Here is a 47,397-nt window from a genome sequence, read left to right as displayed (position 1 = left end):
GGGGGGCGGGGGGCCGGGGCCCCCCCGCCCCGGGGGGGCCCCCCCCCCCGCCCGGGCGGGGCCGACGAGGGAGCGCTCGGTGATCCGCGCGGCTCCCAGGATTCCGATGCGCAGAGGTTTCGGGCCGGACCGGTTCATGACCGCCGTACCTCCTCGATGGTGACGGGACGGTGCTCGTGCAGGGACAGTGTGCACGCCTCGGCGACCCAGCCGGCCTCCAGGGCGTCCGCGATCGTGCACGGCGAGGGCCGGGTACCGGCCACGACCTCGGTGAACGCGGTCAGTTCGGCGCGGTAGGCGGCCGCGAAGCGGTCCATGAAGAAGCCGTGGGGAGGACCGGCCGGGAACGTCGCGCCCGGCTCCACCGACCGCAGCGGCAGCCTGTCCTCCAGGCCCACCGCGATGGAGTCGGTGAAGCCGTGGAGCTCCATGCGGACGTCGTGGCCCCGGGCGTTGTGGCGGCTGTTGGAGACCACCGCGAGGGTGCCGTCGTCCAGCGTGAGGACCGCGCCGGTGGTGTCGGCGTCGCCCGCCTCCCTGATGTAGTCGGCGCCCCGGTTGCCGCCGGCCGCGTACACCTCGGTCACCTCGCGGCCGGTCACCCAGCGGATGATGTCGAAGTCGTGCACCGCACAGTCCCGGAAGATGCCCCCGGACGCGGGGATGTACGCGGCCGGCGGCGGCGCCGGGTCGAGCGTGGTCGAGCGCACGGTGTGCAGCGTGCCCAGCTCCCCGCTCCGTACGGCGTCCCGCGCGGCGGCGAAACCGGCGTCGAAACGGCGGTTGAAGCCGATCTGGACCGGCACGTCACGGCCTCCGACGGCCTTCAGCACCTCCACCCCCTCGGCCATGGTGCGGGCCACGGGCTTCTCGCAGAAGACGGGCACGCCCGCCTCCACGCAGGCCAGGATCAGTGCCGGGTGGGCGTCGGTGGCGGCGGCGACGACCACGCCGTCCACCCCGGCCGCGAGCAGTGCCTCGGGGGAGTCCGCGACCTCGGCGCCGAACCGCTCGGCGGCGGCCTTCGCGGCGTCCGTGAACGGGTCGGAGACGACGAGGGACCCGACGGCCCCGAGCCCCGACAGGGTCTCGGCGTGGAAGGCGCCGATGCGGCCGAGACCGAGGATTCCGATACGCATGGAAGCGTGCTCCTTGGGTGCGTGGTGCGTGGTGGTGCGTACGGTCGGGGGCGGGGTGTCGGTTTCAGCTCTCGCGTCGTCTGGCGCCGGCCCGCAGTTCGCCGCGCAGCGTCCGCGCGGTCCATCCCTCGCGCAGCGCCCGTCGTACGACATCGGCCTGCGAGGGCGGGGCCAGCCCCTCGACCGGCGGGTCGCTGTCGAGGTTGGTGGGGAAGGGATAGCCCTCGGCGCTCGCCGCGATCACGTTCTCCAGCCACCGCTCGCCGGCGCCCTCGGCCTTGCGCTTGAGCAGCACCGGGTAGACGGCGCCCGTCACGGCCTCCCGGTCCACCGTCTCCATCGCCCGGCCGAACGCCGAGGACACCTGGAGCAGATTGGCCATGCGCCGGATGTCCGCCGAGCGGTTGGCGCCGGCGGCGTGGAACAGCGCCGGGTTGAAGAACACCGCGTCGCCCTTGGCGAGCGGCAGCTGGACGTGGTGCTCGTCGAAGCAGGCCCGGAACTCCGGGAGCCGCCAGGCGAGGTAGCCGGGCTCGAACTTCTGCGAGTGCGGCAGGTACAGCGTGGGCCCGGACTCCACGGGCATGTCGCAGTGCGCCACCGCGCCCTGGAGGGTGAGCACGGGGGAGAGGCGGTGCACGTGCGCCGGGTAGGCGGAGGCGGCCTCGCCGGAGAGGAAGCCGAGGTGGTAGTCGCGGTGCGCGGTCTGCGCCGCGCCGCCCGGGTTGACCACGTTGACCTGGGAGGTGACCTGGTACCCGGGGCCGAGCCAGGCCGCGCAGACCAGCGCGATCATCTCGTTGCCGTAGTAGTCGGCGAAGGCCTCGGGGTCGTACAGGGCCGCCTTCTCCAGGGCGTTCCACACCCGGTCGTTGGCGCCCGGCCTGGCGAAGTGGTCACCGGCGCCGCCGCCCGAGGCGCGCTGCTCGGCGATCAGGGCGTCGAACACGGCGGTGGTCCGGTCCACCACGGCCGGGTCGGCGAAGGCCCCGCGGACCACCACGATGCCGGGTCCGTCCGCGAACGCGCGCACCAGCTCGGCCTGGACGGCACGGCGGTCGGCGAGGGCGATCCGGTCGGCGTCGTACAGCAGCACGTTCCGCTCGACGCCACTGGCGTGCGGGTAGGCGGCGGCCTCGGTCGGCTGCCCGACCAGTGCGCGGAAGGCGTCCAGGTCGCAGTCCCGCTCGGACAGCCAGGCGGGCGGCGCGGGGGTCTGGACGGAGGAGGATGCGGACATGAGGTCGTCCCTTCGGGGCACGGAGCGACGCGGGTGATGTCATTCTTGTCAGCACAAACCCCTCGAACAACCAGCAGGAAGCCATCAAAAACCCCTCAGGAGCCGATGTGGGCCACCCCTTCCCGATCCGGGAAATCGCACGTCAGGCCGGGCTGAGCGAGGCCACGGTGGACCGGGTCCTCAACGGCCGGGGCGGAGTGCGGGAGAGCACCGCGCGGGAGGTGCGCCGGGCGATCGCCGACCTCGACCGGCAGCGCACCCAGGTCCGGCTGGTCGGCCGGACGTTCATGGTGGACATCGTGATGCAGTCGCCGGAGCGGTTCTCCACCGCCGTCCGCGCCGCCCTGGAGGCCGAACTGCCCTCCCTGCACCCGGCGGTGGTCCGCTCCCGCTTCCACTTCCGTGAGACGGGCCCGGCGGGGGAACTGGTCGCGCTCCTCGACCGGATCGGCCGGCGCGGCTCCCAGGGCGTGCTCCTCAAGGCACCCGACGTCCCCGAGGTCACCGCCGCCGTCGGCCGGCTCGCGGCGGCCGGCGTCCCGGTGGTGACCCTGGTGACGGACCTGCCCGCGAGCGCCCGGATCGGCCACGTCGGCAGTGACAACCGCGCGGCGGGCGCGACCGCCGCCCATCTCGTGGGACAGTGGCTGGGCGACCGGCCCGGCCATGTGCTCACCAGCCTCTCCAGCGGCTTCTTCCGCAACGAGGAGGAGCGCGAGATGGGCTTCCGCGCCGTCATGCGCGTCCGGCACCCCGGGCGGCGCCTCGTCGAGATCACCGAGGGACAGGGGCTGGACGCCACCCAGTACGACCTGGTCCGGGCCGCGCTGGAACGGGATCCGGAGATCCGCGCGGTCTACTCGATCGGCGGCGGCAACATCGCCACCCTGCGGGCCTTCGAGGACGCCGGACGCGAGTGCGCCGTGTTCGTCGCGCACGACCTCGACCACGACAACACCCGGCTGCTGCGCGAGCACCGGCTGTCCGCCGTGCTCCACCACGATCTGCGGCACGACCTGCGCGAGGCCTGCCACCTGGTGATGCGCGCCCACGGCGCCCTGCCGCCCGCGGGACCCACCCTCCCCTCCGCCGTCCAGGTCGTCACCCCCTACAACATGCCGTCCCCGACGTCGACGGGGTGACGGCCGGGCGTGTAACCGCGTGCCGCGGGCCGGGTCTGCCTACCGTCGTGCGCATGAGGAATCCGACCCCGGAAGGCGGGCCCGAGCGGCTGGTCGCCCTCGCCGACGGCGTGTTCGCCATCGCCATCACCCTGCTGGTCCTGGACATCTCCGTGCCGCAGGGACTGGACTCCGAGGGGTTCCACCAGGCCCTGAGCGACACGGTGCCCAATCTGGGCGCCTACGGGATCAGCCTGGCGGTGCTGGGCGGCTTCTGGCGCGACCACCGGGCGATCTTCCGCACGGTCCGGCAGGTGGACGGGCAGGTGATCTCGCTGACCGTGCTCGGTCTGGGCCTCGCGGCCCTGCTGCCCTTCCCGACCGCGCTGGTCTCCGAGTACGGCGACGAACGCGCCTCGGTGATCATCTACGCGGTGGCGGTGGCCTCGCTCGGCGCCGTCCACCTGGCGCTGGCCGCCCTCGTCGCCCGGCGCCCCCGGCTGCGCGGCGGAGCCGAGCCCGTGCGGGACGAGCGGCTCTACGCCGTCGACCTGGGGGCGACGGTGGTGGTGTTCCTGGTGACCGTCCCGCTCGCCCTGGCCGTCGGGCCCGCCGCCATGTGGTGGTGGCTGGTGCTGGTACCGGTCAAGGTGTGGCTGGGCCGGCGCGAGAACGCCCGGGCGGGGTGACGGCTCCTTCCTCGCCGCGGACCCCTTCCGCGCCCACGGAGCGGAGCCGCACATCGGCACGGCCCCGCGCCCCCGCGGGGGCGCGGGGGACTGTGCACGGGGGTCCGGGGACGGGGAGGGGCGGCGGGGGCGGGGAGATGTCAGAGCGCCACCCAGGCCCCGCTCTCCGCCGACCGCGCCATCGCGTCCAGCGCCACCGCACTGTGCACCGCGTCCGCGAGCACCGCCCCGTACGGAACCCCCTCCGCGACGGAGCGCAGGAACCGGTACGCCTCGATCACCTTCAGGTCGTCGTAGCCCATGGCGTTCGCCGCCCCCGGCTGGAACGCCCCGAACTCCCCGTGCCCCGGGCCGACGTGGACCGTGCTGACGGGCTGGTCCTGGTAGCCGGTCCCCCGGCTGACACCGAGTTCGTTCATCCGCCGGAAGTCCCAGAACACCGCCCCCCGCGTGCCGTGCACCTCGAAGCCGTAGTTGTTCTGCTCGCCGACCGACACCCGGCAGGCCTCCAGCACCCCGCGCGCACCGGAGGCGAACCGCAGCAGACAGCTGACGTAGTCCTCGTTCTCCACCGGGCCGAGTTCGCCGCCGGCCGCGCGGGAGTGGCCGGCCGTGGCGCCTGCCGGCCGGGCCCGCTCGGGCAGGAAGACCGCCGTGTCCGCGGTCAGCGAGGCGATGTCGCCGAGCAGGAAACGGGCCAGGTCCACGCCGTGCGAGGCCAGGTCGCCGAGCACCCCGCTGCCCCCGCGCTTCCGCTCGTAGCGCCACGTCAACGCGGACTCGGGATGAGCCGCGTAGTCGCTGAAGAGCCGGACGCGGACATGGGTGACGGTGCCGATGTCACCGGAGGCGATCAGCGCGCGGGCGGCCTCCACGGCGGGCGCGTTGCGGTAGTTGAAGCCGACCGTCCCCTGGACCCCGGCCTCGGCGACCGCGTCCGCGACCGCGCGGGCGTCGTCCGCGTTCAGGCCCACCGGCTTCTCGATCCAGAGGTGCTTGCCGGCCTCGGCCATCGCCACACCGATCTCGCGGTGCAGGAAGTTCGGGGCGGTGATGCTGACGGCCCGCACCCGGGGGTCGGCGGCCACCTCCCGCCAGTCGCGGGTGGCCGAGGCGAACCCGAACCGCGCGGCGGCCTCCTCGGCCCGGCCCGGCACCTCCTCGGCGACCGTGACCAGCTCGGGCCGGAGGGCGAGCTGCGGATAGTGGTGCCGCACGCGTGCGTACGCCTGGGTGTGCACCCGCCCCATCCAGCCGAATCCGACGACGGCGACCCCCAGCGCGTCCACCATGAAAGCCTCTCTCCGGCCCGGTCCGTGTCCTGTCCGCTCACCCTCTGCGGGGGCTCGGCGTCCTGTCAACCTTTTGACAGGACAAAGAACGCTCCGAGAGCGGTGCCCGCGATCCGGCGAACGACATTGTCGATGGTCTCGTTCGGCCGGATCAACGTTCGACAGGCACGTGCTCAGAGGGGGGCGACCATGCCGGACCAAGCCCGTCCGGGTACCGGGGAGCAGGCCGGACGGCTTGCGCCCGGGCAGCTGCGGGAGGCGATCCCGCGCGGCGGGACGGCGCCGGCGCAGCGGCTGGTGGAGAACGGAACTCGCCGAGCAGTTCGGTGTGACCCGGGCCGGCGTCCGGGCCGCGCTGATCGGGCTGGAGTCCCAGGGGCTCGTGGAGCGGATCCGCGACCGCGGTTCACGGGTGCGGGTGGTGACCGTGGAGGAAGCGGCCGCCGTCACCGACGCGCAGGTCACCGCGCACGCGGCGGACTTCGCGCGGCGGGCGGCGCCATCGCCCCGGCAGCCTCCCGCGGGGAGACGGCCGCCGCCGGCCGAGCCCGGCGCCCCGGTGTCCCGATGAGGTACTGTTGACCTGCGTGATCACGCGGTTCACCGCGCGCATCGCACCGGGACGTGGCGCAGCTTGGTAGCGCACTTGACTGGGGGTCAAGGGGTCGCAGGTTCAAATCCTGTCGTCCCGACGTGTGACGTCGCAGGGGCCGGTCTCGCAGCAACCGCGAGACCGGCCCCTCACGCACGACAGGACGGCGTCGTGCGTGGTCACAGAAGCGCCACGGACAGTGCGACGGCCATGAGGGGCAGAACCGCGGCCATCAGGTCCACCGCCCACCTGAGGAGCCGGTACTTCCGCAGCACGATGCCGCTCAGCTCGACGAGGGTGCGGCACGCCTCCTCGTCGACGGAGAGTTCCCTCGCCAGCCGCTCGGGGGCCGAGGCGTAGCGGTGCCAGGTCGCGAAGTACCGCTGGCCCACGTCGCCCCTCCCCAGCACCGGGCGCAGCACCCACAGCAGCAGCTCCGCCACCGCGCACACCCCGGCCAGTGCCGCGACGCAGAGCCAGCGGGCGCCGCCGTGCAGGGGCACCGCCACCGCCGACGCGCCGGCGACCGAGAAGGCGGTGAACCCGATGCCCACGACGGTGAGGAGGGCGGCCGACTTGGTGTCGGCCCGCGCGTTCTCCTGCCGGGTGGCGTCGATCAGCGCGTTGATCTCGGCCGGGGGCGCGGTCGCGGTCCGCACAGGGCGCCGGGTGGTGGTGTTCATGCCGCCTCCTTCTGCTGGACGAGGTCCGACACCAGGCGCTTCGCCAGGCGGCGCAGGGCGATGTCGTTGCCGCCGGTCGCCTCCCAGGCCGCCGGACGCGGACCGTCACCGAGCCAGGCCTCGACCGCGGCGCGCAGGGCCGGGCCCGGCCCCGCGCCGGCGGCGGTACGGTCCAGCAGGTCCTGGAGGATCACGCCCGCGGCGTCGACGAGCTCGCCGTCGTCCTCCTCGCCCGCCGGTGCCGGCCGGACGTCGTCGTCCACCGGCGCGGACAGGCCCCCTCCCCGGTTGGCCAGGGGCAGCAGGAGGCAGTCGTGGAGCCAGCCGACGCCCGCCACCCGGCGGACCACGGCCAGACAGGCCTCGACGTCGGCCCGCAGTTCGGCCCGTGCCGCCCGGCTCCCCGGCACCCTGTCGCCACCGTCCCACGCGTTCTTGCGGCAGGTGAGGACGTCCAGCGGCCAGGTGCCCGGCCGGGGCCCGGGGGAGGCGGCGTAGCCGAGGAGGAAGCGGAAGACGCCGGCCGGCCACGGGTCCTCGTAGGAGGCCGCGATCCTGCCGACGGTCCCGTCCCGCCGCTGGGGCCGGGCCACCCCGCCCCTGGCCACGCGGCCCCTGCGGTTCCACTCCGCGAGCTGCGAGCGGGCGCTGCTGGTGAGGTAGGCGAAAGCGGGGCCGGGGACCGGGCCGTGCGTGCGGAACCGGGCGTGCATCGCGGAGTGCGCCGGTATCCACACCTCCATGAAGAGGTCGACACACCCGACGCCCTCGCACACGTCGCGGGGGCGGACCGCCGCGGGGTCCGCCGTCCCGAAGGGCGCCGGGTGGTGGCAGGGACCGGACCGGCAGGCCTCGTGCAGCATGTGCCGGGTCTGGCGGGTGATGCCCCAGACGAGGTCCGCGCTGCGCGGCAGACAGGTGTCGGGGTCGGTGCAGAAGGAGCCGGACTTCGACATGACACGTCCCTGGAGGTGATGTGGCCCACATGCGTGGGGCCGACCCGTAGGGCCAACGTGTCCTGTGCACAGCACAGTGGGAGCGAAGCGCTCGGCCGCGGTGAAACGGCTCCTTCACTATGGCGAGCCGTCAACACCGTGTCAACGGGCGGCCGGTGCCGGCACCCCGCCACCGTGTCCGTTAGGAGGTGTCGGAGGCCGACCGGGCCCCGTTCCGGACCACACCGCACCACATCGCACCGAAAGGCGAGAGACATGGCCACTCAGCTCCGTGAAGCGTTCGCCGAACCGCAGTCCCGCGAGGCGCGCACCGTCCTGTTCATCGACCAGGTCGGCTCGACCGCCATGAAGGAGCAGCAGCCCGAGGCCAGTTGGCTGCCCGCGCTCGGCTGGCTGTACGACACGGTCACCGCCCTCGCCGTGCAGGCGGACCCCGAGGCGGAGATCAAGTACCTCGGTGACGGCATCATGATCACGTTCGACAGCGACCGGGCGACCGACGCCGTCAACGTCGCCGTGTCCGTGCAGGAGGCGGTCCACGACGCGAACCAGGGCCGGACGGGGGCCAAGGGCGTCGTCGACTTCAACTGCAGCATCGGCGTCAGCACGGGCTCGGTCGTCGCCTTCACCACGCCGACGGGCGGTCACGACTACGTCGGCACGGTGGTCGACAAGGCGAAGCGCCTGTGCGACGCCGCCTCCCCGAAGGCCGTCTTCGTCGACCGGGCCACGGCGTCCGCGGCCAACGTCATGAAGATCGCCAGTCGGCTCGGCATCGCCCTCGGCCGCGCTCCCGAGCAGTACCAGGGAGACGTGCAGCGGGCCCCGCTGAAGGGCTTCGACCAACCGGTGGAGTACTACGAGATCCTCTGGGACCAGCAGCTGTACGGGCTCAAGTCCGAGGCGGTGACGCGCAACACCGACCGCATGCGGCAGGCCGCCCCGCCACCCGGTACGACCCGTCTGCCCGTCGAGCGCTCCGCGGGCAGGCGCCAGCCGGCCCAGGAACGGCGCCAGGGCCCCCTGGAGGAGCGGCACTCCGGGGAGGTGACCTGCTGGAGGTCCGGTGCCAACTTCGGGTTCGTGCGCGACCCCCGGTCCGGCGAGGACTTCTACTTCCGCGCCGACCACCTGGTGTACCCGGAGGACGCCAAGGAGTCCCTGCGGGTCGGCAGCCGGGTCGTGTTCGTGGCGACGGGACGGGGCGACGGCGAGCGCAACCGCCACGCCGTGGGCATCCTCCTCGTCGACGACTACGCGGAAGGCACCCTGAAGCTGCCCGACGGCAAGGCCCACGGCTGGCTGCGCGTCCAGGACCGGCTCGGCAACGGCCACCACGTCTTCACTCCCCGCGCGAAGGTCCAGCGGTTCGCGGCGGGCGCGCTGCTGAGCTTCAAGGTCGTGGCGAACGACAAGGGCGGGCTGGCCGAGGAGATCGAGGAGCCGGGGGAGGAGGACGCCGCCTGACGCCCCACCGGTGAGGAGACCCCGGGGGCGGGTTCCGCGGACGCGGGGACCCGCCCCCGGGGCCCGGTCCCCTTGCCGCCGTCCGACCGGTTCGCTACATTCTGTAGCGCCCCCGCTGCTAGCGTCGCTTCTGGAAACAGACCTGTGGCCCCCAGCGGGGTTTTCTCGTTGTGCTGTGTTCTCGGTCGTTTTTGTCATTCGGGGGGCAGAGGGTGGGATCGGGGTGCCTGGTTCTGGTCGACGGATGGAACCACTACGTCTCCGCCCTGCGGTGCTTCGGATACGGTCCCGCCGCCAAGTTCCCGATCGACCGGCTGGCCCTTCACGTGGCCGCCGAGACGGGCGCGGACACCGTCAGCGCGGCCGCCGTGGTCATGGCCCTCCCGGACCGCAACCGCCCGGGGGAGGCGCCGGAGTTCCACGCCTGGCGCAAGCGTCTGCGCAAGCTCGGCAACTACGGCGTACGCCACGAGCGAGCCCGCTTCAGCTACCACCCACTGGCGTGCACCCAGTGCAGCACGTCACTGGAGCGCAGCGTGACCTGCGGGAACTGCGGCACGCCGAATGCCACGGCGGGGCGCCGCAAGGAGAAGGGCGCCGACATCAGGCTCGCGTCCCTCGCGCTCCGGGGTGCCTGGCAGCAGGAGTACTCCACGCTGATCGTCCTGTCCCAGGACTCCGACTTCGGCCCGATGGTGCAGGAGGTCAAGAAGGTCCACCAGTCGCAGGGCCGGCGCTACGCGCTGTACTCGGCGTTCCCGACCTGCGCACGCACGGACCACGAGCACCGCCCCATCCCCGGCACCAGGGAACTACCCCTGGACCCCGGCGTCTACAGTGCCCTGATCGACCGGCCCAGCACCCACGTCACCGACCGGAGCACGGTGCTCTGAGGACACGGGGGACGGCTCCGGGTCCGCCGGGCGGGGCAGCCAGCGCAGCACGTCCCGGCAGTACTGGCGGAACTGCTCCATGAGCAGGGGAGAGGTACCGGACCGCCGGTTGTGCGCCATCGGCGTGCGCACCCGCGCGATCAGCTGCAGTCGTTCCTGCCAGCCGTCCTTCGAGTGGCCCAGGGTCGGTCGCAGCTGCTCCCAGTGCATCATGATGATGGCCAGCAGATCGTGCGGGTAGGCGTAGTCGAGCGGGCTCTCGTCCGCAGCGAGCTCCCCGAAACCCCGCCGCACCCGCTCCTGCCGGTTCTCGCACTCCTCGATCAGCCGCTTCTGGCACTCCTTGAGCTTGACCAGCCACAGGTCCCCGTACGCGGCCCGCAGCGCGGTGGTCAGGCCGGCCCGCAGCCTGGTCTCCGTCAGCTGCCACAGCGACCAGTCGTCCGATCTCCGCTCCAGCAGGCCGAGGTACTCCTGGAAGCTCTCCGAGAACCCCGCCCAGCCGTCGGCGCTCGGCCGGATGATCCCTTCCCTGGCCAGCCGCTCGGCGTCCTGCGGCCGCGCGGTGACCTGGGGACCGAAGAGCACCTCGAGGAGGATCCTGAGCCGGTCCTCGTCACGCAGGAGCTCCAGCATCTGCTCGTGGTGCCGGACGGTCAGTTCGCTGCACGTCGCGACGGCCTCGCCGAGGTGGCGCGGCAGCTCGGCGGGGCGGGGGACCCCGTGGATCGCCCACCGGTCGTGCAGCACGGACAGCAGCGCGGACGCCAGGAACGGCTGGCCCCCGGTCTCCCGGCCCAGCCAGGCCAGCAGCGGCTGCTCCAGGTCCGCGTCGATGTGCGGGGACCTCGCCACTAGAGCCGTCAGCTCCCGGGTGTCGAAGCACCCCAGGACGACCGGCAGCCCGAATATCTGCGGGAACGTGGACAGCTCGGGCGTCGACCTCACGACGATCTCCGCCAGGCCCCGGCGGGAGGTGGTGATGAGGGCGACGCGCACGTCCGGCTCGTAGGCGAGGGCGCGCAGGAACTCGTAGGGCGCCGAGCGCCGGAAGATGTTCCGGGCGGCGTCGAACTCGTCCAGTACGGCCACGACCTGATATCCGAGCCGCCGGAGCCGGCGCAGGTAGGTGCGCAGCTGCATCCGCATGTCGTCCCAGGACCCGGCGGCGGACAGGGAGGCGTACAGCGGTTCCAGCCGGTCGGCGTGCGCCCCGTGTTCGGACATCCACGTCTGGACGGCGTAGGCGAGTTCACGGAAGAGCGACTGCTCCGAGTCGCAGCCGCTGACCGTGATCCACACCGGCACGAAGGTCAGGCCCCGGACACTGAGACCGGTGGCGAACCGGTCGTGGACGTGCCGGGCGAGACTGGACTTGCCGACCCTCGGCGGCCCGACGATCGACACCGATGCCGTCTCCAGCGAGGCGAACGTCCGGTTCCGGATGGAGCTGACGGCCGCGGTGCGGCCGACGAACTCCGGTCCCGCCACGGGGGATCCGTACCCCGCGTAGGGATTGCCGACCGGGTTCCCCGGGCCGTCGGGCCCCGCCGCGTTCACGCCCATCGGTGCTGCAACCACTGGCTGAAGAGTCCCACCCTGATGCGGTACCTGTTCCCGGACAGGCGCTGGAGCACCTCTCTGCGCTCCAGGTCCTGGATGACCCGCTCGGCCTCCGGGTGGGCGTTCGGGTCACCTTCGTGGTACATGGCCCGGCCGACCTCCCGCCGCGTCGCCCGGAGCACCTCCATGACGAGTTCGCCGCTGATGTCGGTGACCTCGCTGTCGCCGGGGGTGAGCAGGTTGTCGAACTCGTTCTCGCCCAGCGCCACGATGAGCCGGTCCGCGACGACCTCGACGTCCGCGGGCCCGATCGCCGGCCCGCGCACGTCCTCGCTGTTCATGTAGAGCACCAGCTCGTGACAGAACAACTGGATGTAGTACGCACTGCGGCCGGTCAGTTCGAGGATGCGGTCCACGGCGTTGCCCCGGTACCGGCTGGCTCCGTCGGGCAACCGGATCGGCTTCTCGATGAGCTCCTTCGCGTCCGCGTGCTCCAGGTAGGAGACCCGGGCCTCCGTGGCCACCTGGAACTCGTTCGGGAACTCCTGGATGAAGCGGGGCATCAGATCGTTGCCCACCAGGACACAGCGGAAGAACCCGGCCTCGAGCATGGCCTTCCAGCCCTTCATGAAGCTCTCGGGCAGGTTCCCGCTGCGGATCTCCTTGTGCACCATGCTGAACTCGTCGATGAGCAGGACCAGATGGCTGTCCGCGAGGGGCGGTGTGGCCCTCAGCCAGGCGAGCAGACGACGCATGAACTCGTTGAACTTCTGCTGGGGGGAGAGCCGGATCTGCTCCAGGCTGGGCTCGGGCAGCGGGGCTGTCTCCCAGCCCGCGTCCGCCACCAGATCGCTGATCGCCCAGTGGAAGTCGGCGCCGATGCGGTAGAGGAAGTCGGCGAAGGAGATGTCGCCCGCCAGGTCCTGGACGCTGAACCGCACCGCGAGGCTCGGCGGCGTCAGTTTCTCCCTGAGGTGGTAGAGGACCGACGACTTCCCCGCGCGCTTCTGGCCGTAGACGATCACGCTTCCCCGGTGCGGGCCCGTCAGCGTCTTCAGCAGATTGGCGATCAGGGGGTCGCGGCCCATGAACATCTCCGGGTTCTCCACCGGGAGACCCGCACTGTACGGGTTGGGGATCTCGCTCCACTCGGTGTCGGTGTGCAGCCGGATCGACTTCGGCTCCACCTCGGCCTCGACACGTCGCTGCGAGCGCAGCGTGAACTCGATCCGGCAGACCAGGGTGATCAGTTCCTGTTCGATGGTGGGCTTGCCGGCCACCAAGGAGATCTGACAGGTCTTCGACTCGCCCGCCCCGATGGACTCGGCGACCGCGATCGTGGCCTTCGTGGCGATGTAGTCGTCACTGGGCAGCACGGTCAGCACGACGTTGCTGACCGGGCTCGCCCCCGGCTCGTTGGACACCTCCAGCTGGACGTCGACCCGGCCCCCGCTGGGCAGATACCGGTCGATGACCAGTTCCACCTTCAGGTTCTCCGGCTCCACGCTCTTCTGGTACACCTCGAAGTGCTTCTTGAGCTCGGCGTCGAGCGCGAGCAGGTAGGGGTGCAGGATCTGGAGCGACAGTGCCGTCGGGGCGCTCTCGTACTCCTGGAGGTGCGCGCGGATGGTCCTGCTCGTACCGCCGAAGAGCCGCTCCCGCTCGACGTACACGCTCTGCCGGACGTACTGACGCAGGTCGGTGACGACCGCACGGCACTGGGCGATCCTGGCGCGGTCCGTCGCCGAGGCGAGGCCGATCACTTCCTCGGCTATCCGGTCCAGCTCCGTGGTGTGCCGGTCCAGTGCCGTCAGCGCCGGTACCGTCTCGGCCAGCACGCTGATCTGGTGGTAGACGTTCCGGCGCTGGACGTCCTCCTTCGCCGCCGTGAGCCAGGCCTGCGTGAACCCCGACTCGTCGGTCACCGTGACGTCGTCCTCGAGGTGGTCCCTCAGCGCCGCCTGGAAGATCTCACGCGTGGTCCGGTTCGCCCAGATCCTCCTGATCAGACGGGTGACCGTCTCACCGACCGTGGGGAGCGAGAGCAGCGTCACCAGGACCACCTTGGTGAGGTGCTTCTCGGTCATCACCAGGGCCAGGGCCTTCTCCAGGGGCGGCAGCCGGCGCATGTCGAGCAACTGGACACCGCTGTGCGTGAACGACATCACCAGCTGCCGGAGCTTGACGTCGACCAGGTCGTCCCAGTCGCTCTTGACGCTCACCGACTCCAGGTAGTAGGTCCGGATGACGTCCGGGTTGCCCTTCGCCTCGATGGCGCAGGCGTCTCCCATCGCGGCCGCGAAGTACCGCAGCCGGCTGCGGAACCGGTCGTCCGTGATCCCGAGGTCGCGCATGATCCGGGCGGCCGAGAGGTTGTAGTCGGCGCGCTCACGGGGGAAGTTGCTGCCGAGCCGGCCCTTGGCGCGTCCGGAGACCAGGTCGTCCAGGCGTTTGATGTCGTCTTCCGTGAACGTGCGCTTGGCCACCTTCTCCGCCCGTACGCCCCGGTACTCGCAGCGGTCGAGATGAAAGGTCAGCAGGGGACTGAGGTGGGAGGTGGCCGCGTACTGGAGCTGCACCACGGCGTCGACCTTGGAGTAGACGTTCGTCTCCATCGCCTGGACGAGCTGGTTCAGGGCCGCGCGCAGGGGCTGCTGGTGCGGGGTGCGCTGGAGCTCGGCCTCCAGCAGCTCCTTCGCCTCCTGCGGTTGGAACGTCTTGAGCAGTGCCATGGCGATCCGGCCCACCAGCCGCACCCGCTCGTCCCCGGTGGGCCCCCGGCCGAGCATGCCGCGCAGCTCGTCCAGCGCCTCCTCCCACCGTCCGGCGTGTTCCAGGATGGTGCTGCGCTGCTGGGACCAGTTCCAGAGTTCCGCGTCGGTGACGAACAGGTGCTTGTGTTCCTGGAGCAGGGCCAGCGCCTCGTCGCGGCTCTGCAAGCTGGTCGACAGCAGGTTCACGAGTCTGCGCACCGCGCGCGCACGGTGGTCCCCCTGCTCGATGGCCTGCTGGAAGTGGCGCTTCGCGGCCGTGTAGTCCTTGCGGCGCTGTGCGGCCACGGCCCGGGCGAAGGGCCCCTTGTCCTGCTGGGTGCCGTGGTGCGCCCCGGGTTCCGGCCGGGTGGTGGCCGCGGCGGTCCGGACGGGGACGCCCGCACGGGCGCCGGGGACCTGGGACAGGTACTTCTCGGCGCCCCAGGTCAGGGAGTGACGGGGCGCGAGGGTCTTCAGCGTGGTCAGCTCCTGCCGGGCGGCGGCCAGGTCACCACGGTCGGCACAGGCGCGTATCTTCTCCGACAGAGCCCGTACCCGCCCGTCGTCGGGACCCGCCGTCCGGGCCGGCGGGTCCGGCGCGGGCCCGGCGGGCGGGACCCGGGAGGCCGCCGGGGAGGGCACGGGCACCGCGGCCGACGGCGGGGTCCTGGACGCGCGCCCGGCGGGCGGGGGCGAGGGAGCCGGCGGACCGGCCGGCCCGGTGCGCGGCACCGGACGCGGGAGCGGGGGCACCGGCGTCCGCCGCACGGTCCGTACGGGGGCGGCGGGAGCGGGCTCCGGGTGCAGTCCCGCGGCGACCACGGCGAACGCGCCGTCGGGCGCGTCGGGCGCGTTCCAGTCGTCGACGGGGAAGCCGGCCAGGCCTTCCCGGGGGGCGCACAGCAGGCCGCAGTGCAGGACGCTCAGCCGGGCGGGGCCCGGCTTCCACCCGGCGGCGTCCTGGACGAGACCGGCGAGTTCGGCGGCGCCGACGCCGTCGAGGAGCACACAGGCGACGAGCGCCGTCAGCGCCGGGTCGTCCGCGGGGGAGTCCTGGCCGATGCAGTTGCGCAGGGTGGTGGCGTAGGTGGGTTCACCGGCGTGCCGCTGGGCCACCGCCAGGTCGAAGCAGGACGAACTGTCGTTCAGGGCGTCGGCGGCGTCGGCGAACAGCTCGAGGGCCCTGCCGCGTTCGCCGAGCAGCCAGACCATCCGTCCCGCGGTCTGCAGGCAGTCGGCGGCGTTGTAGCTCTCCGAGACCCTGCGCAGACGCCCGGCGCACTGGAGGATCTTGGCCGTGTCCCTGACCTTCAGGGCGTAGCCGTAGCTGTTCCGGATGCTCAGCAGGTCGCGCTCCAGCCGAACGCGCGTCTCGTCGTCCAGGTCGTCGGTGTAGACGGAGAAGTCCGGTTCGTCGATCCGCAGCGGGAGGGTTCGGACCCGCTGCTCCAGCTCCTCCAGGGCGAGCAGGGCGGCGGGCGGGAGGACGACCTCGGCGGGCGGAGGGGGCGGTGGCGGCGCCGGTGGCGGCTCGGAGCGCGTGACCGCGGCCGGCGCGCCCGTCACGTCCTCGCCGGTGGGGACGGGCCCCAGCGAGCGGCGCTCGACCAGCTGGATGGCTTCCGCCTCCAGGATGATCTCCGCGTCCGCGGTGCGGATGACGAGGCAGTCCTCGTCGATCTCCGCGAGCGTTCCTTCAAAGCATTCCCCCGCATGCATGCGCACCCGAATGCTGCTCCCGGGCGACACGCGCGATTTGATCGGCCCAAGGCGCACATTTCGACTCTACCCCGGCCGACGGGCTTTGTGTGAGTGTCCGTCAGACCGGGGACGGGCGACGCCCGGGGCCGGGGTGGGCCGGATCAGGCGGAGACGGCGTCGATCAGCGCGGCGAGCGCCGACGCGAGCCGGGGCAGCCCCTGCCCGGCGGGGCCGCCCGGTTCGGACATGTAGGTGTCCCGGCGGATCTCCACCATCAGGGCGGACACCTCCGCCCGCTTGCCGTAGAACTCCAGCGGTACGTACGTCCCGGCGAACGGGCTGTCCAGTCCCGTCTCCCCGCACGGCGCGAACGCCTCCCGGGCGGCGTCGAGCAGGGCGGGCGGGGTGTGGAAGGAGTCGGTGCCCAGGCAGACCTCCGGCCGCGGCCCGTCGCCGTGCAGCTCGTAGGGCAGCGGTGCGCTCGGGTAGGAGTGCACGTCGATGACCACGGCCCGCCCGGTCGCCGCGAGCCGGCCGGCGACCGCCTCCGTCATCGCCCGCGCGTACGGCCGGAAGTACCGCCCGATCAGCGGCTCGGGGTCGAAGCCGTCGGGCCGCAGCACGTCCTTGTGCGTGGTCCGGGTGTAGACCGCGCCCATCCCGACGGCCAGCATCTCCTCCCGCTCGTCCGGGAACCGCTCGGGGTCGACGACCAGCCGCGACAGCCGGTTCACGAACCGCCACGGCGTGAGACCGGCCGCCCGGGCGGCCTCCTCGGCGATCGAGGCGGTGTGCGAGTCGGTGATGTGGTCGAGCTCCCGCTCCAGTTCGGCATCCCCCAGCACGATCCCGGACCGCACGTCCTGCGGTATCTCCCGGGCGGAATGCGGCACGTGGAGGATCACCGGGGAGTCCGGATCACCGGGGACGAACGAGAAGGAGGAGGGCACATCGGTCATACGGTTGCTCCAGGGGTGTCAGTGGTGCACGACGTGATCAAGATGACACACGCCACTGACAACACCGCCCGTGGGACGGCTCCGCCCCGGCCGGGCGCGGTGCCGGCCGGGGCGGAGTACGGGGACCGCTCGCGTCAGCTCAGGGACGCCAGCGCCTCGTTCCAGGTGGTGGACGGACGCATGACCGCGGCGGCCCTGGCCGGGTCGGGCTGGTAGTAGCCGCCGATCTCGGCGGGCTTGCCCTGGACGGCGTTCAGCTCCTCGACGATCTTCGCCTCGTTGGCGGTGAGCGTCTCGGCGAGCGGCGCGAAGGCCTTCGCCAGGTCCGCGTCGTCGGTCTGCGCGGCCAGCTCCTGCGCCCAGTACAGGGACAGGTAGAAGTGGCTGCCGCGGTTGTCGATGCCGCCGACGCGACGGGTCGGGGACTTGTCCTCGTTGAGGAAGGTCGCCGTGGCCCGGTCGAGGGCGTCGGCGAGGACCTTGGCCCGGGTGTTGCCCGTGGCCTCGGCGTACTGCTCCAGCGACGGCACCAGCGCGAAGAACTCACCGAGGGAGTCCCAGCGCAGGTAGTTCTCCTTGACCAGCTGCTGCACGTGCTTCGGCGCGGAGCCGCCGGCACCCGTCTCGAACAGGCCGCCGCCCGCCATCAGCGGGACGACCGACAGCATCTTGGCGCTGGTGCCCAGCTCCAGGATGGGGAACAGGTCGGTGAGGTAGTCGCGCAGCACGTTGCCGGTCACCGAGATGGTGTTCTCGCCGCGGCGGATGCGCTCCACCGACAGCCTGGTCGCCTCGACCGGGGCGAGGATGCGGATGTCCAGGCCCTCGGTGTCGTGCTCCGGCAGGTACTGCTTCACCTTGGCGATCAGGTTGGCGTCGTGCGCGCGGTCCTCGTCCAGCCAGAAGACGGCCGGGTCGCCGGTGGCGCGGGCGCGGGTGACGGCCAGCTTCACCCAGTCGCGGATCGGGGCGTCCTTGGTCTGGCAGGCGCGGAAGATGTCACCGGCGGAGACGGCCTGCTCGAGGACCGCTTCGCCGTTGCCGTCGACCAGACGGACCGTACCCGTGACGGGGATCTCGAAGGTCTTGTCGTGGCTGCCGTACTCCTCGGCCTTCTGCGCCATCAGTCCCACGTTCGGGACCGAGCCCATGGTGGACGGGTCGTAGGCGCCGTTGGCCCGGCAGTCCTCGATCACGGCCTGGTAGACGCCGGCGTAGCTGGAGTCCGGCAGCACCGCGAGGGTGTCGGCCTCCTGGCCGTCCGGGCCCCACATGTGGCCGGAGGTGCGGATCATGGCCGGCATGGAGGCGTCCACGATGACGTCCGAGGGGACGTGCAGGTTGGTGATGCCCTTGTCGGAGTCGACCATCGCCAGCGCCGGGCCCTCGGCGAGCTCCGCGTCGAAGGACGCCTTGATCTCGGCGCCCTCGGGCAGGGCCTCCAGGCCCTTGAAGATGCCGCCCAGACCGTCGTTCGGGGTGAGGCCGGCCGCGGCGAGCTTGTCGCCGTACCGGGCGAACGTCTTCGGGAAGAAGGCGCGCACCACGTGACCGAAGACGATCGGGTCGGAGACCTTCATCATCGTGGCCTTGAGGTGCACCGAGAACAGCACGCCCTCCTGCTTGGCGCGGGCGACCTGCGCGGTCAGGAACTCGCGCAGCGCGGCGACGCGCATCACGGAGGCGTCGACGACCTCGCCCTTCTGGACGGGCACGGACTCGCGCAGCACGGTGGTGGTGCCGTCGTCGCCCTTGAGCTCGATGCGCAGCGCGCCGTCCTCGGCGATGACGACCGACTTCTCGGTGGAGCGGAAGTCGTCCGCGCCCATGGTCGCCACGTTGGTCTTGGACTCGGCGGTCCAGGCGCCCATGCGGTGCGGGTGGGTCTTGGCGTAGTTCTTCACCGAGGCGGGGGCGCGGCGGTCGGAGTTGCCCTCGCGCAGCACCGGGTTCACGGCCGAGCCCTTGACCTTGTCGTAGCGGGCGCGGATCTCCCGCTCCTCGTCGGTCTTCGGGTCGTCCGGGTAGTCGGGAAGCGCGTAGCCCTGGCCCTGCAGCTCGGCGATGGCGGCCTTGAGCTGCGGGATCGACGCCGAGATGTTCGGCAGCTTGATGATGTTGGCCGCCGGCGTCTTGGCCAGCTCGCCGAGCTCGGCGAGCGCGTCCGGGATGCGCTGGTCCTCGGCCAGGTACTCCGGGAACAGGGCGATGATGCGCCCGGCCAGCGAGATGTCCCGCGTCTCCACGGCGACACCCGCCTGCGAGGCGTACGCCCGGACCACCGGCAGGAAGGAATACGTCGCCAGGGCCGGGGCCTCGTCAGTGTGCGTATAGATGATGGTCGAGTCAGTCACCGGGTGCTCCGCTCCACGTCTGCAACATTGCTCGACATCAAGATATCTCGTGATCGACCGGGGCTCGACAGGGGTCCGCGCCGACTTCCGGCCGACCTCCCGCCACGATCCTTCCGGCGTGGCGGGAGATCACCCGGGACGGTGGGTTCAGATCGGCCGGGTGGTGGTCATGTCGTCCGGCACGGAGTCCGTGTCGCGCTGCTGGGGGATCAGCACGGCGCCCTGCTGGAGCGCCACCGTCCGGGCCGGCGACGGGATGCGGATGCCCTCCTCGCGGTAGCGGCGGTGCAGGCGCTTGATGAACTCGTGCTTGATCCGGTACTGGTCGCTGAACTCGCCGACGCCCAGGATGACCGTGAAGCCGATGCGGGAGTCCCCGAAGGTGTGGAAGCGCACCGCCGGCTCGTGCTCCGGCACGGCGCCGGTGATCTCCGTCATCACCTCGGCGACCACCTCCTTCGTCACCCGCTCCACCTGTTCCAGATCGCTGTCGTACGACACCCCGACCTGCACCAGGATCGTCAGCTGCTGCTCGGGACGCATGAAGTTGGTCATGTTCGTCTTGGCGAGCTGCGCGTTCGGGATGACCACCAGGTTGTTGGACAGGTTGCGGACCGTCGTCTGGCGCCAGTTGATGTCCTCGACGTAGCCCTCCTCGCCGCTGCTCAGCTGGATGTAGTCCCCGGGCTGCACGGTCTTGGAGGCGAGGATGTGGATGCCCGCGAACAGGTTGGCGAGCGTGTCCTGCAGCGCCAGCGCGACCGCCAGACCGCCGACGCCGAGGGCGGTGAGCATCGGGGCGATCGAGATGCCCAGCGTCTGCAGCCCCACCAGGAAACCGATCGCCAGGACCAGGATCCGGGTGATGTTCATGAAGATGGTCGCCGACCCGGCGACACCGGAGCGGGACTGGGTGACCGAGCGCACCAGCCCCGCCACCACCCGGGCCGCCGAGATCGTCGCGGCGAAGATGACCAGCAGGGTCAGCACCTGGTTGACGTTGTGCTGCACGGTGCGGGTCAGCGGCAGCGCCGCCGCCGCGGAGGCCGCGCCGCCCGCGATCGCCGCCCACGGCGCGATCATGCGCAGCGCGTCCACGAGGACGTCGTCCCCGCGCCAACTGGTGCGCTCCGCCAGCCGGTCCAGCCGGCGCAGCAGCAGCCGCAGCAGGAACGCCGCCAGCAGGCCGGCCGCGAGGGCGATGCCGGCGTACACCAGGTCGTGGCCGGTGAGCGCGCGGGTCACCGCTCACCTCCGGCGAACGCCCTGTCCGACGGCCCTGTGTGAAGTCGTGTCACGTGTCGTCACCTGTTCGAGTTCTACGGGATGTACGTCGCGCCGGCCGCCCCCGACCGCGGTCGGCACGACCGCTCATCCTGCCGCACTCCGCGCGGCGGTCCGTACCGCCCCCGGGCTCGCCCCGCTGGTCGGACCGCCTTCAGCCGCACCGGCGCGACCGGCGTCAACACCCGCGGCGGCAGCGGCGGTCCGCACGCCCGCCGACTGCCGTGCGGCGGGCCGGTCCGGGCCGTCCTTGACCTCAATCATGCTCGAGGTCCTACCTTCACGTGCATGAGCATGGAGACCACGGCGTGGACACAACTGCGCGGCATCATGACCGCCGAGGACGAGCACCGCCCCCTCACCGGGGCGACACTGCGCCGCGTCGGAGCCTTCGCCCGTCCGCACCGGCGCCGTCTGGTCCTGTTCGTGCTCCTCGGCACGGCGACCGCGGCGCTCGCCGTCGCCACCCCCGTGCTCGCCGGGAGCGTCGTGGACACCATCGTCTCCGGCGGCGACGGGGCCAGGGTGGTCCGCCTGTCCCTGCTCATCGCGCTGATCGCCGTCGTGGAGGCGGTCCTCGGCGTGCTGGGCCGCAGACTCTCGGCGGCCCTCGGCGAGGACCTCATCCTCGACCTGCGGACAGCGGTCTTCGACCACGTGCAGCGCATGCCGGTCGCGTTCTTCACCCGCACGCGCACGGGAGCGCTCGTCTCCCGTCTCAACAACGACGTCATCGGCGCCCAGCGGGCCTTCAGCAACACCCTGTCGACCGTGGTCGGCAATCTGGTCACCCTCGTGCTCACCCTCGCCGTGATGCTCACCCTGTCCTGGCAGATCACCCTGCTCGCACTGGCACTGCTGCCGGTGTTCGTGGTCCCGGCCCGCCGCATGGGCCGCCGCATGGCGGGGATGCAGCGCGAGGCCGCCGCCCTGAACGCGGCCATGGGCACCCGGATGACCGAGCGGTTCTCCGCACCCGGCGCCACCCTGGTCAAGCTGTTCGGCCGGCCCGAGGAGGAGTCCGCCCAGTTCGCGGTCCGCGCCCGCCGGGTCCGGGACATCGGCGTGCGCACGGCCACGGCGCAGACGGTGTTCATCACCGCGCTGACCCTCGTCTCCGCCCTCGCCCTCGCCCTGGTCTACGGCCTCGGCGGCCGGCTCGCCCTCGGCGGCACCCTGGAGCCGGGCGACGTCGTGGCGCTGGCGCTGCTGCTCACCCGGCTGTACGCGCCGCTCACCTCGCTCGCCGGGGCACGCGTGGAGGTGATGAGCGCGCTGGTCAGCTTCGAGCGGGTCTTCGAGGTGCTGGACCTCGAACCGCTCATCGGCGAGAGGCCGGACGCGCGCGAGGTGCCCGAGGGTCCGGTCTCCGTCGAGTTCGACGACGTCCGCTTCGGCTACCCCTCCGCCGAGAAGGTCTCCCTGGCCTCCCTGGAGGAGGTCGCCTCCCTCGACCCGCGCGGCGGCGACGAGGTCCTGCACGGCATCTCCTTCCGTGCCGAGCCCGGACAGACCGTCGCCCTCGTCGGCTCCTCCGGCGCGGGCAAGTCGACCATCGCCCAGCTGCTGCCACGGCTGTACGACGTCGACTCCGGCGCCGTGCGCGTGGGCGGTGTCGACGTCCGCGACCTGACCGCGCGGTCACTGCGCGCCACTCTCGGCATGGTGACCCAGGACGGTCACCTCTTCCACGACACGGTGCGCGCCAATCTGCTCCTGGCCCGGCCGGAGGCCGACGAGTCCGACCTCTGGGACGCCCTGGGCCGGGCCCGCCTCGACGCCCTCGTACGGGCCCTGCCCGACGGCCTGGACACGGTGGTCGGCGAACGCGGCTACCGGCTCTCCGGCGGCGAACGCCAGCGCATGACCATCGCCCGGCTGCTGCTGGCCCGCCAGCGCGTCGTCATCCTCGACGAGGCCACCGCCCACCTGGACAACACCTCCGAGGCGGCCGTGCAGGAGGCCCTCACGGAGGCGCTGGAGGACAGGACGGCGGTGGTGATCGCCCACCGGCTGTCCACCGTCCGCGCCGCCGACCTCATCCTGGTCGTCGAGGCCGGTCGGATCGTGGAACGCGGCACGCACGAGCACCTGCTGGCCGCCGACGGCCGCTACGCCGAGCTGTACCGCACCCAGTTCGAACGGCGGCCGGAGGGGGCGACGGTGGCGTAGCGGCGGTGCCGCACGGGAGGGAGGGGCCCCGAAGGCGCCCCTCCCTCCGCTCCTACCGGACCGGCGTGGCCGCCCCGGCCTCGTCCGGGCGCCTCCCGGCGCCGGAGCCCGCCCGCCCGGAGCCGCCCCGGCCCCTGCCGCCCCTGCCGCCACCGGCGGACGAGCTGAGCACGACGGCGAGCGGCGAGGCGGTCAGGACCGACGAGTACGTGCCCACGAGCATGCCGATCAGCAGCGCGAGCGCGAAGTCGGTGAGCGAGTCGCCGCCCAGCAGCGCCAGCGCGGCCAGGATGAAGATCACACCGATGCCGGTGTTGACCGTACGGGGCACCGTCTGCAGGATCGCCCGGTTGGTGACCCGGGACAACGGCGCCCTGCCGTCCTTCCGCCACAGTTCGCGGATCCGGTCGAAGACCACCACGGAGTCGTTCACCGAGTAACCGATCACGGTGAGCAGCGCGGCCAGGAACACGCCGTCGATCGGCTTGCCCAGCCAGGCGAAGACGCCGGTGAGGATCACCACGTCGTGCGCCAGGGCGGCCACCGCCCCGGTACCGAACATCCAGCGGAACCGGAAGGCCAGGTACAGCAGCTGGGCGCCGAGGGCCAGACCGAGCGCGATCAGCGCGTTGCGCCGCAGCTCGTCGCCGAGGCTCGGGCCGATCAGCTCGTCGCGGACCTTCTCGGCCCCGCCGCCGAGATCCGCGATGGCGTCGGCCACCTCGACGGCCTCCGCGTTGGTCAGCTCCTCGGTGCGCACCGTCAGCCTGTCGTCGCCGGAGGACTGCACGACCGCCTGCGGGAAGCCGGCGTCGGCCAGGGCCTCACGGGCCCGGTCCGGGTCGACGGTGTCGCTGGTGGAGTACTCGATGAGGCGGCCACCGGTGAACTCCACACCGAAGTTCAGCCCGCGCACCGCGATGCCCGCGCCGGCGACGACGAGCACCACGGCGGACACCGCCAGCCAGCGGCGCGGGCGCCGCATCAGCTGCGGGTCGCGGCGGGTGAGGTACGTGCGGACCCGGCCGATGGAGGCCAGGCCGGTGACCTTCGGCCGGCGGTGCACCCAGCGGCGGGCCACGGCGAACTCGGCCAGCACCCGGGTGATCACCAGGGCGCTGATCATGGAGGCGAGCACACCGATGCCCAGCGTGACGCCGAAGCCCTTCACCGGACCGGAGGCGAGCAGGAACAGCAGCACCGCCGCGATCAGCGTGGTGACGTTGGAGTCCGCGATGGCGCTGAAGGCGCCCTTGAACCCGGCGGTCAGCGCCGAGCGGCCGCTGGGCCGGTTGCGCTTGCCGTACTCCTCCCGGGCCCGTTCGAAGACCAGCACGTTGGCGTCCACGGCCATGCCGATGGCCAGCACGAAACCGGCGAGACCGGGCAGGGTCAGGGTCGCGCCGAGGGCCGCCAGACCGGCGTAGGAGATCAGGCCGTAGCAGAGCAGGGCCAGGGTGGCCAGGACGCCCATGAGCCGGTACACGACGATGATGAAGACCGCGGTCAGCGCGGTGCCGACGACGGCCGCCCAGGCGCTCGCCTCGATGGCCTCGGCGCCCAGCGTCGGGCCCACGGTCCGCTGCTCGACCGTCTCGACCGGCACCGGCAGCGCGCCGCCCTTGACCAGCAGGGCGAGCTCCTTGGCCTCGTCGCTGGTGAAGGAACCGGTGATCTGGGTGGACCCGCCGGTGATGCCCGCGCCGCAGGCCACGGACGGGTCGACCTGGGGTGAGGAGATGATCTTGTCGTCCAGGACGATCGCGACCCGGCGCTGCGGATCGCCCGCCGGGTGGCAGGCGGCCTCGCCGGTCAGCTTCGCCCAGCCCTTGCCGTCCTCGAAGTCCACGGTGACGTGCCAGCCGGCACCGCTCTGCGGGTCGAAGCGGCCCTCGGCGTCCTTCACGTCCTGGCCGGTGAGCGCCGCGGCGGCCAGCCGCAGCCGTTCACCGGACTGCTCGTCGGGCAGGACGCGTTCGCCCTCCGCCCGGTCCTTGTCGGACCCGCCGGCGGCGCCGAGCACCGCGTGGACGGAGAGCTGCGCGGTACGGCCGAGGACGTCGGCGGCCTTGCGCGGATCCTGCACGCCGGGCAGCTCGACGATGATCCGGTTGTCCCCGGAGCGGACGATGCCCGGCTCGGCGACACCGAGCGCGTCGACCCGGCCGCGCAGCACCTCCAGGGTGCGGTCGGTGGCCTCCCCGTCGGCCTTCACGGTTTCGGTGGAACGGGTCTCCAGCACGATCTGGGTGCCGCCCCGCAGATCCAGGCCCAGACGGACCGGGACGGTGACGGCGATGAACACGGATGCGGCGATCACGGCGAGCGCGAACAACGCCCTGAAGCGGGCGGGACGTTTCACAGATGCCTCCAGCAGGCACGCGGAGAAGAGGAAGGGGGAGTCTCAGGTGCTGGAGGCCGGGGGAGGGGCGCGCCCCAGGTCCGACGGCATGTGCGCGGCGGCGGGCGGCGCGTGCCCGGCCGCCGGCGCGGGCCGGGCCGGCCGGGGCGGGACCGGCGGCGTGTGCGCCGCGGTGAAGAGCAGGTGTCCGGCGGGCACCGTCCGCTCACCGGTGTCCCGCTCCGGCCGGGTGAACAGGGTGCGGGCACCGACGTAGGCGTCGTCGCCGTACGGACGGGTGTCGGACGCGTGGGCCGCCGGGGAGGAGGCCGCGGCGGGGACGAGCACCGCCGACGGGGAGGACCCGAGGGCCAGCAGCACGGCCGCGAACGCGGTGACGGCCGCCGCGGCGGCCCGGAACGGAAGGCGGGCGGGGCGTCCCCGCCGATCGGGGGTCAAGGCTCGACGAGCCCGGCGCGGATGGCGTAACGGGTCAGCTCGAGGCGGTCCCGCAGCCCCAGCTTGTGCAGCAGGTTCTCGCGGTGCCGCTGCACCGTCTTGACGCTGATGAACAGCAGTTCGGCGATCTCCTTCGACGAATGGCCCTCGGCGACGAGCTTGAGCACCTCCTCCTCGCGCGGGGTCAGCAGCTGCTCGGGCGCCTCCTCGCCGTGCCGCACGCGGTCGAGGTAGTTGCGGATCAGCGCGGTCACCGCGCCCGGGTACAGGAACGGCTCGTCCCGCATCGCGGACCGGCAGGCGGCGACCAGGTCCCGGTCCGCGACGGACTTCAGCACGTAACCGCCGGCCCCCGCCTTGAGCGCCTGGAACAGGTACTGCTCGTTGTCGTGCATCGTCAGCATCAGGATGCGCAGCCCCGGCTTCAGCGCGGTCAGCTCGCGGGCGGCCTGCAGACCGGTCAGCCGCGGCATGGCGATGTCCAGGACGGCCAGGTCGACGTCGTGGGTGCGGGCCATGGCGATCGCCTCCGCGCCGTCGCCCGCCTCGGCGACCACCTCCAGGTCCGGTTCCCGGTCGAGGATGAGCCGCACGCCGCGCCGCACCAGCGCGTGGTCGTCGGCGAGCAGGATCCGGATCGTGGTCCCCGGCCGGTGGTCGTCGTGGGTGTCCTGGTGGTTCATGACTGCTTCCTGACGGTGGGCACGGTCAGCCGGATCCGGGTTCCGGCGGGTGTCGCGGAGGTCTCGTCGGGGCTGGAGATGTCCAGACCCGCCCCGATCAGCAGGGCCCGTTCGCGCATCCCGCGCAGCCCGGCGCCCTCGCGGGCGGCCCCGACGCCGCGGCCGTCGTCGGCCACCTCGAGGACGACGTGCCCGTCGGCGCCGCGCAGGCTCACCTCCACGCACCGCGCCTCGGCGTGCCGCGCGGCGTTGGTCAGGCCCTCCTGCGCCACCCGGTAGATCACCAGCTCCGCCTCGTGGTCGAGGGCGGGCAGGTCGGGGTCGAAGCGGCGCAGCACGCGCAACCCGGTGTGCGTGGCGAACTCGGTGGTCAGCGAGGTGACCGCGCTGACCAGGCCCAGATCGTCCAGGACGCCCGGACGCAGCCGGCGCACCAGCCGGCGGACCTCGTCGAGGCTCTCCCGGGTGATCTCCTGCGCCTGCTGGAGTTCACCGCGCAGCGGCTGGGACGCCTCGTCGGCCGCCCGCTTCAGGGCCAGCAGCACGGCGGTCATGCTCTGCCCGACCTCGTCGTGCAGTTCCTGGGCGATACGGCGCCGCTCGCCCTCCTGCGCGAGGATGGCGCGGGCGCTGCTGGCGACGCGTTCCCCCTCCAGCCGCTCCAGCATCGAATTGAACGTGCTGACCAGTTCGGCGACCTCGCCGCCACCGCGCACCGGCAGCCGCTGGCCGGGACGCAGCAGGTCCACGGTGGTCATCAGCCGCGTCACCCGGTCCAGCGGGGCCAGCCCGATGCGCAGCAGGGCCGCGTTGGCGACGAGCATGACGCCGAGGCCGCCCACCAGGATCACCGCCTCGGTCAGCAGCACCGGGACGGACACGGTCACCGGAGCCCACAGCAGCAGCGCGGTGGCACTGCCCAGCACCACCGCGTTGAGCCCGAAGATCCGCCAGTACAGGGACACGGAGGTCACGCCTTCCTCTTTCTCGTCTGCCTCTACTGTCGGTCACCGCGCCCTCTTCCGCGGCCGCGGCCCCCTTGTCCCGGCGGACACCGGCCAGCCTGCACCAGGGGCGGCCCCCGGTCGATGGGCCCCGCGCCCCATTTCCCGCGCCCCGCCCGACCCATGCCGGGCGGGGTGGGTCCTGCGACCCCGCACAGATGGGTACCGCGCCCGATGGGCACCGGGACGGAGAAGGGCGAAGGTGAGGACATCACCCGTACGTCACCGAGGAGGACCATCCGTGTCGCTCGACCTGCCCCGCACCGAGCCCCGCAGCGCCCATCCGGCCGCGGACGAAGTCCGTCAGCGCCTCGAACACGCCCGCACGACCCGGCTGGCGCAGCTCAAGGCGCTGGACGAAACCGGGCAGAGTCCCGGCGACCACCTGATGTCCAACCAGAGGGACGCCATCAAGCGCGTCCTGACGGAGATCGACGAGGCCTTCGCCCGCGTCGAGGACGGCACCTACGGCACCTGCCTGGGCTGTTCCAAGGCCGTACCGCCGGAGCGGCTGGAGATCCTGCCGCACACCAGGTACTGCGTCGGCTGCCAGGGCCGCGCCTGACCCCGTCCGTCCTCCCCTCCCGCTCTGCCCAAGGGGTGCAGTGGTGATCCACCAGACCATCGGCGGGCGCGACACGGTCCTCACCGCCGAGGACCTCGCCGCGCTGCGCGAGAACCTGCACGAGCAGCGGCTGTTCCGGCAGGAGCAGCTGCGGCAGTTCGCCGCCTTCTCCTCCGACCGCGCCGAGGACCGGCGCCGGCGGGAGGACGCGGCCCAGATCGAGGTCGGCGTCAAGCTCGCGGCCTCCGCCCGCATGGTCCTCGCCGACGTCGAGGCGGCCCTCGCCCGGATGGACTGCGGGCAGTACGGCGCCTGCCACCTGTGCCGACGCGCCGTCGAACGCCACCGCCTGCTGATCGTCCCCCAGGCCCGCTACTGCGGGCGCTGCCAGCAGGTGAGGGAGGCCGGCCGGTGACCGTGGTCCGGCGTCCCCGCCCGACGCCGGTGCGGCACCGGCACTGGCCGCTGTGCCGGCGCTGCTCAGGCATCGCCCTCGACCTGGGCAGCGCCCGCACCCGCGCGTGGATCGCCGGACGCGGCATGGTCCTCGACGTGCCCACCGTGACCTTCCCGGGCACCGGCGCCGTCCACCCCATCCAGCGCGGCACCATCGTCGACACCCCCGGCACGGCCCGGATGCTGGAGCGGCTGCTCGGGCACCGGCTGCCCCGGCTCGGCCGTCCGCTGGTCGTCGTCACGGCGCCGGTGCTGGACGGGCCGGCCTTCCGGACCGCCGCCCGCGCGGCGGTCGAGGTCCTCCGGCCGCGGGCCGTACTGACCGTCCCGGGCGCCCGCGCGGTGGCCCTGGCCGCGGGCGCCGACCACATCGGGCCGCTGCTCGTCGTGGACATCGGCGCCCACCTCACCGAGGTGGTGCTGCTCGTGGACGGAGCGGTCACCGACGCCCGCCGCGTCGCGCTGGGCACCACCGACCTGGCCGACGGCACACCCCCCGGCGACGTCACCGCGGCGGTGGTCGACATGGTGACCGCGATGCTGCGGCAGGACCGCACCGCGCTCACCCGCACCGCCCTGCGCCGTGGCGTCCTGCTGGCCGGCGGGGGCGCGCTGCGCCCCGACATCACCCGCGACCTGCCCGCCGGCCTCGGCTGCGCGGTCCAGCAGGTCCCCTCGCCGCACACCGCCGCCGTCCGGGGCGCCGCCGGCCTCCTCGCCGCGGCACACCACCACCCCCCGGTCACCCAAACCCCCTGACCGCCCCCGCTGCCCGCCCCGCCACCGGAAAGGAGCCCCGACGTGGCCGGCGAGACACCTCCGGCACAGCCGCCCCCCGGCCCGCCCCCGCGGCCCCTGCTGTGGCGCTGGCGGCACAACCCCCTGCGCCGCCGCACCGACACGCTCCACGCCTGGCTCGGCCTCGGGACGCTGATCGCCGTACTGGCCGTGGCCCCCGTGGCCGCCCTCCTCGTGGGCGACACCGCGCGCCGTCATTACGAGGACACCGCGCGCCACCAGAACCTGATCCGGTACGAGACCACCGCGACCCTCGTCCACGACGCCCCCCGCCACCCCGAGCCGGGCTCGGACGAGGAGAAGAGGACCCGCTACCCGGTCGAGGTCCGCGTCGTCACCCGGGAGGGGCGGACCCGCACCACGCGCGCCGAGGTCCCGCCGGGACTGACCGCCGGCAACACCGTCCGCCTCTGGATCACCGCCGACGGCGAGGCGACGGACCCGCCGCTGACCGCCCGGGAGGTCCGCAGCCGCGCCATGGGCTGGGCCCTGCTGGCCGCCATCGGCGTCGCCCTCGCCGGCGCCGCCGTCCACGCCCTGACCGGCCACGCCCTGCGCCGCCGCAACCTCGCCGCCTGGGACGCGGCCTGGGCGGAGACGGCCCCGCGCTGGACCACCCCGACCTGATCCGGTGTCACCGGGGCCCCCGGTCAGGGCCCAAGAGGCCGTCGAGGACGTGACGAGGCCGCCGGCGGAACGGAGCCCGGCAGCACCCCGCGAGCCCGCGACCGGCGCGTGTGACGCCTTCGGCCGCGCTCCTACGAAACTTTCGAAGCGATGTGGTCAATCTTCGGTGATTGACCGACTTGCGTCGCAGAGCCCCTGAATTCGACCGGTTCACCACCTCGGTTGAGCTGCGAATATGCGGAAGTGCGCAAGATCTTGAGCAAGCGAACTTTTCGAAATATCGACCGAAACTGTTGACGGTTGACGCGCACAGGCCAACACTGTCCGGCATCGAACCTCCCCGAGCCGCACAGGAGGCGCACCACATGCACGTGTCCGCACACCCGAGAGGCCGCAGACGCGGCCGCCTGCTGCTGAGCGTCAGAAGCGTCTGGACCATCGCGCTGGCCGCCGTCACCGCACTGCTCCTGACCGCCACCACCGCGACCGCCGTCACCACGAACCAGACCGGCACCAACAACGGCTGGTGGTACTCGTTCTGGACCGACTCCCAGGGAACCGTCTCCATGGACCTGGGATCCGGCGGCAACTACAGCACCCAGTGGAGGAACACCGGCAACTTCGTCGCCGGCAAGGGCTGGAGCACCGGCGGTCGCAAGACGGTCAGCTACTCGGGCTCCTTCAACCCCTCCGGCAACGCGTACCTCACGCTCTACGGATGGACCACCGGCCCGCTCATCGAGTACTACATCGTCGACAACTGGGGCACCTTCCGGCCCACCGGCGAGTACAAGGGCACCGTCACCAGCGACGGCGGCACGTACGACATCTACAAGACGACCCGGTACAACGCCCCCTCCATCGAAGGCACCAGGACCTTCGACCAGTACTGGAGCGTGCGGCAGTCGAAGCGCACGGGCGGCACCATCACCAGCGGCAACCACTTCGACGCCTGGGCGAGCAAGGGCATGAACCTGGGCAACCACAACTACATGATCATGGCCACCGAGGGTTACCAGAGCAGCGGCAACTCCAACATCACCGTGAGTGAGGGCAGCTCCGGTGGCGGTGGGGGCGGCGGTGGCGGTGGCGGGGGCGGCGGGGGCGGGGGCGGCGGTGGCGGCTGCACCGCGACCCTGTCGGCCGGTGAGAAGTGGGGCGACCGCTACAACCTCAACGTCTCGGTGAGCGGCTCCAGCAACTGGACCGTGACGATGAAGGTCCCCTCCCCGGCGAAGGTCTCCTCGACCTGGAACGTCGGCGCCTCCTATCCCGACAGCCAGACCCTGGTCGCCAAGTCCAACGGCAGCGGCAACAACTGGGGCGCGACGATCATGGCCAACGGCAACTGGAACTGGCCGTCGGTGTCCTGCAGCGCAGGCTGACCTCCCCCCCCACGAAAAGGACCACCGCAGATGACCACCGGAAAACGACCACGTGCCGCCCGGCCCCTGGTGTCGGGGCTGGCCGTCGCCGCGCTGACCCTGGCCGGCACCGCCACCACGGCCCTCGACGCCGCACCGGCGCACGCCGCCGCCTGCAACGGCTACGTCGGGCTCACCTTCGACGACGGCCCGTCCACCGGCACCACCATGAGCCTGCTCAACGCGCTGAAGCAGAACGGGCTGCGGGCCACGATGTTCAACCAGGGCCAGTACGCCGCCGCCAACCCCTCCCTGGTCAAGGCCCAGGTCGACGCCGGGATGTGGGTCGCCAACCACAGCTACACCCACCCCCACATGACCCAGCTGAGCCAGTCCCAGATGGACTCGGAGATCTCCCGCACCCAGCAGGCGATCGCGAACGCCGGCGGCGGCACACCGAAGCTGTTCCGTCCGCCGTACGGCGAGACCAACTCGACGCTGCGCGCGGTCGAGGCCAAGTACGGCCTGACCGAGGTCATCTGGGACGTCGACTCGCAGGACTGGAACAACGCGAGCACCGACGCCATCGTGCAGGCCGCCTCGCGGCTCACCAACGGCCAGGTCATCCTGATGCACGACTGGCCGGCCAACACCATCGCCGCGATCCCGCGCATCGCGCAGAACCTGGCCTCCCGGGGGTTGTGCGCCGGCATGATCTCCCCGCAGACCGGACGGGCCGTCGCCCCCGACGGTTCCGGCGGCGGGGGAGGGGGCGGCGGTGGCGGCACGGCCTGCACCGCCACCCTGTCCGCGGGCAACCGCTGGAGCGACCGCTACAACCTCAACGTCTCGGTCGGCGGCGGCAGCGACTGGACGGTGACCATGAAGGTGCCGTCCCCGGCGAAGGTCTCCTCGACCTGGAACGTCAGCACCTCCTACCCCGACAGTCAGACCCTGGTCGCCAAGCCCAACGGCAGCGGCAACAACTGGGGAGTGACGATCATGGCCAACGGCAACTGGAACTGGCCGACCGTCTCCTGCAGCACGGGCTGAGCCCGGGGCGGGCCGCGGCGCACGGCGCGCCGCGGCCCGCCGCACGCCCCGTCACAGATGTTCACGGAACCAGTCGGCGGCGAGCCCGGCCACCTGTTCCAGCGCGCCGGGCTCGGGAAAGAGGTGGGTCGCGCCGGGCACCACGTGGATGCGGTGAACGGCGGCGGACAGCCGTTCGGCGGCCCGGCGGTTGAGGTCGAGGACCGTCCGGTCGTCGCCGCCCACGATGAGCAGCACCGGTGACGAGACCATGGCCAGCGCGTCCTCCGCCAGGTCCGGACGTCCGCCCCGCGACACGACCGCCGACACCCGCCGGGGGCGTTCGGTCGCCGCCACCAGGGCGGCCGCCGCCCCCGTGCTGGCCCCGAACAGGCCCACCGTGAGATCCGCGGTGTCCGGGCGCTGCTCCAGCCGGTCGACGGCGTGCGCCAGACGCCGGGCCAGCAGGCCGATGTCGAAACGGTGCCGGCCGGTCGCGGCGTCCTCGCCCTCCTCCTCCTCGGTCAGCAGGTCCAGGAGGAGCGTGCCGAACCCCGCCAGCTGCAACGCGGTGGCGACGGCCCGGTTGCGGGGGCTGTGCCGCGAGCTGCCGCTGCCGTGTGCGAACAGCACCATCCCCCGCACTCCGGCCGGGATCTCGAGGTCACCGGCCAGGACCGCCCCGTCCGAGGGGACCGTCACGGACTCGGAGAGCATGCCGGTCACCTCCTCAGTCGGTGTCCTCGGCGGCACGTCCGGCGGGCAGCAGGCCGCCGATGTCCCGGGGCAGCGCGGCGACCAGCTTCTCCGTCAGCTCCGGGGTGAGGGCCGCGTCGAGCACCTCCAGTACGGCGGCGGCCTCGCGCACGGCCGCGTCCTCGTCCGTCTCCGCGCGGCCGGCGATCCGTCCGGCGAACGCCGTCAGGTCGAAGCGCTCGCCCGAGACGGTCTGCCGCATGGGCGCGGCCAGGGTCGGCGGCAGCTGGGCGGCCACGTGGCCCGCCAGCCCGGCCGGCAGCCGCTCGGCCAGCGTACTGAGCACGGCCCGGGTCGCCCGCTCGGACGTCCCCCGGTCCGGCAGCCGGGTGAGGGCCTGTACTTTGCCGATGAACTCGTCGTGCTGCATGAGGCGGTGTCCTTCCTCATGGTTCGGTTGTCGGCGATCGGTTCCGGGGCGGGTACCCGCAACGGGTCCACACCAACGGACACCGGTTTGCCACCGGGAACGAGGGCTACCCGGCCGGTGCGAACGTGACGGAGGAGGTGCCCGGCGTGCGTGACCCGCGTACCGATCCCACCCGTGAGCCGGTCTCCCGCGCCCGCTCCGGGACGATCGGCCGCCGCTTCCCGCGGACCGGCACCGAACCGGTCACCGCGCGCAGCCCGCTGCGGCTGCGCCTGCTGCTCGCCGCGGTCTTCCTGCCCCTCTTCCTCGCCGGCACCGCACTGTTCGGCGCCTGGGCCGCGGGAGCCGACGCCGGCGACGGTCCCGGCCGGGGCCCGTTGATCCTGCTCGCCGTCGTCTGCGGCGTGCTCGCGCTGACGGCCCTGCTGGATCTGGTGGTCGTCCTGCGCCGGCTGCGCCGGGAACGGGGAGCCGCCCGCTGAGCGGCCCACGGTGACGCCCCGCGGTGCCGCGGACACCGGTTGCGAACGCACCGGTCGCGTGTTCCGGGCCGGCGCCGCGCCGATCGGAAAGGCGTTGGCCCGGCGGCGCGGAAGGCCCGCCCCGCGGCCCCGCCCCTGGGAGACGGGCACCGGTGCGGCCCACCCGCGCCGCCTGCCGGGGCAGCGGTCGAGTTCCTCCTCCACCGGCGGTTTCGACACGTCGCGCAGGTGCTGGGACTGTCCCGGCCGGCCGCCCGCACGGGCCTGTTCCGCCTGCTGCGCGGGACTCGTGCCGAGGTCGGAATCGGGGTCCACGCGCACGGACCTGGCCATCTCCTCACGATGGGCGTACCGCTCGGCCGGAATGCCGCGCAGCGCCTTGACGACATCCGGTGAGGCACCGGACCGGCCGGCCGCCCGGACCAGGTCGTCCTTGCCGGCCGGGAAGTCGACGTCCTTGACGGCGCTCACCACGTCCCGGGCGCTCGTCCTGTGGGCCGTGGCTCCTTCTCCCTCGTCGCGGTGCCGGGCCCCCGGGCAACCGCCGTCGCCCGTCCCTCACCTCCGCGAGGGGTCCGCTACGACGACTCCCGCACCACCAGCTCCGTGGGCAGTGTCCGCTGCTGCCGGGGCCCGCCCTGCCGGGTGATGTCGGTGAGGATCCGGGCCATGGTCCGGCCTATCTCCTCCACCGGCTGGCGCACGGTCGTCAGCGGCGGGGCGGTGTGGCGCGCGAGGACGGAGTCCTCGTAGCCGACGACGGCGACGTCGCCGGGCACCTGCCGTCCCTGCCGGCGCAATTCGGCCAGGGCACCGACCGCCATGAGGTCGGAGGCGGCGAAGACGGCGTCCAGATCCGGGGCGCGTTCAAGTAGCGAACGCATCGCCCGGCCGGCCCCCTCCTCGGTGAAGTCGCCCTGCTCGACCAGGAGTTCGTCCTCCGCCACCCCCGCCTCGCGGTGCGCGGTGCGCCAGCCGGCGAGCCGGCTGCGGCCGACGTCCATGTCCAGCGGGCCGGTGATCGTGGCGATCCGGGTCCGGCCGCGGTGCAGCAGGTGCCGTACCGCCGCGGTGGCGCCCCCGGCGTTGTCGGAGTCGACGTAGCTCAGCCGTTCGCCCGCGTCGCGGCGGCCGGCCAGCACGGTGGGCAGGCCCATCTCCTCCAGCATGCCCGGCAGCCGGTCGTCGGCGTGCACGGAGACCAGCAGGACGCCGTCCACGCGGTGCGCCGCCACCGTCTCGGTGAGCTGGTCGCGCTCGGCCTGGTCGCGGACGAGCATCAGCTGCAGCTGGGTCCGGCTCTCCGCGAGGGCGCCGCTGACGCCGCGGATCAGCGCGGCGAAGAACGGTTCCGAACCGAGCCGGCTCTCCGACTCCGGGATCACCAGGGCCACCGCGTTGGTGCGGTTGGTCACCAGGCCGCGGGCGACCGAGTTGGGGACGTAGTTCAGCTCCTTGATCGCGGCCAGGACCCTCGCGCGGGCGTCGGCACTGACCAGGTCCGAGCCGTTGACGACGCGGGAGACCGTGGTGCGGCCCACGCCGGCGCGGGCCGCGACCGTTTTGATGGTCGGACGACGGTTACCGCTCATGTGCTCCCCCCTGGGCGGCCGCGACGGCGGTGCCTGCCGCGGAGGTGACCTGCGGCAATTCTTGCAGACGCCGCCGTCGGCGCCGCACCCCCCGGGGGCGGGACGGCGGACGCGGGGCCCGGTGCGGGACAACAAGTTGGGTTCAAGTTATTGACATACCCATCTTCCGGCCATGAGTCTTCGGTGCGTGGTGGGAACGTACCCACTCCGAAATGGGCACGTTCCCATCTCTATCAGAGCCGCTGTAGTCATCGCAGAACTCGTCACTCCGATGTGTCAGCGCCGTCGCTAGGAGGAGATCCATGGGCACTTACGGTTCGTTGCGCAGGAAGGCGGTGGCGACAGCCGCGGCCGCCGGCGCGCTGGCACTCGTCGCCGGCTGCGGCGGCAGCGACGACTCGGCCACCGGCGGTGGCAAGAAGGACGGCAAGGTCACCATCACCATGGGCCTGTACGGCGTGATGGGCCTCAAGGAGACCGGCCTCCTGGAGCAGTACGAGAAGGAGAACCCCGAGGTCGACATCAAGGCCGAGATCGCCGGTGACGAGCAGACGTACTACACCGCGCTGCAGACCCGCCTCGCCGCAGGCAACGGCCTGAAGGACATCCAGGGCATCGAGATCGGCCGGGCCAAGGAGATCACCGAGACCCAGGCGGACAAGTTCGCGGACTTCGCCGGCATGGCGGGCACCGACCACTTCCTGCCCTGGAAGGAATCCCAGATCAGCACCGGGGACGGCAAGGTGCTGGGCCTGGGCACCGACATCGGCCCGATGGCCGTCTGCTACCGCAAGGACTACTTCGAGCAGGCCGGCCTGCCCACCGACCGCGAAGAGGTCGGCAAGCTGTGGGAGGGCGACTGGAAGAAGTACGTCGAGGTCGGCCGCACCTTCAAGAAGGACTTCAAGGGCGACAAGGTGGCGTTCACGGACTCGGCCAGCGGCCTGTTCAACGCCATGGTCTACGGCCACTCCGAGCAGTACTACGACGAGAAGGGTGAGTTGATCTACGACAAGAACCCGGCCGTCGAGGAGGCCTGGGGCCTCGCCTCCGACGCCGCGGAGGAGGGCCTGACCGCCAAGCTCCGCCAGTTCCAGCCGGGCTGGGACCCCGGTCTGGCCAACGGCACGTTCGCGACCGCCGTCTGCCCGGCCTGGATGCTCAGCCACATCAGCGAGAAGGCCGGTGAGGCCAACAAGGGCAAGTGGGACGTCGCCCGGGCGCCCAAGGGCGCCAACTGGGGCGGGTCCTTCCTCGGGGTGATCGAGAAGAGCCCGGTGAAGGAGGAGGCCAAGAAGCTCGTCGCCTGGCTGACCGCGCCGGAGCAGCAGGCCCACATCTTCAAGGAGATCGGCAACATCCCGTCCTCCGAGAAGGCCCTGGAGAACCCCGACGTGAAGAACGCCACCTCGGAGTACTTCGGCAACGCCCCGATCGGCCAGATCTTCGGCGCCGCCGCGCAGGAGATCCCCGACAAGCAGGTCCTCGGCCGCAAGGACGGCACCATCAAGGACACCTTCTCCCAGGGACTGGCCCTGGTCGAGCAGGGCACCAAGCGTGACGAGGCGTGGAAGACCACCACGGAGCGCATCGAGAAGGCGGTCGGCTGACCGACCCCTCCTCCGGCCGCCCGGGCCCGCTCGGCATCCGCCGACGGGCCCGGGCCCGGCTCACACATCCGTTCTCAGGAAGGAAAGTCCGGTGGCCACCTCCACCACCAAGGCTCTGACCGGCGAGGAGCCGCCGGCCCCGCCCGGCACCTCGGGCGGCGGGAAGACCGCCCGGCGGCGCAGCGCGCTGCTGCACCGGCTGGACGTCAAGGGTGCGCCGTTCGCGTTCGTCGCCCCCTTCTTCATCGTCTTCGCCGCATTCAGCTTCTACCCCCTCGTCTACACCTCGTGGATCTCGCTGCACGACGTGGAGCTGGCCACCCTCGACGTCATGGAGTGGGTGGCGTTCGACAACTACGTCGAACTCTGGGGCGACTCGCGGTTCTGGAACGCGCTGCAGAACACCATCACCATCGGCGTCATCTCCACGGTGCCGCAGCTGATGATGGCGCTCGGCCTGGCGCACCTGCTCAACTACCGCATGCGCGCCTCGCTGTTCTTCCGCGTCGCCTCGCTGGTCCCCTACGCCACCTCGGTCGCCGCCGCCGCGCTCGTCTTCACCATGATCTTCGAGCGTGACTTCGGCATGATCAACTGGGCGCTCGGCTCGGTCGGCATCGACCCGGTGGACTGGGAGGCCGACAAGTGGCCCGCCCAGGTGGCCATCTCCACCATCGTCATCTGGCGCTGGACCGGCTACAACGCGCTGCTCTACCTGGCCGCCATGCAGGCCATCCCGGCCGAGCGGTACGAGGCGGCGTCCATCGACGGGGCGTCCCGGTGGAAGCAGTTCACCCACGTCACCATCCCCGGAATCCGCTCCACCATCGTCTTCACCATCGTGCTCTCCACCATCGGCGCCACCCAGCTCTTCGGTGAGCCGCTGATCTTCGGCCAGGGCCCCAACGGCGTCACCGGAGGCGCCGACAACCAGTACCAGACGCTGGGCCTGCTGCTGTACGAGGAGGGCTGGAAGAACTACCAGATGGGCCGCTCGGCGACCGTCGCCTGGGCGATGTTCATGCTGCTGGTCCTCGTCTTCGTCGTCCAGCGCGTCATCAAGCGCCTGCGCTCCCGCACGTCCTGACCTGGAGTCGCCATGACCACCCAAAGTCTCCCGGCCCGGACCGACGCCCCGGACCGGACCTCCGCCGCGAAGCCGAGCGACCGTGGTGGCCGCCGGCTGCTGCGCCAGCGTGCCGGCCGCCAGCACCATGCCGGCCCCCTCGCCTACGTGCTGCTCGCCATCATGGCGATCCTGTCGATCTTCCCGCTGTACTGGACGATGGTGGCCGCGTCCACCGACAACACCCGGGTCAGCCAGACGCCGCCCCCGTTCCTGCCCGGCCCGAACCTGTTCAGCAACCTCGCCCGGGCCTGGGACGAGGCGGCGATGGGCAAGGCCATGATCAACAGCCTCATCGTGGCCGGGGTGATCGCCCTGTCCACGGTGATGTTCGCGACGCTCGCCGGGTTCGCCTTCGCCAAGCTGCGGTTCAAGGGCCGCAACGTCCTGCTCATGCTGGTGATCGGCACCATGATGGTGCCGCCGCAGCTCGCCGTGGTGCCGCTGTTCATGATGATGTCGGAGCTGGGCTGGTCGCAGCAGCTGCCCGCCGTCATCTTCCCCACGCTGGTGAGCGCGGTCGGCGTGTTCTTCATGCGGCAGTACCTGTCCGAGGCGCTGCCCGACGAACTCGTCGAGGCCGGCCGGGTGGACGGGGCGCACTCGCTGCGCATCTTCTGGAGCATCGTGCTGCCCGTGGCGCGGCCCGCGATGGCCGTCCTGTTCATGATCACGTTCGTGCACGCGTGGAACGACTTCTTCTGGCCGTTCGTGGTGCTCGACATGACCAACCCGACCGTCCCCGTCGCGCTCACCCAGCTCAGCGCGGGCTACGTCCGCGACCAGTCGCTGATCATGGCGGGCGCGCTGCTCGGCACGCTGCCGCTGCTGGCGATGTTCATCGTCTTCGGCCGCCAGATCGTCAGCGGCATCATGGCGGGCGCCGTCAAGGGCTGACCCGCCGCGCCCGGCCCCGCACCCCGTCCCCACCAGGCATCCGCCTGCGAACCCCCTTACCCCGAAAGGACTCACGTGGTCACCGCACAGCAGACCGCGTCCGCCCCGGACGCCGCCCTCACCTTCCCCAAGGGCTTCCTCTGGGGCTCCGCGACCGCTTCCTACCAGATCGAGGGGGCCGCCGCCGAGGACGGACGCACGCCGTCCATCTGGGACACCTACGCCCGCACCCCGGGCCGGGTCCGCAACGGCGACACCGGCGACATCGCCACCGACCACTACCACCGCTGGCGCGAGGACGTCGCCCTCATGGCCGAACTCGGCCTGGGCGCCTACCGGTTCTCCCTGGCCTGGCCCCGGATCCAGCCCACGGGCCGCGGCCCCGCCGTGCAGAAGGGCCTGGACTTCTACCGGCGCCTCGTCGACGAGCTGCTGGACAAGGGCATCCAGCCCGTCGCCACCCTCTACCACTGGGACCTGCCGCAGGAGCTGGAGGACGCCGGCGGCTGGCCCGAGCGCGCCACGGCCGAGCGGTTCGCCGAGTACGCGGCCCTCGCCGCGGACGCCCTCGGCGACCGGGTGAAGACCTGGACCACCCTGAACGAGCCCTGGTGCAGCGCCTTCCTCGGCTACGGCTCCGGGGTGCACGCCCCCGGCCGCACCGACCCGGTCGCCGCGCTGCGCGCCGCCCACCACCTCAACCTGGGCCACGGCCTCGCCGTCCAGGCACTGCGCGACCGCCTCCCCGCCGCCGCCCAGTGCTCGGTCACCCTCAACATCCACCACGTCCGCCCGCTCACCGGCAGCGACGCCGACGCCGACGCGGTCCGCCGGATCGACGCGCTCGCCAACCGGGTCTTCACCGGCCCGATGCTGCAGGGCGCCTACCCGGAGGACCTGCTCAAGGACACCGCGGCGCTCACCGACTGGTCCTTCGTGCGCGACGGGGACCTCGAGCGGATCAACCAGCCGCTGGACTTCCTCGGCGTCAACTACTACTCGCCCACGGTCGTCTCCGAGGCCGACGGCAGCGGCACCCACACCTCGGACGGACACGGCAACAGCCCCCACAGCCCCTGGCCGGGCGCCGAGCGGGTCGCCTTCCACCAGCCGCCCGGCGACACCACCGCCATGGGCTGGGCCGTCGACCCCACCGGTCTGTACGAGCTGCTGCGCCGGCTGTCGTCGGACTTCCCGAGGACGCCCCTGGTCATCACCGAGAACGGCGCGGCGTTCGACGACTACGCCGACCCCTCGGGGAACGTCAACGACCCCGCCCGGATCGCCTATGTGCGCGGCCACCTGGCCGCCGTCCACCGGGCCATCGTCGACGGCTCGGACGTGCGCGGCTACTTCCTCTGGTCGCTGCTGGACAACTTCGAGTGGGCCCACGGCTACAGCAAGCGCTTCGGCGCCGTCTACGTGGACTACCCGACCGGCACCCGCATCCCCAAGGCCAGCGCCCGCTGGTACTCCGAGGTGGCCCGCACCGGCATCCTGCCCGGCGTCTGACCCCCGCCCGCCGGCCCCGGTGACACCCGTCCGTGTCACCGGGGCCGGCGTCGTCACGGGCGGCCCGCGCGCCGACGCAACGTTTTTTCGGGGGAGTTCGAAACATTCGAGTCACCCCGTTCCCCCCGGAGGTCCGCTCCGCCCGCCCGGCGTCGTTCAGGCCTTGCCGGGCGGAGCCGTGCTCTGCCGCACCACCAGGTGCGTCGCCAGTTCGATGCGCTGGGCGGCCGTGCCGGGGTCGTCCGGGCGGACCAGCATCCGGGCGGCCTCCTCGGCCATGTGCCGCAGGGGCTGGTGGACCGTGGTGAGCGGCGGGCTCGACCACTGTGCCAGCGGTACGTCGTCGTAGCCGACCACCGACAGGTCCTCCGGCACCCGCAGGCCCTTGACCCGGGCCGCCTCCAGCACGCCGAGCGCGTGGAGGTCGCTGCCGGCGAAGATCGCCGTGGGACGGTCGGGCCCCTCCAGCAGGTCCATGGCGTGCTCGAAGCCGCCCTGCACGTGGAAGTCGCCGAAGCGCGTCAGCCGCGGGTCGGTCTCCACCCCCGCCATCGCCATGGCCGAGCGGTAGCCGTCGAGGCGCGCCAGTGAGCACAGCATGTCCTCGGGCCCGGTGATGATCGCGATCCGCTCGTGCCCCCGGTCGGTGAGGTGGCGGGTGGCGGCGAGGCCGCCGGCCCAGTTGGCCGAGCCGACCGAGGGCACGTCCGGGTCGGGGTCGCCCGCCGGGTCGATGACGACGAAGGGGATGGCCGCGGCCCTGAGCCGCCGTTTGACGTCCTCCGGGAGCGTGGAGAAGACCAGCACGACCCCCAGCGGCCTGCGCTGCAGCACGCCCGGGAGCCAGTCCGGCGCGGGCGCGTGCCGGGTGCCGCTCTCGGTGAGCACCACCGTCGCGCGGTTCTCCCTGGCGACGTTCTCCACGCCCCTGATCAGCTCCATCGCCCAGATGCTGTCCAGTTCGTGGAAGACGAGCTCGATGAGCGGGGAGCGGGAGGCGGCCTGGACGCGCCTGCGGTAGCCGTGGACCTCCAGGAGCCGCTCCACCTTGGCCCGGGTCGCGCGGGAGACATCCGAACGGCCGTTGAGGACCTTCGAAACTGTCGGCATCGAAACGCCGGCCTCTTTCGCGACCGCGGCTAGGGTGACTCTGCCGCTCGCCTCGTCGTCATCGTGCATACCCGCAGGATAGGCCACCGTGCATCGATAACGGTTTGGGCGAGTGCCGTTCCGACCGTTGACCGAAACACGCGTCTGACCTACTGTCCCACGGCATGGACTTTCGGCGATGCTGCCGAAACTTTCGAAAGGCGAACGATGAAGACACGTGCGCGCTTGCCCAGACTGGTCGCCACCGGTGCGACGCTCGCCCTCGCACTGAGCCTCTCGGCCTGCGGTGACGGGAACGGCGGGGCGTCGGGGGACGACGGCAAGATCCATGTCCTGGTCTATGGGGACGCCAGCAACAAGGTCGAGAAGCAGATCGTCGACACGTTCAACAAGACGTCCGACGTCAAGGTCGTCCTCGACACCATCCCCGGTGCGGACTACCAGCAGAAGCTGCAGACGATCATCAACACCCCCCAGGCCCCGGACGTCTTCTTCAACTGGGGCGGCGGCAGCATCAAGCCGTTCGTCAAGGCCGACCTGCTGATGCCGCTCGACGACTTCATCAAGAAGAACCCGGACCTGGAGAACAAGTTCCTGCCGTCCGTCTTCAACAACGCCGTCGTCGACGGCAAGCCGTACGGCATCCCGATGCGCGGCACCCAGCCGGTCCTGCTCTTCCACAACAAGAAGGTCCTCGACGAGGCGGGCGTCAAGCCGCCGAAGACCTGGGACGAGCTGCTCGACGCGGTCGGGAAGCTCAAGGACGCGGGCGTCACGCCGATCGCGCTCGGCGGCGGCGACATCTGGCCGACGCAGATGTGGTTCCAGTACCTCTACGACCGCATCGCCGGACCGGAGCTGCTCCAGAAGGCCCTCAAGGGCGACAAGAGCGCCTGGGAGAGCGCGGAGAGCAAGAAGGCCCTGGACATGATCAGGGAGCTCGTCGACGCCGGCGCCTTCGGCAAGAACTACGACTCCGTGAAGTACACCAACGGCGGCTCGGTCCAGCTGATGGCCGCGGGCAAGGCCGGCTTCGAGCTGATGGGCTCCTGGTACTACTCCCAGCAGCTCACGGACCACAAGGACTTCGCCGAGAAGGACCTCGGCTACGGCACCTTCCCGACCGTCGAGGGCGGCAAGGGCGACCCGGCCAACATCGCCGGCAACACCAACAACTACTACTCGGTGATGAAGAAGACCAAGCACCCCGAGGCCGTCGCCGAGTTCCTGAAGCTCATGTACTCCGACGAATTCGTCAAGGCGCAGCTGGACATCGGCAACCTGCCGACCACCACCAACACCGACAAGTTCATCGACAAGGCGGGCAACGCCGAGTACTCGCGCTTCCAGTACGACCTGGTCGCCGACGCCCCGTCGTTCCAGCTGTCCTGGGACCAGGCGTACCCGCAGAAGGCCAGCTCGAACCTGCACAAGGCCATCCAGCAGTTCTTCAACGGACAGCTCGACACGGACGGCTTCATCAAGGCCATGCAGGCCCTCCCCACCGAGTGACGAACGGCTCATGACCACACAGATCACGAGCGCCCGGCCCGCCGCCGGACCCCACAAGGGGTCCCGGCGGCGGCCGCCCGCCTCGTCCGCAACGAAGGTGGGCCGCCCCGGCTTCGCCTGGGCGCTGCCCGCCGCAGTCTTCTTCGCCCTCTTCGCGATCACCCCGCTGATCATGGTGGCGGTGCTGTCCTTCATGAGCTGGGACGGCATCAGCCCGCCCGAGTTCGTCGGCATGGACAACTGGTCGCGCCTGATGGACGACCCGGTGATGCTCAAGAGCATCTGGCTGACCCTGCTCCTGACCGTGCTCGGCGTGGCCCTCCAGACGCCGCTGAGCATCGTGCTCGGGGTCTGGGCCGCCGGCCACCAGCGCAACCGGGCCGTCCTGTCCGTCATCTACTTCATCCCGCTGCTGCTGTCCGCGACGGCCGTCTCCGTGCTGTGGCGGGCGCTGCTCGACCCGAACTTCGGCATCCCGGCCGACGCCGCCTGGCTGTTCGGCGACGGCAACCTGTTCGGCGAACAGGCCACCGCCATCGGGGTGCTGGCGTTCGTCAGCACCTGGCAGTTCACCCCGTTCCACACGCTGATCTACCAGGGCGCCGCCCGCGCCATCCCGCAGGTGCTGTACCAGGCGGCGGAGATCGACGGGGCGGGCCGCTACCGGCAGTTCTTCCACATCACCCTGCCGCAGCTGCGCAACTCGATGATCACCTCGATGATCCTGATGATCGTCGGCGGCCTGACCACGTTCGAGACGGTCCTCATCCTGACCCAGGGCGGCCCCGGCACCGACACCACCATCAGCGCCTACTACATGTACGACAAGGCGTTCAAGGGCTACGACTTCGGCACCGGCTCCGCCATCGCCCTGGCCCTGGTCGTCGCGGCCACGATCATCTCGCTGATCGTCGTCCGGGTCTCCGGCTACGACAAGATGCGCAGCTCCATGGAGGGTGTGTCATGAGGCGCCGACCGAACTACGTGGCCGGCGTCGGCTCCCTCTTCTGGCTCTTCCTGGTCGGCCTGCCGCTGTACGTGATGCTCGCCGCGACCCTGCGCACCCGCCAGGACTACGCCGACAACGGCCCGGTCTCCATCCCGGACAGCTTCACCCTCGACAACTACATCAACGCCTTCGACTCGGGCTTCGGCCAGTACTTCCTCAACACGCTCGTCGTCACCGCCTGCGTGATCGGCATCGTGCTGCTGCTGGCCCCGCCGCTCGCCTACGCCATCGTCCGCAGCCGCGGCCGGGCCACGTCGGCGATCTTCCGGCTGTTCCTGCTCGGCCTCGCCATCCCGGCGCAGGCCGTCATCGTGCCGATGTTCTACCTGATCAGCGAGGCAGGGCTGTACGACAACCTGCTGGGCGTCATCCTGCCCACGGCCGCGTTCTGCCTGCCGATGTCGGCGCTGATCCTCAGCGGCGCGATGCGCGACATCTCGCCGGAGCTGTACGAGGCCATGGCCATGGACGGCGCCACCCCGCGGCGCATGTTCTTCCAGCTCGTGCTGCCGCTGTCCCGCGGCGGGCTGTCCACGATCGTGGTCTTCTCCGCGCTCCAGGCGTGGAACGGCTTCCTGTTCCCGCTCGTCCTGACCCAGTCCGACTCCACCAAGGTGGTGACCCTGGGTCTGTACAACTTCCAGACCGCGCACGGCATCGACATCCCCGGTCTGCTGGGAGCCGTGGTGCTGTCCATGGTGCCCATCCTGCTCGTCTACCTGTTCGCCCGTCGCGCCCTGGTCCAGGGCCTGATGGGCGTCGGAGGAAAGTGACTGCCGACGTGGCCGTAGAGACCACCCCCGAAGCCCCCCTCTGGAACGACCCCGACCGCCCCCTCGCCGCCAGGGTCGACGCGTTGATCGACGCGATGACGCTGGACGAGAAGATCGCCCAGCTGTACGGCGTGTGGGTCGGCGCGTCCGCCAACGGCGGCGAAGTGGCCCCGCACCAGCACGACATGGAGGAGGCCGTCGACCTCGACGCGCTCCTGCCCACCGGACTGGGCCAGCTGACCCGCCCCTTCGGCACCGCCCCCGTCGACCCGGCGCTCGGCGCGCTCTCCCTGCTGCGCACCCAGGCCCGCATCACCTCGGCCAACCGCTTCGGCATCCCCGCCGTCGCGCACGAGGAGTGCCTGGCCGGCTTCGCCGCCTGGGGCGCCACCGCCTACCCCGTCCCGCTGTCCTGGGGCGCCACCTTCGACCCGGACGTGGTGCGCCGGATGGCCGCCGCCATCGGCCGCGACATGCGCTCCGTCGGCGTCCACCAGGGCCTCGCGCCCGTCCTGGACGTGGTGCGCGACGCCCGCTGGGGCCGGGTGGAGGAGACCATCGGCGAGGACCCCTACCTCGTCGGCACCATCGGCACCGCCTACGTGCAGGGCCTGGAGTCCGCCGGGATCGTCGCCACCCTCAAGCACTTCGTCGGCTACTCGGCCTCCCGCGCCGGACGCAACCTCGCCCCCACCTCCGTGGGGCCGCGCGAGCGCGCCGACGTGCTGCTGCCGCCGTTCGAGATGGCGGTCCGCGAGGGCGGCGCCCGCTCCGTGATGCACTCCTACACCGACATCGACGGCGTCCCCGCCGCGGCCGACGAGAGCCTGCTGACCGGACTGCTCCGTGACACCTGGGGCTTCGAGGGCACCGTCGTCGCCGACTACTTCGGCATCGCCTTCCTCAAGGTCCTGCACGGCATCGCGGGCGACTTCGCCGACGCCGCGGGCGCCGCGCTGAAGGCCGGCGTCGACGTCGAACTGCCCACCGTCAAGACGTTCGGCGCACCGCTCGCCGAGGCCGTCGCCGACGGCCGCGTCCCGGAGTCGGTCATCGACCGCGCCCTGCGCCGCGTCCTCGGCCAGAAGGCGGCGCTCGGCCTGCTCGACCCCGACTGGAGCCCGGTGCCGCCCGCACTCGACGGCGCGGACCTGGACGACCCCGACGCCCTGCGCGGCACGATCGACCTGGACCGGCCCGAGAACCGGGAACTGGCCCGCGAGATCGCCGAGAAGGCGGTCGTCCTGCTCACCAACGACGGCACCCTGCCGCTCGCCGCGCCCCGCCGCATCGCCCTGGTCGGCCCCAACGCGACCGAGGGCACGGCCGTACTGGGCTGCTACTCCTTCCCCCAGCACGTGGGCGTGCAGCACCCCGACGTCCCGGTCGGCATCGACCTGCCCACCCTGCGCGAGACCCTGGCCGCCGAGTTCCCCGACGCGGAGATCACGGTCGTCCGCGGCACCGGCGTCGACGACGGGGACCTCTCCGGGATCGACGGGGCGGTGGCCGCGGCCGGTGACGCGGACGTCGTCATCGCCGTCCTCGGCGACCGCGCGGGCCTGTTCGGCCGCGGCACCAGCGGCGAGGGCTGCGACGCGGAGTCCCTCGCCCTGCCCGGCGCCCAGCAGCACCTGCTCGACGCGCTGCTCGACTCCGGCACGCCGGTGGTGACCGTCCTGCTCGCCGGCCGGCCGTACGCGCTCGGCCGCGCCGTCACCGAGTCCGCGGCGATCGTGCAGTCCTTCTTCCCCGGAGTCGCGGGCACCCAGGCGATCGCCGGCGTCCTCAGCGGCCGCACCAACCCCTCCGGACGGCTCCCGGTCAGCGTGCCGCGCGGTCCGGGCTCCCAGCCGACCACCTACCTCGGCGCCCGCCTCGCCCAGGCCAGCGAGGTCTCCAACATCGACCCGACCCCGGCGTTCGGCTTCGGCCACGGTCTGACGTACACGACGTTCGCCTGGAGCGACCTCGCCGTGGACGTGAACGAGGCCCCGACGGACGGCGAGTTCGCCCTCGCCCTCACCGTCCGCAACACCGGCGAACGGGCCGGCGCCGACGTGGTCCAGCTGTACCTGCACGACCCGGTCGCCTCCGTCGTCCAGCCGGTGCAGCGGCTCGTCGGCTACACCCGGGTGGAGCTGGAGCCGGGGGAGTCCCGCCGTGTCCGCGTCACCGTCCCGGCCGACGTGGCCTCCTTCACCGGCCGCGACGGCCACCGGATCGTCGAACCCGGCGACCTGGAACTCCGCCTGGCCACGTCGAGCACCGACGCCCGCCTGACGGCGACGGTCACCCTGACCGGCCCGGAACGCCGGGTGGACCACACCCGCCGCTTCCACGCGGTCTTCACCCAGGAGGCGTGACCCGGACCCGTCCCGCACCACGGCCGGCCCGGACCGCACACGCGGTCCGGGCCGGGCGTGCGTGGCCGGTCGCGCGGGAGCCCCGGCCGGACGGC

The 47,397-nt window shown here is 72.1% G+C and carries 38 protein-coding genes, 1 tRNA gene and 2 pseudogenes; 22 read left to right on the top strand and 19 right to left on the bottom strand.

Going from position 1 to position 47,397, the window contains the following annotated elements:
• Positions 1-134 precede the first annotated feature (134 nt).
• Both ABTY20_RS21195 and ABTY20_RS21190 read right to left on the bottom strand, forming a co-directional pair.
• Entirely contained in the window at positions 135-1,139 is a 1,005-nt protein-coding gene (locus ABTY20_RS21195; RefSeq protein WP_351998564.1) for a Gfo/Idh/MocA family protein, read from the bottom strand.
• A gap of 64 nt (positions 1,140-1,203) precedes the next feature.
• Positions 1,204-2,379: a phytanoyl-CoA dioxygenase family protein gene (locus ABTY20_RS21190; protein ID WP_351998563.1), complete on the bottom strand. Its 1,176-nt coding sequence runs from the start codon at positions 2,377-2,379 to the stop codon at positions 1,204-1,206.
• A 107-nt stretch (positions 2,380-2,486) separates the two neighbouring features.
• On the opposite strand from ABTY20_RS21190, the gene ABTY20_RS21185 reads away from it, so the two are divergent.
• Together ABTY20_RS21185 and ABTY20_RS21180 are read left to right on the top strand one after the other, a co-directional pair.
• On the top strand, positions 2,487-3,521 hold the full coding sequence (locus ABTY20_RS21185; protein ID WP_351998562.1) for a LacI family DNA-binding transcriptional regulator: 1,035 nt from the start codon (positions 2,487-2,489) through the stop codon (positions 3,519-3,521).
• 53 nt (positions 3,522-3,574) lie between these two features.
• The gene (locus ABTY20_RS21180) at positions 3,575-4,189 is read left to right on the top strand and encodes a TMEM175 family protein (protein WP_351998561.1); all 615 of its coding nucleotides are present in this window, start codon (positions 3,575-3,577) and stop codon (positions 4,187-4,189) included.
• A gap of 140 nt (positions 4,190-4,329) precedes the next feature.
• Here ABTY20_RS21180 and ABTY20_RS21175 read toward each other — a convergent pair whose 3' ends face one another.
• Positions 4,330-5,481 (bottom strand): Gfo/Idh/MocA family protein, encoded by a 1,152-nt coding sequence (locus ABTY20_RS21175; RefSeq protein WP_351998560.1) that lies wholly within the window; start codon positions 5,479-5,481, stop codon positions 4,330-4,332.
• 189 nt (positions 5,482-5,670) lie between these two features.
• Here ABTY20_RS21175 and ABTY20_RS21170 point away from each other — a divergent pair.
• Together ABTY20_RS21170 and ABTY20_RS21165 are read left to right on the top strand one after the other, a co-directional pair.
• Positions 5,671-5,977 (top strand): annotated as a pseudogene (locus tag ABTY20_RS21170) (GntR family transcriptional regulator); the annotation flags it as partial.
• A gap of 122 nt (positions 5,978-6,099) precedes the next feature.
• Positions 6,100-6,173, top strand: a tRNA-Pro gene (locus ABTY20_RS21165).
• 79 nt (positions 6,174-6,252) lie between these two features.
• Here the strand turns inward: ABTY20_RS21165 and ABTY20_RS21160 are convergent.
• Positions 6,253-6,756, bottom strand: coding sequence for a Pycsar system effector family protein (locus tag ABTY20_RS21160; protein WP_351998559.1), 504 nt, complete (start codon positions 6,754-6,756; stop codon positions 6,253-6,255).
• A complete protein-coding gene (locus ABTY20_RS21155) occupies positions 6,753-7,712 on the bottom strand; it encodes a hypothetical protein (protein ID WP_351998558.1) in 960 nt (319 codons plus the stop codon). Before ABTY20_RS21155 ends, ABTY20_RS21160 begins: the two co-directional genes overlap by 4 nt.
• 255 nt (positions 7,713-7,967) lie before the next feature.
• Between ABTY20_RS21155 and ABTY20_RS21150 the strand changes: the two genes are divergently transcribed.
• Positions 7,968-9,179 carry an adenylate/guanylate cyclase domain-containing protein gene (locus ABTY20_RS21150; RefSeq protein ID WP_351998557.1) on the top strand — a complete coding sequence of 404 codons (1,212 nt, stop codon included), beginning with the start codon at positions 7,968-7,970 and terminating at the stop codon, positions 9,177-9,179.
• Between the two features lie 212 nt (positions 9,180-9,391).
• The gene (locus tag ABTY20_RS21145) at positions 9,392-10,072 is read left to right on the top strand and encodes an NYN domain-containing protein (RefSeq protein ID WP_351998556.1); all 681 of its coding nucleotides are present in this window, start codon (positions 9,392-9,394) and stop codon (positions 10,070-10,072) included.
• On the opposite strand, the gene ABTY20_RS21140 is transcribed toward ABTY20_RS21145, so the two are convergent.
• From ABTY20_RS21140 to ABTY20_RS21120, 5 genes are all read right to left on the bottom strand, one after another.
• On the bottom strand, positions 9,992-11,653 hold the full coding sequence (locus ABTY20_RS21140) for an AAA family ATPase (RefSeq protein ID WP_351998555.1): 1,662 nt from the start codon (positions 11,651-11,653) through the stop codon (positions 9,992-9,994). The two genes, ABTY20_RS21145 and ABTY20_RS21140, sit on opposite strands and share 81 nt — an antisense overlap.
• The gene (locus ABTY20_RS21135; protein WP_351998554.1) at positions 11,629-16,107 is read right to left on the bottom strand and encodes a hypothetical protein; all 4,479 of its coding nucleotides are present in this window, start codon (positions 16,105-16,107) and stop codon (positions 11,629-11,631) included. Before ABTY20_RS21135 ends, ABTY20_RS21140 begins: the two co-directional genes overlap by 25 nt.
• A 143-nt stretch (positions 16,108-16,250) precedes the next feature.
• Positions 16,251-17,048 (bottom strand): N-formylglutamate amidohydrolase, encoded by a 798-nt coding sequence (locus ABTY20_RS21130; RefSeq protein ID WP_351998553.1) that lies wholly within the window; start codon positions 17,046-17,048, stop codon positions 16,251-16,253.
• A gap of 134 nt (positions 17,049-17,182) precedes the next feature.
• A complete protein-coding gene (locus tag ABTY20_RS21125) occupies positions 17,183-19,402 on the bottom strand; it encodes an NADP-dependent isocitrate dehydrogenase (RefSeq protein WP_351998552.1) in 2,220 nt (739 codons plus the stop codon).
• Positions 19,403-19,549: 147 nt separating this feature from the next.
• Positions 19,550-20,647 (bottom strand): mechanosensitive ion channel family protein, encoded by a 1,098-nt coding sequence (locus ABTY20_RS21120; protein WP_351998551.1) that lies wholly within the window; start codon positions 20,645-20,647, stop codon positions 19,550-19,552.
• Between the two features lie 327 nt (positions 20,648-20,974).
• On the opposite strand from ABTY20_RS21120, the gene ABTY20_RS21115 reads away from it, so the two are divergent.
• Entirely contained in the window at positions 20,975-22,858 is a 1,884-nt protein-coding gene (locus ABTY20_RS21115; protein WP_351998550.1) for an ABC transporter ATP-binding protein, read from the top strand.
• A 52-nt stretch (positions 22,859-22,910) separates the two neighbouring features.
• Here the strand turns inward: ABTY20_RS21115 and secD are convergent, their stop codons facing one another.
• From secD to ABTY20_RS21095, 4 genes are read right to left on the bottom strand one after another with little or no spacing between them, the layout of a single operon-like run.
• Positions 22,911-25,220 carry a protein translocase subunit SecD gene (secD, locus tag ABTY20_RS21110; RefSeq protein WP_351998549.1) on the bottom strand — a complete coding sequence of 770 codons (2,310 nt, stop codon included), beginning with the start codon at positions 25,218-25,220 and terminating at the stop codon, positions 22,911-22,913.
• 42 nt (positions 25,221-25,262) lie between these two features.
• Positions 25,263-25,658 carry a hypothetical protein gene (locus ABTY20_RS21105; protein WP_351998548.1) on the bottom strand — a complete coding sequence of 132 codons (396 nt, stop codon included), beginning with the start codon at positions 25,656-25,658 and terminating at the stop codon, positions 25,263-25,265.
• On the bottom strand, positions 25,655-26,341 hold the full coding sequence (locus ABTY20_RS21100; RefSeq protein WP_351998547.1) for a response regulator: 687 nt from the start codon (positions 26,339-26,341) through the stop codon (positions 25,655-25,657). Before ABTY20_RS21100 ends, ABTY20_RS21105 begins: the two co-directional genes overlap by 4 nt.
• Positions 26,338-27,315, bottom strand: a complete 978-nt coding sequence (locus ABTY20_RS21095) for a HAMP domain-containing sensor histidine kinase (protein ID WP_351998546.1) — start codon at positions 27,313-27,315, stop codon at positions 26,338-26,340. The genes ABTY20_RS21100 and ABTY20_RS21095 overlap by 4 nt, the downstream gene beginning before the upstream one ends.
• Positions 27,316-27,586: 271 nt before the next feature.
• On the opposite strand from ABTY20_RS21095, the gene ABTY20_RS21090 reads away from it, so the two are divergent.
• The 6 genes from ABTY20_RS21090 (at position 27,587) to ABTY20_RS21065 (ending at position 32,208) form a co-directional block, all read left to right on the top strand.
• Entirely contained in the window at positions 27,587-27,910 is a 324-nt protein-coding gene (locus ABTY20_RS21090; protein ID WP_351998545.1) for a TraR/DksA family transcriptional regulator, read from the top strand.
• 40 nt (positions 27,911-27,950) lie between these two features.
• On the top strand, positions 27,951-28,325 hold the full coding sequence (locus ABTY20_RS21085) for a TraR/DksA family transcriptional regulator (protein ID WP_351998544.1): 375 nt from the start codon (positions 27,951-27,953) through the stop codon (positions 28,323-28,325).
• Positions 28,322-29,125 carry a rod shape-determining protein gene (locus ABTY20_RS21080; protein ID WP_351998543.1) on the top strand — a complete coding sequence of 268 codons (804 nt, stop codon included), beginning with the start codon at positions 28,322-28,324 and terminating at the stop codon, positions 29,123-29,125. The genes ABTY20_RS21085 and ABTY20_RS21080 overlap by 4 nt, the downstream gene beginning before the upstream one ends.
• A gap of 42 nt (positions 29,126-29,167) precedes the next feature.
• Complete coding sequence (locus ABTY20_RS21075; RefSeq protein WP_351998542.1) at positions 29,168-29,791, top strand: Rv1733c family protein; 624 nt, start codon at positions 29,168-29,170, stop codon at positions 29,789-29,791.
• 365 nt (positions 29,792-30,156) lie between these two features.
• Complete coding sequence (gene xynA / locus ABTY20_RS21070; RefSeq protein ID WP_351998541.1) at positions 30,157-31,176, top strand: endo-1,4-beta-xylanase XynA; 1,020 nt, start codon at positions 30,157-30,159, stop codon at positions 31,174-31,176.
• Positions 31,177-31,206: 30 nt separating this feature from the next.
• Positions 31,207-32,208 (top strand): polysaccharide deacetylase family protein, encoded by a 1,002-nt coding sequence (locus ABTY20_RS21065; protein WP_351998540.1) that lies wholly within the window; start codon positions 31,207-31,209, stop codon positions 32,206-32,208.
• A 51-nt stretch (positions 32,209-32,259) separates the two neighbouring features.
• Here ABTY20_RS21065 and ABTY20_RS21060 read toward each other — a convergent pair whose 3' ends face one another.
• Both ABTY20_RS21060 and ABTY20_RS21055 read right to left on the bottom strand, forming a co-directional pair.
• Positions 32,260-32,904 (bottom strand): dienelactone hydrolase family protein, encoded by a 645-nt coding sequence (locus tag ABTY20_RS21060; protein WP_351998539.1) that lies wholly within the window; start codon positions 32,902-32,904, stop codon positions 32,260-32,262.
• A gap of 13 nt (positions 32,905-32,917) precedes the next feature.
• Positions 32,918-33,313, bottom strand: a complete 396-nt coding sequence (locus ABTY20_RS21055; protein WP_351998538.1) for a DUF2267 domain-containing protein — start codon at positions 33,311-33,313, stop codon at positions 32,918-32,920.
• A 146-nt stretch (positions 33,314-33,459) separates the two neighbouring features.
• Between ABTY20_RS21055 and ABTY20_RS21050 the strand changes: the two genes are divergently transcribed.
• Positions 33,460-33,795 carry a DUF6343 family protein gene (locus ABTY20_RS21050; protein WP_351998537.1) on the top strand — a complete coding sequence of 112 codons (336 nt, stop codon included), beginning with the start codon at positions 33,460-33,462 and terminating at the stop codon, positions 33,793-33,795.
• Positions 33,796-34,149: 354 nt separating this feature from the next.
• On the opposite strand, the pseudogene ABTY20_RS21045 reads toward ABTY20_RS21050, so the two are convergent.
• Positions 34,150-34,269 (bottom strand): annotated as a pseudogene (locus tag ABTY20_RS21045) (DUF2795 domain-containing protein); the annotation flags it as partial.
• Between the two features lie 104 nt (positions 34,270-34,373).
• A complete protein-coding gene (locus ABTY20_RS21040; RefSeq protein WP_351998536.1) occupies positions 34,374-35,387 on the bottom strand; it encodes a LacI family DNA-binding transcriptional regulator in 1,014 nt (337 codons plus the stop codon).
• A gap of 302 nt (positions 35,388-35,689) precedes the next feature.
• Here ABTY20_RS21040 and ABTY20_RS21035 point away from each other — a divergent pair, with 302 nt between their 5' ends.
• From ABTY20_RS21035 to ABTY20_RS21020, 4 genes are all read left to right on the top strand, one after another.
• Positions 35,690-36,997: an ABC transporter substrate-binding protein gene (locus tag ABTY20_RS21035; protein WP_351998535.1), complete on the top strand. Its 1,308-nt coding sequence runs from the start codon at positions 35,690-35,692 to the stop codon at positions 36,995-36,997.
• A gap of 91 nt (positions 36,998-37,088) precedes the next feature.
• On the top strand, positions 37,089-38,084 hold the full coding sequence (locus tag ABTY20_RS21030) for a carbohydrate ABC transporter permease (protein ID WP_351998534.1): 996 nt from the start codon (positions 37,089-37,091) through the stop codon (positions 38,082-38,084).
• 12 nt (positions 38,085-38,096) lie between these two features.
• The gene (locus tag ABTY20_RS21025) at positions 38,097-39,020 is read left to right on the top strand and encodes a carbohydrate ABC transporter permease (protein WP_351998533.1); all 924 of its coding nucleotides are present in this window, start codon (positions 38,097-38,099) and stop codon (positions 39,018-39,020) included.
• 75 nt (positions 39,021-39,095) lie between these two features.
• The gene (locus tag ABTY20_RS21020) at positions 39,096-40,532 is read left to right on the top strand and encodes a GH1 family beta-glucosidase (RefSeq protein ID WP_351998532.1); all 1,437 of its coding nucleotides are present in this window, start codon (positions 39,096-39,098) and stop codon (positions 40,530-40,532) included.
• Positions 40,533-40,688: 156 nt separating this feature from the next.
• On the opposite strand, the gene ABTY20_RS21015 is transcribed toward ABTY20_RS21020, so the two are convergent.
• Positions 40,689-41,711 carry a LacI family DNA-binding transcriptional regulator gene (locus ABTY20_RS21015; protein WP_351998531.1) on the bottom strand — a complete coding sequence of 341 codons (1,023 nt, stop codon included), beginning with the start codon at positions 41,709-41,711 and terminating at the stop codon, positions 40,689-40,691.
• A 138-nt stretch (positions 41,712-41,849) separates the two neighbouring features.
• On the opposite strand from ABTY20_RS21015, the gene ABTY20_RS21010 reads away from it, so the two are divergent.
• Genes ABTY20_RS21010 through ABTY20_RS20995 form a run of 4 tightly spaced genes read left to right on the top strand, consistent with a single transcriptional unit; the run spans position 41,850 to position 47,302 of the window.
• The gene (locus ABTY20_RS21010; RefSeq protein ID WP_351998530.1) at positions 41,850-43,154 is read left to right on the top strand and encodes an ABC transporter substrate-binding protein; all 1,305 of its coding nucleotides are present in this window, start codon (positions 41,850-41,852) and stop codon (positions 43,152-43,154) included.
• Positions 43,155-43,164: 10 nt separating this feature from the next.
• Complete coding sequence (locus tag ABTY20_RS21005; RefSeq protein ID WP_351998529.1) at positions 43,165-44,121, top strand: carbohydrate ABC transporter permease; 957 nt, start codon at positions 43,165-43,167, stop codon at positions 44,119-44,121.
• Positions 44,118-44,936: a carbohydrate ABC transporter permease gene (locus tag ABTY20_RS21000; RefSeq protein WP_351998528.1), complete on the top strand. Its 819-nt coding sequence runs from the start codon at positions 44,118-44,120 to the stop codon at positions 44,934-44,936. The genes ABTY20_RS21005 and ABTY20_RS21000 overlap by 4 nt, the downstream gene beginning before the upstream one ends.
• Positions 44,933-47,302, top strand: a complete 2,370-nt coding sequence (locus ABTY20_RS20995; protein ID WP_351998527.1) for a beta-xylosidase/alpha-l-arabinosidase — start codon at positions 44,933-44,935, stop codon at positions 47,300-47,302. The genes ABTY20_RS21000 and ABTY20_RS20995 overlap by 4 nt, the downstream gene beginning before the upstream one ends.
• The last annotated feature ends 95 nt before the right edge of the window (positions 47,303-47,397 follow it).

The organism is Streptomyces sp. NPDC126497, from assembly GCF_040302425.1.
GTDB lineage: Bacteria > Actinomycetota > Actinomycetes > Streptomycetales > Streptomycetaceae > Streptomyces.
Note: the sequence above shows the minus strand (reverse complement) of the source record. Positions and strands in the feature narration are given on the sequence as shown.

Coding starts and splice junctions, on each gene's coding strand:
- ABTY20_RS21035 (WP_351998535.1), top strand. CDS start 35,690: ATGGGCACTTACGGTTCGTTGCGCAGGAAGGCGGTGGCGACAGCCGCG.
- ABTY20_RS21060 (WP_351998539.1), bottom strand. CDS start 32,904: ATGCTCTCCGAGTCCGTGACGGTCCCCTCGGACGGGGCGGTCCTGGCC.
- ABTY20_RS21005 (WP_351998529.1), top strand. CDS start 43,165: ATGACCACACAGATCACGAGCGCCCGGCCCGCCGCCGGACCCCACAAG.
- ABTY20_RS21150 (WP_351998557.1), top strand. CDS start 7,968: ATGGCCACTCAGCTCCGTGAAGCGTTCGCCGAACCGCAGTCCCGCGAG.
- xynA (WP_351998541.1), top strand. CDS start 30,157: ATGCACGTGTCCGCACACCCGAGAGGCCGCAGACGCGGCCGCCTGCTG.
- ABTY20_RS21135 (WP_351998554.1), bottom strand. CDS start 16,107: ATGCATGCGGGGGAATGCTTTGAAGGAACGCTCGCGGAGATCGACGAG.
- ABTY20_RS21000 (WP_351998528.1), top strand. CDS start 44,118: ATGAGGCGCCGACCGAACTACGTGGCCGGCGTCGGCTCCCTCTTCTGG.
- ABTY20_RS21100 (WP_351998547.1), bottom strand. CDS start 26,341: ATGAACCACCAGGACACCCACGACGACCACCGGCCGGGGACCACGATC.
- ABTY20_RS21115 (WP_351998550.1), top strand. CDS start 20,975: ATGAGCATGGAGACCACGGCGTGGACACAACTGCGCGGCATCATGACC.
- ABTY20_RS21160 (WP_351998559.1), bottom strand. CDS start 6,756: ATGAACACCACCACCCGGCGCCCTGTGCGGACCGCGACCGCGCCCCCG.
- ABTY20_RS21155 (WP_351998558.1), bottom strand. CDS start 7,712: ATGTCGAAGTCCGGCTCCTTCTGCACCGACCCCGACACCTGTCTGCCG.
- ABTY20_RS21180 (WP_351998561.1), top strand. CDS start 3,575: ATGAGGAATCCGACCCCGGAAGGCGGGCCCGAGCGGCTGGTCGCCCTC.
- ABTY20_RS21190 (WP_351998563.1), bottom strand. CDS start 2,379: ATGTCCGCATCCTCCTCCGTCCAGACCCCCGCGCCGCCCGCCTGGCTG.
- ABTY20_RS21175 (WP_351998560.1), bottom strand. CDS start 5,481: ATGGTGGACGCGCTGGGGGTCGCCGTCGTCGGATTCGGCTGGATGGGG.
- ABTY20_RS21010 (WP_351998530.1), top strand. CDS start 41,850: ATGAAGACACGTGCGCGCTTGCCCAGACTGGTCGCCACCGGTGCGACG.
- ABTY20_RS21025 (WP_351998533.1), top strand. CDS start 38,097: ATGACCACCCAAAGTCTCCCGGCCCGGACCGACGCCCCGGACCGGACC.
- ABTY20_RS21015 (WP_351998531.1), bottom strand. CDS start 41,711: ATGCACGATGACGACGAGGCGAGCGGCAGAGTCACCCTAGCCGCGGTC.
- ABTY20_RS21130 (WP_351998553.1), bottom strand. CDS start 17,048: ATGACCGATGTGCCCTCCTCCTTCTCGTTCGTCCCCGGTGATCCGGAC.
- ABTY20_RS21195 (WP_351998564.1), bottom strand. CDS start 1,139: ATGCGTATCGGAATCCTCGGTCTCGGCCGCATCGGCGCCTTCCACGCC.
- ABTY20_RS21065 (WP_351998540.1), top strand. CDS start 31,207: ATGACCACCGGAAAACGACCACGTGCCGCCCGGCCCCTGGTGTCGGGG.
- ABTY20_RS21055 (WP_351998538.1), bottom strand. CDS start 33,313: ATGCAGCACGACGAGTTCATCGGCAAAGTACAGGCCCTCACCCGGCTG.
- ABTY20_RS21040 (WP_351998536.1), bottom strand. CDS start 35,387: ATGAGCGGTAACCGTCGTCCGACCATCAAAACGGTCGCGGCCCGCGCC.